The sequence below is a fragment of the Enterobacter sp. ECC-175 genome (genome assembly GCF_043968675.1).
In the GTDB taxonomy this organism is placed as follows: Bacteria; Pseudomonadota; Gammaproteobacteria; order Enterobacterales; family Enterobacteriaceae; genus Enterobacter.
The window spans coordinates 3,438,695-3,495,486 of sequence record NZ_CP143776.1; the positions used below are offsets into that span (position 1 = coordinate 3,438,695).

At 56.3% G+C, this 56,792-nt stretch carries 56 protein-coding genes, 4 tRNA genes and 1 other annotated feature (2 of these 61 running past the window's edge); of the genes, 30 read left to right on the plus strand and 30 right to left on the minus strand.

The genetic code is table 11. The features are described from left to right. The 6 genes in view from V1599_RS16450 to fliF are tightly spaced (at most 12 nt apart) and all read right to left on the minus strand, a layout consistent with a single transcriptional unit that may run on beyond the window. Nucleotides 1-914, minus strand: partial view of a flagellar hook-length control protein FliK gene (locus V1599_RS16450; protein WP_395300443.1) — the 5' portion only. The gene continues 178 nt to the left of window position 1, outside the view; 914 of the gene's 1,092 nt are visible here — the first part of the coding sequence; the start codon lies at nt 912-914; the stop codon falls past the left edge of the window. Continuing rightward, entirely contained in the window at nt 911-1,360 is a 450-nt protein-coding gene (gene fliJ / locus V1599_RS16455) for a flagellar export protein FliJ (protein WP_395300444.1), read from the minus strand. Before fliJ ends, V1599_RS16450 begins: the two co-directional genes overlap by 4 nt. 12 nt (nt 1,361-1,372) lie before the next feature. Further along, entirely contained in the window at nt 1,373-2,740 is a 1,368-nt protein-coding gene (fliI, locus tag V1599_RS16460; RefSeq protein ID WP_297121613.1) for a flagellar protein export ATPase FliI, read from the minus strand. After that, complete coding sequence (locus V1599_RS16465) at nt 2,737-3,441, minus strand: flagellar assembly protein FliH (protein WP_395300445.1); 705 nt, start codon at nt 3,439-3,441, stop codon at nt 2,737-2,739. Before V1599_RS16465 ends, fliI begins: the two co-directional genes overlap by 4 nt. Then, complete coding sequence (gene fliG, locus V1599_RS16470) at nt 3,428-4,414, minus strand: flagellar motor switch protein FliG (RefSeq protein ID WP_112010521.1); 987 nt, start codon at nt 4,412-4,414, stop codon at nt 3,428-3,430. Before fliG ends, V1599_RS16465 begins: the two co-directional genes overlap by 14 nt. Next, nucleotides 4,414-6,093 carry a flagellar basal-body MS-ring/collar protein FliF gene (gene fliF / locus V1599_RS16475; protein WP_395300446.1) on the minus strand — a complete coding sequence of 560 codons (1,680 nt, stop codon included), beginning with the start codon at nt 6,091-6,093 and terminating at the stop codon, nt 4,414-4,416. The genes fliG and fliF overlap by 1 nt, the downstream gene beginning before the upstream one ends. 265 nt (nt 6,094-6,358) lie before the next feature. Here fliF and fliE point away from each other — a divergent pair, with 265 nt between their 5' ends. Genes fliE through V1599_RS16515 form a run of 8 tightly spaced genes read left to right on the plus strand, consistent with a single transcriptional unit; the run spans nt 6,359 to nt 13,311 of the window. Continuing rightward, entirely contained in the window at nt 6,359-6,682 is a 324-nt protein-coding gene (gene fliE, locus V1599_RS16480) for a flagellar hook-basal body complex protein FliE (RefSeq protein WP_112010519.1), read from the plus strand. Between the two features lie 15 nt (nt 6,683-6,697). After that, nucleotides 6,698-7,552: a CheR family methyltransferase gene (locus tag V1599_RS16485; RefSeq protein WP_112010518.1), complete on the plus strand. Its 855-nt coding sequence runs from the start codon at nt 6,698-6,700 to the stop codon at nt 7,550-7,552. Then, nucleotides 7,549-8,604: a chemotaxis response regulator protein-glutamate methylesterase gene (locus V1599_RS16490; RefSeq protein WP_112010517.1), complete on the plus strand. Its 1,056-nt coding sequence runs from the start codon at nt 7,549-7,551 to the stop codon at nt 8,602-8,604. The genes V1599_RS16485 and V1599_RS16490 overlap by 4 nt, the downstream gene beginning before the upstream one ends. A gap of 12 nt (nt 8,605-8,616) precedes the next feature. Next, nucleotides 8,617-9,006 carry a chemotaxis response regulator CheY gene (cheY, locus tag V1599_RS16495; RefSeq protein ID WP_112010516.1) on the plus strand — a complete coding sequence of 130 codons (390 nt, stop codon included), beginning with the start codon at nt 8,617-8,619 and terminating at the stop codon, nt 9,004-9,006. A gap of 2 nt (nt 9,007-9,008) precedes the next feature. After that, nucleotides 9,009-9,647, plus strand: a complete 639-nt coding sequence (cheZ, locus tag V1599_RS16500) for a protein phosphatase CheZ (protein WP_395300447.1) — start codon at nt 9,009-9,011, stop codon at nt 9,645-9,647. Between the two features lie 18 nt (nt 9,648-9,665). Further along, complete coding sequence (gene flhB, locus V1599_RS16505) at nt 9,666-10,811, plus strand: flagellar biosynthesis protein FlhB (RefSeq protein ID WP_395300448.1); 1,146 nt, start codon at nt 9,666-9,668, stop codon at nt 10,809-10,811. Beyond that, the gene (gene flhA / locus V1599_RS16510) at nt 10,811-12,904 is read left to right on the plus strand and encodes a flagellar biosynthesis protein FlhA (RefSeq protein ID WP_112010513.1); all 2,094 of its coding nucleotides are present in this window, start codon (nt 10,811-10,813) and stop codon (nt 12,902-12,904) included. Before flhB ends, flhA begins: the two co-directional genes overlap by 1 nt. After that, nucleotides 12,901-13,311, plus strand: coding sequence for a flagellar protein FlhE (locus V1599_RS16515; protein WP_395300449.1), 411 nt, complete (start codon nt 12,901-12,903; stop codon nt 13,309-13,311). Before flhA ends, V1599_RS16515 begins: the two co-directional genes overlap by 4 nt. A 63-nt stretch (nt 13,312-13,374) precedes the next feature. Here V1599_RS16515 and V1599_RS16520 read toward each other — a convergent pair whose 3' ends face one another. The 3 genes from V1599_RS16520 to V1599_RS16530 all read right to left on the minus strand — a co-directional run bounded on the left by V1599_RS16520 (nt 13,375) and on the right by V1599_RS16530 (nt 15,145). Beyond that, nucleotides 13,375-14,034 (minus strand): class I SAM-dependent methyltransferase, encoded by a 660-nt coding sequence (locus V1599_RS16520; protein ID WP_395300450.1) that lies wholly within the window; start codon nt 14,032-14,034, stop codon nt 13,375-13,377. Between the two features lie 131 nt (nt 14,035-14,165). Next, on the minus strand, nt 14,166-14,663 hold the full coding sequence (locus V1599_RS16525; protein ID WP_395300451.1) for a tail fiber domain-containing protein: 498 nt from the start codon (nt 14,661-14,663) through the stop codon (nt 14,166-14,168). 98 nt (nt 14,664-14,761) lie between these two features. Then, nucleotides 14,762-15,145 carry a DUF1090 domain-containing protein gene (locus V1599_RS16530; protein ID WP_395300452.1) on the minus strand — a complete coding sequence of 128 codons (384 nt, stop codon included), beginning with the start codon at nt 15,143-15,145 and terminating at the stop codon, nt 14,762-14,764. A gap of 504 nt (nt 15,146-15,649) precedes the next feature. Between V1599_RS16530 and mtfA the strand changes: the two genes are divergently transcribed. The 5 genes from mtfA (at nt 15,650) to V1599_RS16555 (ending at nt 19,627) form a co-directional block, all read left to right on the plus strand. Further along, nucleotides 15,650-16,447, plus strand: coding sequence for a DgsA anti-repressor MtfA (mtfA, locus tag V1599_RS16535; protein ID WP_395300453.1), 798 nt, complete (start codon nt 15,650-15,652; stop codon nt 16,445-16,447). Nucleotides 16,448-16,547: 100 nt separating this feature from the next. Beyond that, a tRNA-Asn gene (locus tag V1599_RS16540) sits at nt 16,548-16,623 on the plus strand. Between the two features lie 537 nt (nt 16,624-17,160). Next, nucleotides 17,161-17,472 carry a phage holin family protein gene (locus V1599_RS16545; protein ID WP_258458389.1) on the plus strand — a complete coding sequence of 104 codons (312 nt, stop codon included), beginning with the start codon at nt 17,161-17,163 and terminating at the stop codon, nt 17,470-17,472. Next, complete coding sequence (locus V1599_RS16550) at nt 17,459-17,845, plus strand: M15 family metallopeptidase (RefSeq protein WP_395300454.1); 387 nt, start codon at nt 17,459-17,461, stop codon at nt 17,843-17,845. The genes V1599_RS16545 and V1599_RS16550 overlap by 14 nt, the downstream gene beginning before the upstream one ends. Nucleotides 17,846-18,100: 255 nt before the next feature. After that, entirely contained in the window at nt 18,101-19,627 is a 1,527-nt protein-coding gene (locus V1599_RS16555; RefSeq protein WP_395300455.1) for an aryl-sulfate sulfotransferase, read from the plus strand. A 161-nt stretch (nt 19,628-19,788) separates the two neighbouring features. Here the strand turns inward: V1599_RS16555 and V1599_RS16560 are convergent, their stop codons facing one another. Beyond that, on the minus strand, nt 19,789-20,928 hold the full coding sequence (locus V1599_RS16560) for a cytoplasmic protein (RefSeq protein ID WP_395301587.1): 1,140 nt from the start codon (nt 20,926-20,928) through the stop codon (nt 19,789-19,791). 130 nt (nt 20,929-21,058) lie between these two features. Here V1599_RS16560 and V1599_RS16565 point away from each other — a divergent pair, with 130 nt between their 5' ends. Then, on the plus strand, nt 21,059-22,612 hold the full coding sequence (locus V1599_RS16565; RefSeq protein WP_395300456.1) for a bifunctional metallophosphatase/5'-nucleotidase: 1,554 nt from the start codon (nt 21,059-21,061) through the stop codon (nt 22,610-22,612). A gap of 290 nt (nt 22,613-22,902) precedes the next feature. Here V1599_RS16565 and cbl read toward each other — a convergent pair whose 3' ends face one another. Together cbl and nac are read right to left on the minus strand one after the other, a co-directional pair. Next, nucleotides 22,903-23,853 carry an HTH-type transcriptional regulator Cbl gene (cbl, locus tag V1599_RS16570; RefSeq protein WP_395300457.1) on the minus strand — a complete coding sequence of 317 codons (951 nt, stop codon included), beginning with the start codon at nt 23,851-23,853 and terminating at the stop codon, nt 22,903-22,905. Between the two features lie 96 nt (nt 23,854-23,949). Further along, a complete protein-coding gene (nac, locus tag V1599_RS16575; protein ID WP_395300458.1) occupies nt 23,950-24,867 on the minus strand; it encodes a nitrogen assimilation transcriptional regulator NAC in 918 nt (305 codons plus the stop codon). A gap of 320 nt (nt 24,868-25,187) precedes the next feature. Between nac and V1599_RS16580 the strand changes: the two genes are divergently transcribed. After that, nucleotides 25,188-25,263, plus strand: a tRNA-Asn gene (locus tag V1599_RS16580). A 61-nt stretch (nt 25,264-25,324) separates the two neighbouring features. Here the strand turns inward: V1599_RS16580 and ldtA are convergent. After that, complete coding sequence (gene ldtA, locus V1599_RS16585) at nt 25,325-26,224, minus strand: L,D-transpeptidase (RefSeq protein ID WP_112010501.1); 900 nt, start codon at nt 26,222-26,224, stop codon at nt 25,325-25,327. A 210-nt stretch (nt 26,225-26,434) separates the two neighbouring features. Between ldtA and shiA the strand changes: the two genes are divergently transcribed. The 3 genes from shiA (at nt 26,435) to V1599_RS16600 (ending at nt 31,084) form a co-directional block, all read left to right on the plus strand. Continuing rightward, nucleotides 26,435-27,754, plus strand: coding sequence for a shikimate transporter (gene shiA, locus V1599_RS16590; protein WP_395300459.1), 1,320 nt, complete (start codon nt 26,435-26,437; stop codon nt 27,752-27,754). A gap of 87 nt (nt 27,755-27,841) precedes the next feature. Then, nucleotides 27,842-29,296: an AMP nucleosidase gene (locus V1599_RS16595; protein WP_395300460.1), complete on the plus strand. Its 1,455-nt coding sequence runs from the start codon at nt 27,842-27,844 to the stop codon at nt 29,294-29,296. Nucleotides 29,297-29,311: 15 nt separating this feature from the next. Then, nucleotides 29,312-31,084, plus strand: a complete 1,773-nt coding sequence (locus V1599_RS16600) for an aminopeptidase P family protein (RefSeq protein WP_395300461.1) — start codon at nt 29,312-29,314, stop codon at nt 31,082-31,084. Nucleotides 31,085-31,205: 121 nt separating this feature from the next. Here V1599_RS16600 and V1599_RS16605 read toward each other — a convergent pair. The 3 genes from V1599_RS16605 to V1599_RS16615 form a co-directional block, all read right to left on the minus strand. Then, nucleotides 31,206-31,281 (minus strand) — tRNA-Asn (locus V1599_RS16605). Nucleotides 31,282-31,361: 80 nt separating this feature from the next. Next, on the minus strand, nt 31,362-32,837 hold the full coding sequence (gene emmdR / locus V1599_RS16610; RefSeq protein WP_395300462.1) for a multidrug efflux MATE transporter EmmdR: 1,476 nt from the start codon (nt 32,835-32,837) through the stop codon (nt 31,362-31,364). Nucleotides 32,838-32,930: 93 nt separating this feature from the next. Next, complete coding sequence (locus V1599_RS16615) at nt 32,931-33,023, minus strand: DUF5951 family protein (RefSeq protein ID WP_220092923.1); 93 nt, start codon at nt 33,021-33,023, stop codon at nt 32,931-32,933. Between the two features lie 6 nt (nt 33,024-33,029). Between V1599_RS16615 and V1599_RS16620 the strand changes: the two genes are divergently transcribed. Then, nucleotides 33,030-33,105, plus strand: a tRNA-Asn gene (locus V1599_RS16620). A 186-nt stretch (nt 33,106-33,291) separates the two neighbouring features. Here the strand turns inward: V1599_RS16620 and V1599_RS16625 are convergent. From V1599_RS16625 to dacD, 4 genes are all read right to left on the minus strand, one after another. Further along, complete coding sequence (locus V1599_RS16625) at nt 33,292-33,627, minus strand: DUF496 family protein (protein WP_028013754.1); 336 nt, start codon at nt 33,625-33,627, stop codon at nt 33,292-33,294. Between the two features lie 158 nt (nt 33,628-33,785). Next, on the minus strand, nt 33,786-34,844 hold the full coding sequence (locus V1599_RS16630; protein WP_112010496.1) for an FUSC family protein: 1,059 nt from the start codon (nt 34,842-34,844) through the stop codon (nt 33,786-33,788). A gap of 92 nt (nt 34,845-34,936) precedes the next feature. Beyond that, on the minus strand, nt 34,937-35,410 hold the full coding sequence (sbmC, locus tag V1599_RS16635) for a DNA gyrase inhibitor SbmC (RefSeq protein WP_395300463.1): 474 nt from the start codon (nt 35,408-35,410) through the stop codon (nt 34,937-34,939). 129 nt (nt 35,411-35,539) lie between these two features. Continuing rightward, entirely contained in the window at nt 35,540-36,712 is a 1,173-nt protein-coding gene (gene dacD / locus V1599_RS16640) for a serine-type D-Ala-D-Ala carboxypeptidase DacD (protein WP_395301588.1), read from the minus strand. Between the two features lie 192 nt (nt 36,713-36,904). Between dacD and sbcB the strand changes: the two genes are divergently transcribed. Next, nucleotides 36,905-38,338, plus strand: coding sequence for an exodeoxyribonuclease I (gene sbcB, locus V1599_RS16645; protein WP_395300464.1), 1,434 nt, complete (start codon nt 36,905-36,907; stop codon nt 38,336-38,338). A gap of 110 nt (nt 38,339-38,448) precedes the next feature. Here sbcB and plaP read toward each other — a convergent pair whose 3' ends face one another. From plaP to V1599_RS16665, 4 genes are all read right to left on the minus strand, one after another. Further along, on the minus strand, nt 38,449-39,807 hold the full coding sequence (gene plaP / locus V1599_RS16650; RefSeq protein WP_112010493.1) for a putrescine/proton symporter PlaP: 1,359 nt from the start codon (nt 39,805-39,807) through the stop codon (nt 38,449-38,451). Continuing rightward, a complete protein-coding gene (yoeI, locus tag V1599_RS16655) occupies nt 39,797-39,859 on the minus strand; it encodes a membrane protein YoeI (RefSeq protein WP_112010713.1) in 63 nt (20 codons plus the stop codon). The genes plaP and yoeI overlap by 11 nt, the downstream gene beginning before the upstream one ends. Nucleotides 39,860-40,077: 218 nt before the next feature. Then, a complete protein-coding gene (locus V1599_RS16660; protein WP_395300465.1) occupies nt 40,078-41,007 on the minus strand; it encodes a LysR substrate-binding domain-containing protein in 930 nt (309 codons plus the stop codon). Between the two features lie 41 nt (nt 41,008-41,048). Next, nucleotides 41,049-41,873 (minus strand): SDR family oxidoreductase, encoded by an 825-nt coding sequence (locus tag V1599_RS16665; protein ID WP_112010491.1) that lies wholly within the window; start codon nt 41,871-41,873, stop codon nt 41,049-41,051. Between the two features lie 175 nt (nt 41,874-42,048). Between V1599_RS16665 and hisL the strand changes: the two genes are divergently transcribed. The 9 genes from hisL to hisIE all read left to right on the plus strand — a co-directional run bounded on the left by hisL (nt 42,049) and on the right by hisIE (nt 49,265). Continuing rightward, nucleotides 42,049-42,099, plus strand: a complete 51-nt coding sequence (gene hisL / locus V1599_RS16670) for a his operon leader peptide (protein WP_112010712.1) — start codon at nt 42,049-42,051, stop codon at nt 42,097-42,099. Further along, nucleotides 42,075-42,198, plus strand: a sequence feature (His leader region). (Overlaps the previous gene by 25 nt.) 45 nt (nt 42,199-42,243) lie before the next feature. After that, nucleotides 42,244-43,143 carry an ATP phosphoribosyltransferase gene (gene hisG, locus V1599_RS16675; protein WP_395300466.1) on the plus strand — a complete coding sequence of 300 codons (900 nt, stop codon included), beginning with the start codon at nt 42,244-42,246 and terminating at the stop codon, nt 43,141-43,143. A 5-nt stretch (nt 43,144-43,148) separates the two neighbouring features. Then, nucleotides 43,149-44,453 (plus strand): histidinol dehydrogenase, encoded by a 1,305-nt coding sequence (gene hisD / locus V1599_RS16680; RefSeq protein ID WP_395300467.1) that lies wholly within the window; start codon nt 43,149-43,151, stop codon nt 44,451-44,453. Then, the gene (gene hisC, locus V1599_RS16685) at nt 44,450-45,511 is read left to right on the plus strand and encodes a histidinol-phosphate transaminase (protein WP_395300468.1); all 1,062 of its coding nucleotides are present in this window, start codon (nt 44,450-44,452) and stop codon (nt 45,509-45,511) included. Before hisD ends, hisC begins: the two co-directional genes overlap by 4 nt. After that, nucleotides 45,508-46,575 (plus strand): bifunctional histidinol-phosphatase/imidazoleglycerol-phosphate dehydratase HisB, encoded by a 1,068-nt coding sequence (hisB, locus tag V1599_RS16690; RefSeq protein ID WP_395300469.1) that lies wholly within the window; start codon nt 45,508-45,510, stop codon nt 46,573-46,575. Before hisC ends, hisB begins: the two co-directional genes overlap by 4 nt. Continuing rightward, nucleotides 46,575-47,165 carry an imidazole glycerol phosphate synthase subunit HisH gene (hisH, locus tag V1599_RS16695; protein ID WP_112010486.1) on the plus strand — a complete coding sequence of 197 codons (591 nt, stop codon included), beginning with the start codon at nt 46,575-46,577 and terminating at the stop codon, nt 47,163-47,165. Before hisB ends, hisH begins: the two co-directional genes overlap by 1 nt. Further along, complete coding sequence (gene hisA / locus V1599_RS16700) at nt 47,165-47,902, plus strand: 1-(5-phosphoribosyl)-5-[(5-phosphoribosylamino)methylideneamino]imidazole-4-carboxamide isomerase (protein WP_112010485.1); 738 nt, start codon at nt 47,165-47,167, stop codon at nt 47,900-47,902. The genes hisH and hisA overlap by 1 nt, the downstream gene beginning before the upstream one ends. Continuing rightward, complete coding sequence (gene hisF / locus V1599_RS16705) at nt 47,884-48,660, plus strand: imidazole glycerol phosphate synthase subunit HisF (protein WP_395300470.1); 777 nt, start codon at nt 47,884-47,886, stop codon at nt 48,658-48,660. The genes hisA and hisF overlap by 19 nt, the downstream gene beginning before the upstream one ends. Then, a complete protein-coding gene (hisIE, locus tag V1599_RS16710; protein WP_395300471.1) occupies nt 48,654-49,265 on the plus strand; it encodes a bifunctional phosphoribosyl-AMP cyclohydrolase/phosphoribosyl-ATP diphosphatase HisIE in 612 nt (203 codons plus the stop codon). Before hisF ends, hisIE begins: the two co-directional genes overlap by 7 nt. 38 nt (nt 49,266-49,303) lie before the next feature. Here hisIE and wzzB read toward each other — a convergent pair whose 3' ends face one another. Then, nucleotides 49,304-50,284, minus strand: coding sequence for an LPS O-antigen chain length determinant protein WzzB (gene wzzB, locus V1599_RS16715; RefSeq protein WP_395300472.1), 981 nt, complete (start codon nt 50,282-50,284; stop codon nt 49,304-49,306). 187 nt (nt 50,285-50,471) lie between these two features. On the opposite strand from wzzB, the gene V1599_RS16720 reads away from it, so the two are divergent. Continuing rightward, nucleotides 50,472-51,476 carry an NAD-dependent epimerase gene (locus V1599_RS16720; RefSeq protein ID WP_112010481.1) on the plus strand — a complete coding sequence of 335 codons (1,005 nt, stop codon included), beginning with the start codon at nt 50,472-50,474 and terminating at the stop codon, nt 51,474-51,476. A 52-nt stretch (nt 51,477-51,528) separates the two neighbouring features. Here the strand turns inward: V1599_RS16720 and ugd are convergent, their stop codons facing one another. The 5 genes from ugd to galE all read right to left on the minus strand — a co-directional run. Next, the gene (gene ugd, locus V1599_RS16725) at nt 51,529-52,695 is read right to left on the minus strand and encodes a UDP-glucose 6-dehydrogenase (protein ID WP_112010480.1); all 1,167 of its coding nucleotides are present in this window, start codon (nt 52,693-52,695) and stop codon (nt 51,529-51,531) included. 251 nt (nt 52,696-52,946) lie between these two features. After that, the gene (rfbA, locus tag V1599_RS16730; protein WP_395300473.1) at nt 52,947-53,828 is read right to left on the minus strand and encodes a glucose-1-phosphate thymidylyltransferase RfbA; all 882 of its coding nucleotides are present in this window, start codon (nt 53,826-53,828) and stop codon (nt 52,947-52,949) included. Then, nucleotides 53,825-54,913, minus strand: a complete 1,089-nt coding sequence (gene rfbB, locus V1599_RS16735; protein ID WP_395300474.1) for a dTDP-glucose 4,6-dehydratase — start codon at nt 54,911-54,913, stop codon at nt 53,825-53,827. Before rfbB ends, rfbA begins: the two co-directional genes overlap by 4 nt. 91 nt (nt 54,914-55,004) lie before the next feature. Then, on the minus strand, nt 55,005-56,411 hold the full coding sequence (gndA, locus tag V1599_RS16740; RefSeq protein ID WP_112010477.1) for an NADP-dependent phosphogluconate dehydrogenase: 1,407 nt from the start codon (nt 56,409-56,411) through the stop codon (nt 55,005-55,007). Between the two features lie 142 nt (nt 56,412-56,553). Further along, nucleotides 56,554-56,792, minus strand: partial view of a UDP-glucose 4-epimerase GalE gene (gene galE, locus V1599_RS16745; protein ID WP_112010476.1) — the final stretch only. Its footprint extends 757 nt past the window's final position; 239 of the gene's 996 nt are visible here — the last part of the coding sequence; the start codon falls outside the window, past its right edge; its stop codon occupies nt 56,554-56,556.

A 56,792-nucleotide genomic window follows, 5' to 3' on the forward strand; every position in this document is an offset into this window, starting at 1 on the left:
CCGAGCTGGATCCCCGACTCCGCCATCGCCGCGCGCAGCTGCGGCATGGCCTGCTCCATCATCTGACGAACGTGTCCGTGCTCGCTCACGATGTGGATTTGCGCCTGATCCTGCTGCATGCGTAGCGAAATATGCAGCGAGCCCAGCTCCTCCGGGTTCAGGCGGATCTCGGCGTTGTGCAGGCCGTTCCGGCTGAAGATGGCGATGTGCTGGCTGACCGACTGCTTCCATTCCGGCGTTTCCGGCGGATGGCTCACGGTCACCACCTGCTGCGGCGCGTGGGTAAGGCTGGTGCGCACGGCGGCGGGCATCGCGACGGCGCTCCCCGACGGCGTTGTCGTCGTCATGTCAACGGCGTCGGTCGCAGCGGCCTCGCTGGAAGGAACCACCGCAGAAGCCTGCACGGCTGCGGATGTTGACGCCGCAAGCGGGTTGACCGGCGCGGGCCTATCGGCCACGGCCAGCGGGACCGCCAGCCTGCCGCGCGGCTCACCCGCCCTGACGCCGCGATCGCCCGCGCTCTCGCTCATCGCGCCCTCCACGGGTTTCCCCACGGCGGGGCGCGCGGCGGCGTCGGCCCCGGTCACGCTGCGGGCAACCAGCTGCTGGAGCTGCCACTGCGGGCTCTCCCCGCCTTCACCGTCGTCGAGCGTCACGCCCGTCTGGGTTTCTGCCCGCTCCCGTTGTCCGGTCATCAGCTCGGCCTCAAGGTCTGGCATGTCGGCCACCTCCTGCGCCAGCAGCCCGGCGGGCAGCGCGGCCACCAGCATCTGCGGCTCTATGCCCGGGAAGAGCTGCGCCAGGGAAGCCAGCCTGTCGTCCAGCTCGAGGCTAAACCCCTTGTCAGAAAGCGCTCCCGCCTTTGGTTTTTCCTGCATTCCACCCAGTAGCAGGGTGGCCATATCGATGTTCATAGCCTTTCTCTCTTCTGTCCGGCACGCTGGGCAAATTCATCCATCAGCTTCTGTTCGTGGCGGCTTTGCGCCTGCGCCTGCGCCGAGGCGCGTCGCGCAATCAGCGTTTCAAACGCGTTCAGGCGCTGTTTGTTTTGCACCCAGCTCTGCTTAACCCGATCCACCTCTTTCTCACAGGCGTTAACGTGGCCTTCCTGCTGCTTAACCACCTGCCTTAGCGCCACAATAAACGACTGGTGATTCACCAGATCCGCCACCGACATGCCGCTGCCCATCATTCCCTGACGCAGGGACTGCTGGTACTCGTTCTCGTAGCGTTGCAGCTGCTGGTGCTGCGTGACCGCCTGCTGCAGCTGCTGCCGGGCGCCGCCCAGCGCGCGGGTGGTTTCGGACAACGTCTCTTCTGCCATGTCCCGCAGCAGGTTCATCGGGTTATTCACCTTCATTGCGTCACCGTTTTACCCCGTGATGTCCGGGAACAGCCCGGAGAGCGCGCGAACGGCGTCGTCATAGCCGCTGCGCTCGTGGATCGCCTGGTGGAGGAACGCCTCCAGAGCCGGATATTTGTCGATAGCCTGGTCCAGCAGCGCGTCGCTGCCCTTCACGTACGCCCCCACGCTCACCAGATCGCGGTTGCGCTGATACGCCGAAAGCAGCTGCTTAAAGCGCTGCACCTTGCGGTACTGGGCGTGCGGGATAAGTTCCGTCATGGCGCGGCTGATCGAGGCTTCCACGTCGATTGCCGGATAGTGGCCCGCCTCGGCGAGGCGGCGCGACAGCACGATGTGGCCGTCGAGGATCGCGCGCGCCGAGTCGGCAATCGGGTCCTGCTGGTCGTCCCCTTCCGTCAGCACGGTGTAGAACGCGGTAATCGACCCGCCGCCCTTCACGCCGTTGCCGGTGCGCTCCACCAGCGCGGGCAGGCGGGCGAAGACCGAAGGCGGATAGCCTTTGGTGGCCGGAGGTTCGCCAATCGCCAGCGCCACCTCGCGCTGCGCCATGGCGTATCGCGTCAGGGAATCCATGATCAGCAGGACGTTCAGGCCGCGCTCGCGAAAATCTTCGGCAATGCGGGTGGCGTACACCGCGCCCTGCATGCGCAGGATCGGCGAAACGTCCGCCGGTGCCGCCACCACCACCGCGCGCGACAGCCCTTCGTCGCCGAGGATGTTCTCGATAAAATCTTTGACCTCGCGCCCGCGCTCGCCGATAAGCCCCACCACGATGACGTCGGCGGTCGTGAAGCGCGCCATCATGCCGAGCAGGACGCTTTTCCCCACGCCCGACCCGGCGAAGAGGCCCATGCGCTGGCCGCGTCCCACCGTCAGCAGGCCGTTAATCGCCCGCACGCCGACGTCGAGCACGCTTTTTATCGGGTCGCGGTGCAGCGGGTTAAGCGTGGGAGTAAAGAGGCCGGCAGAGGGTTTACCCGGCGCGGGACGTCCATCCAGCGGGCGCCCCTGCGCGTCCAGCACGCGGCCCAGCAGGTGCGGGCCGACGGGCAGCTGCTTGCCGCGGTGGCTGTCGCCCTGCAGGGCGTAAATGCGCGCCCCCGGCAGAATGCCGTCCACGTGCTCAAGCGGCATCAGGTACAGGGTCTGGCCGCTGAAGCCCACCACTTCGCTTTCGACCGGCACAATGCCCGCGTCGGTCTGGCGCTCAACGATGCACAGCGCGCCGATGGGCAGCTTCAGCCCCACGGCCTCCATCACCAGCCCCGTGGCGCGCGTGAGCTTGCCGTACTGGCGAAAATCCGGCACCTGCGCCAGCTTTTCCTCCACCCGATCGATTGCCGAAAGCCACGCCTTTAGCTGCTGCTGGCTCATTGCGCGAGCTCCTCGCGCGCCAGCTGGCAGATGGCCTGCCAGCGCGTCTCCAGGCTGGCATCCACCTCAACGTCCGGCGAAACCACCCGGCAGCCGCCCGCGGCCAGCTGCGCGTCGCGGTGCAGCGCCCAGCCCATCGCGCGCAGCGTGTCGCCGAGCGCCTCCTCAACCGCGGCGAACTCCTCCGGGTTAACGTACAGCTGGAAGGTGCCGTGCAGCAGCGGGTCCTGCTTCATCAGCTTGCGGATCTGCGTAATCAGGGCGTGGTTATCCGCCACGGTGGACGAACCGTATAATTGCTGCACCGCTTCCAGCGAGAGCTGTACCAGGCGGGCAGGCACAAGGCTGTCGAGGTTTTCCAGCGCCAGCTTCACGTTGCTTACCCACAGTTCGGCCTGGCGCAGCAGCGCCTGCTGCTCAACGCGCGCCTGCTCCAGGCCCTGCGCAAACCCGGCCTCGCGGCCCTCTTTGACGCCCTGCTCGAAGCCCTGCTTGCGCCCCTCTTCCTCGCCCTGCTGCTGCCCCTGGGCAAAGCCCTGTTGCTCCGCCTGCTTGCGCAGGCGCGCCAGTTCGGCCTTCAGCTGGGCCTCCGACTGGGCGTTATCCAGCGTGGGCAGCGGCACGTCTACGGTTTCACCCAGCAGGTTCTCCGGCTGCCAGCTGCGCCATTCGCGCGGGGTTTTATCATCAAACATAGGCATCGTCGCTGCCTCCAATCAGGATCTCGCCGGATTCGGCCAGGCGACGCACCACGTTGAGGATTGTCTTCTGCTCGGCTTCGACCTGCGACAGACGCACCGGGCCGCGAGAGGCCAGATCGTCGGTCATCAGCTCCGCCTGACGGCGGGACATATTGCGGAAGAACTTCATGCGCAGCGGCTCGTCGGCCCCCTTCAGCGCGATGATCAGCGTTTCGCTCTCGATTTCCTGCAGCAGGCGCTGGATGCTGCGGTCTTCCACGTCCACCAGGTTTTCGAACAGGAACATCTCGTCGACAATTTTCTGCGCCAGCTCGCCGTCGAACTCGCGCACCGCCTCGATCGCCGCCTCCTCCTGGTGAGACTTCATCAGGTTGAGAATTTCGGCCGCCGGACGTACGCCGCCCATCTTGCTGCGCTTGAGGTTCTGGCCGTGAAGCAGGTTGTTCAGCACTTCCGTCAGCTCCTGCAGCGCGGCAGGCTGCACGCCGCCGAAGGTGGCGATACGCAGCATGATGTCGTTACGCTCGCGATCCTCAAATTTGCCCAGCACATCCGCCGCCTGGTTGCGCTTGAGGTGCACCAGGATGGTGGCGATGATCTGCGGATGCTCTTCGCGGATAAGGTCGAACACCGCCTGCGGGTCCATAAAGTTGAGCGTCTCGATGCCGTTGGTGCCCTGGTGGGTATCCAGCAGGTCCTCCAGCAGCGACGAGGCGCGCTCTTCGCCCAGCGCCTTGACCAGCACGCTGCGCAGGTAATCGTTGGTGTTGAGGCTGAGCGCGGCATATTCGCTGGAGTCTTTCCTGAACTCTTCCAGCACCATGGCCATCTGGTCGTGGGTGAAGCCCGCCATATTGACCATCGATGCGCTAATCTGCTTCACCTCGTGGGCGTTGAGGTGCTTAAACACCTCTGCGGCCAGGACATCCCCCAGCGTCAGCATGACGATGGCGCTTTTATCTGAAGCATTCATTATTTCGGCTCCTTACTCATCCACTGACGGATCACCAGGGCGATAACGCGAGGCTCCTGCTCCGCCAGCTCGCGCAGCTGCTGGCTGTGCATTTCGGTATCCACTTTCTGCTGCGCGCGGTCGCGCACGCCTTTTTCAGCCGCGCGTTTCTTCGCGGCAAGCTCTTCTTCTCGCGCCTCTTTTTCCATCTCAAGACGACGCAGCGTGGTCTCCTGATGGCGGGCCCACGCGGGCTGCACCAGCTTGCGCCACATCACCCAGGCGATAATCGCAATCACCAGGTAGCGGGCAATGGACATCAGCAGCGCGTAAAAGCGATCCTGCTTCCAGAACGGCGGCACAGGCTCATCCACGACGCCGTTAAACGCCGAGTTAAGAATATTGACGCTGTCCCCGCGCGCGGCGTTGTAGCCGATCGCCTCTTTCACCAGCGCGTTGATGCGGGCGAGTTCGGCCTCGCTAATCGGGCCCGGCTTGCCCTCTTCGCCCTGCGGCAGGTGGTTGATCACCACCGCCACGGAGAGGCGCTGGATGCGCCCGGCGTTAGATTTGGTATGGGTAAGCGTGCGGTCCACCTCAAAGTTGGTGGTTTCGTCGCTGCGGTTGTTGTAGGGCTGCGCGCCGTCGCTGGCGCTGCGGGTACCGGTGGTTTTTTCTTTTTTATCGTCGGCTGGCGTACCCAGCGGCTGGGTGATTTCCGAGGTTGCAGGCGGTGCGGGCGTATTGCTTAGCGCACCCGGCACGCCGCCGGCGCCGCGGCGGTTGCCCTGCTCCGCGAGGCTCGCCTGACGGCTGCGGATCGCCATTTTTTGCGGATCGGCGTTTGGCTGATACTGCTCCTGCGTCTGCTCCTGCTCGGTGAAGTCAATCTGCGCCGTCACCTGCGCGCGGATGTTTCCGTCGCCCACCAGCGGAGCCAGAATGCGCTGAATGCGCTGCTGGTAATCGCTTTCAATTTCATTGGTATATTTCAGATGCGCCGTTTGCAGGCCGCGCACGCCGCTTTGGGTCAGCAGGTTGCCGCGCTGATCGACAATCGTGACGCTGTCGGCAGACAGCCCGGTCACCGCGCTGGAGATAAGATGGGTAATTGCCACCACCTGCGCATCGTCCAGCACGCGCCCCTGAATGAGGTTCACGGTGACCGAGGCGGTCGGCTTTTTTTGCTCGCGCACGAACATCGACGGCTTTGGCGTGGCCAGATGCACGCGCGCGCTCTGGATAGGCCCCAGGTTTTCAATCGTGCGGGCCAGTTCGCCCTCCAGCGCGCGCTGGTAGTTCACCTGCTCGGTAAACTGGCTGATGCCAAACTTTTCCTGGTCCAGCAGCTCAAAGCCGACCGAACCGCCTTTCGGCAGCCCCTGCTGCGCCAGCTTCATGCGCACTTCGTGCACCTGCGATCCCGGCACCATAATCACGCCGCCCGGCGCGTCGATGCGGTAGGGAATGTTGAGCTGGGTGAGCTGCGCGACAATCGCGCCGCCCTCTTCATCGCTGATGTTGCTGAACAGCACCCGGTAGTCCGGCTCCTTTGCCCAGAACATGAGCGCAATCAGAACGGAAAGCGCCGCCGCGCCGCAAATCACCAGCAGGAGCTTCGGGCTGCCGCGCAGCGAAAGCAGCATCGACTTAATGCGATCGGCTGGATTATTCGTTACATCATTTAGTGTGGCACTCATGCCGTATTCCTGTATGAAATAGCGCGCATCACGGATGCACGTCAGCTCACGAAATTCGCGAGAGTGTTGTCGACGATTTCAAAAAGCAGAAGAATTTTTCAGGCGGGCATTATCGTCTGAAAGGTATTTTTTTTAAGGATAAATAAGCTCAAAGTTCTGTCGGCTTATTGGATTTTCTGGGGTTTTTATTCACGTGGTAAGCTGTCGACGTTTAAAAGATGCGCAATAAACATCGTTTTCAATCTTATTTATCAGGAACTGAAAAATGTCAGCAACACTAATGCGTGGCGTACTCGATCAAATTCAGACCCAGGCACAGCAGGTCAGCGGCCCGTCTCACCGCCTGCAGGCAGCGCGCGGCGACATGCCCTCGTTTTCTGATGCTTTATTTAACAGCATTAACGAAATAAATAAAACGCAGCTAGAAGCGAAAACAAAAACGCAGGAATGGATGTCCGGCAGCAGCGATATTGGGCTTAATGACGTGATGCTGGCGATGCAGAAATCGTCTATTTCATTCAGCTTTGGCATGCAGGCGCGTAATAAAATGATCGGCGCCTATCAGGAAATAATGAATACTCCGGTTTAAGGCCAATCCGCTTCTATGAGTGAAATTAACAGCATTCCTGCACGTTTATCCCTTAATACGCTTTCTTTGTCTGACGGCGAATTACAGCGCATCGGGAAATTAATCTATAAGCGCGCGGGAATTGTCGTCAACGCCCAGAAGCGGGAGATGATTTTTAATCGCCTCTCGCGCCGCGTGCGCGCCCTGGCGCATACCAGCTTCAGCGACTATATCGCCCTGCTTGAATCGCACTCAGAGCACCCGGAATGGCAAAACTTCATCAACGCGCTGACGACGAACCTGACCTCGTTTTTCCGCGAGTCGTACCACTTTCCGATCCTCGCCCAGCACGCCCGCCCGCGCGGCAGCGGCTATCGCGTCTGGTGTACCGCCGCGTCGACGGGTGAAGAGCCGTGCTCGATTGCCATGACGCTGGACGAGGCGCTGGGTCCGTCCCTTTCGGGGCCGCGCGTCTGGGCCTCGGATATCGACACCGAGGTGCTGACCAAAGCGGAAGCGGGCGTCTACCGCCTGAGCGATCTGGACGCGCTGACGCTGGCGCAAAAGCGGGCCTGGTTTCTGCGCGGCGCGGGGGATAACAGCGAGATGGTCAAGGCGAAGCGCGAGCTGCTCTCCGCCATTCACTATCAGCAGCTCAATCTGCTGGATGAGAAGTGGTCCGTTCCCGGCCCGTTCGACGCCATTTTCTGCCGCAACGTGATGATTTATTTCGATGCGCCCACGCAGCAGCGCCTGCTGCAGCGTTTTGCCCGCCTGCTTAAGCCCGGAGGCTTGCTGTTTGTCGGCCATTCGGAACATTTTAACCATTCACATATTCCGCTGCGCCTGCGCGGCCAGTCGGTTTATGAACTGACGGAGACAACACGGTGAGCCCGATTCGCGTGCTGGCGGTCGATGATTCAGCCCTGATGCGCAACATGCTGAGCGCGGTGGTGAATCAGCAGCCCGATATGGAAATGGTGGGAACCGCGCCGGACGCGTTTATCGCACGCGAGCTGATCAAACAGCTTAACCCGGACGTCCTGACGCTGGATATCGACATGCCGCGCATGGACGGGCTGGAGTTTCTTTCCCGGCTGATGCGCCTGCGCCCGATGCCGGTCGTGATGATCTCCTCCCTGACCACCCGCGGCTCCGCGGCGACCCTGCGGGCGCTGGAGCACGGCGCGGTGGACTTTGTGCCGAAGCCGGAGCACCGCGAGGAGGACAATATCGCGCGCTGGAGCCAGCTGGTGATTGAGAAAATCCGCATCGCCGCGCGCGCCAGGCTGACGCCGCCTGCGCCAACCGCCAGGCCGCTGCTCGCCGGGATTAGGGTGCGTCAGCAAAGCATTATCGCCATTGGTTCGTCCACGGGCGGAACGGAGGCGCTGCGCCAGGTCCTGATGCCGCTTCCGGTCAGCACGCCGGGGATCGTGATCGCCCAGCACATGCCCGCCGGGTTTACCTACTCCTTCGCCCAGCGGCTTGACTCGCTGTGCCAGATTGCCGTGCGCGAAGCGCAGGACGGCGAGCCGGTGCTGCCGGGGACTGCCCTGATCGCGCCCGGCGATCGCCATATGGAGATCATCGGCCAGGACAGCGGCTACCGGATCAGGCTCAGCGATGCGCCTGCGGTTAACCGCCACCGCCCCTCCGTCGATGTGCTGTTCGACTCGGTGGCCCGCCAGGCCAGCCGGCACGCCAGCGCGGCGATCCTGACCGGAATGGGCGGCGACGGCGCGCGCGGCCTGCTGCATTTGCGCCAGACCGGGGCGTTCACGCTCGCGCAGAGCGAGGCCACCTGCGTGGTCTTCGGCATGCCCCGCGAGGCGATTGCGCTCGGCGCGGCGAAAAAGGTCGTCGATCTTGGCGATATCAGCCAGTGCCTGCTGGACAGTTTTGCTTATAAAAGTTCCCCTAAAACCGACTCACGACGTTAAGGAGATTTACCCATGTCGGATAAAAATATGCGTTTTCTGGTGGTGGATGATTTCGCCACCATGCGGCGCATCGTACGAAACCTGCTGAACGATCTGGGCTACAAGAACGTTGACGAAGCGGAAGACGGCCAGGACGCGCTGAACAAGCTGCGCGGCAGCGATTTTGACTTCGTGGTCAGCGACTGGAATATGCCGAACGTCGACGGCCTGGAGCTGCTCAAAACCATCCGCACCGATGCGGCAATGGCAAAATTGCCGGTGCTGATGGTTACCGCCGAAGCGAAGAAAGAGAACATCATCGCCGCCGCGCAGGCGGGCGCTAACGGCTACATCGTCAAGCCTTTCACCGCCGCGACGCTGGAAGAAAAGCTCGGCAAAATCTTTGAAAAACTCGGGCAATAATCATGAGCACGCCGTTAAACCTGCAGGCGGATAACGCCAAAGAGATCTTCTCCCGCATCGGTCACCTTACCCGCCTGCTGCGCGACAGCATGGCCAACCTTGGGCTGGAGCAGGCGCTGAAGGAAGTGGCCGATGCGTTTCCCAACACCCGCGACCGCCTGAACTACGTGGTTGGCAAAACGTCGCAGGCCGCCGATCGCGCCTTGACCAGCGTAGAAGCGGCACGCCCGCTGCAGGAGAGTCTGAGCGAGAACGCCACGCAGTTGACCGAGCGCTGGGACGCCTGGTTCGAAAACCCGCAGCCTCTGGAGGATGCAAAAGCGCTGGTTAAGGACACCCGCAGCTTTCTGCACGAAGTGCCTGAAATGACCCAGCAAACCAACCGCCAGCTGACCGAAATCATGATGGCGCAGGATTTTCAGGATTTGACCGGCCAGGTGCTGCAAAGCCTGATGCAGGTGATCGCCACGGTGGAAGAAGAGCTGATCAGCGTGCTGGTGGAGAACATGGGCGAACGCGCCGTGGACGCGCAAAACGATGACGCGCAGCTCAAAAACGGGCCACAAATTGACGCCAGCGTGAAGGGGATCGTCGCCTCTCAGGAGCAGGTGGACGACCTGCTGGAGTCACTCGGCTTTTAATCATGCCGGGCTAATGCCATGTCAGAAGAAAACGACAGCGAAAAAACGGAAGACCCCACGCCCCACCGAAAGCAAAAGGCGCGAGAAGAGGGACAGGTTCCCCGTTCGCGCGAGCTGACCAGCCTTTCCATGCTGCTGGCAGGCTGGGGGCTGATCCTGATCGGCGGGAGCTATCTGGCAAACAAGCTGCAGCACCTGCTGCACAACGGTTTGACGTTTGACAGGCTGCTGGTCAGCGATCCGCAGCAGATGCTGCACCACGCGGGCTCGCTGCTGGGCATGGCCTTTCTGGCGATCCTGCCGTTCGTGGGCGGGCTGTTTCTGACCGCCGTGGTGACGCCGTCAATTATTGGCGGCCTGAACATGACCGCCAGGGCCATCAAGTTTGACCTTAAAAAGCTCAACCCCCTGAAGGGCATCAAGCGCCTGCTTTCCGCGCAAATGGTTTCCGAGATGGTGAAAAGCATTTTGAAGGTGTTGCTGGCGGTGACGGGCGGCGGGCTGTTTTTGTGGTTCAACAAGAGCCGTTTTATCAACCTGATGTTTGAGCCGCTGGGGATGGCGCTGGTCGACATTAGCGCCCTGCTCCTCGGCTGCATGCTGGTCATTATTTTATCGCTGATCCCGATGGTGGCCTTCGACGTGGTTTACCAGCTCTGGAGCAACGTCAAGAAGATGCGCATGAGCATGAAGGAAATCAAAGACGAATTTAAAAACCAGGAAGGCGACCCGCAGATCAAAGGACGTATCCGCCAGCTGCAGCGCCAGATGGCGCAGCAGAGAATGATGACCGACGTCCCCACCGCCGACGTGGTGGTGAATAACCCGACCCACTTTTCGGTGGCCCTGAAGTACCAGGAAGGCGCGATGGGCGCGCCGCTCGTGGTGGCACGCGGCAGCGGTCCGATCGCGCTGCGCATCCGCGAGCTGGCCGAAGAGCACCGGGTCCCTATGCTTGAGGCGCCGCCGCTGGCGCGCGCCCTGTATCGCCATTGTGAACCCGGCGCACCGGTTCCCGCCGAGCTGTATAGCGCGGTCGCGGAAGTGCTGGCCTGGGTTTATGGCCTGAAGCGCTGGCGCAAAGGCTACGGCTCGCGTCCGCTGACACCTAAAGATCTCCCCGTTCCGGCGGGGATGGATTTTGCACAAGAGAGTAGAGAGTGATGGCCAATATCGCCACCCGATTACGTTTACCCAACATGAAGGAAACCCAGTGGCAGGTGCTGGCCGGCCCGGTGCTGATCATGACCATCCTTGCGATGATGATCCTGCCGCTGCCTGCGTTTGTGCTGGATTTGCTGTTTACCTTCAATATCGTCCTGTCGATCATGATTTTGCTGGTCGCCATGTTCACCCAGAACACGCTGGAGTTTTCGGCGTTTCCGACGGTGCTGCTGTTCTCGACGCTGCTGCGCCTGGCGCTTAACGTTGCTTCCACGCGCGTGATCCTGTTGAACGGCCATACCGGCCCGGAAGCGGCGGGCCGGGTGGTTGAGGCCTTTGGCCACTTCCTGGTAGGCGGCAACTTTGCCATCGGCATCATCGTGTTCGTGATTCTGATCATCATTAACTTTATGGTGATCACCAAGGGCGCGGGGCGTATCGCAGAGGTGGGCGCGCGCTTCTCGCTCGACGGGATGCCGGGCAAGCAGATGGCGATCGACGCCGACCTGAACGCCGGCTTAATCGGTGAAGAAGAGGCGAAGCGTCGTCGTAAAGAGGTGACCCAGGAGGCCGATTTCTACGGCTCGATGGACGGTGCCAGCAAGTTCGTGCGCGGCGATGCCATTGCCGGGCTGCTGATCATGGCCATCAATATTATCGGCGGCCTGGTCATCGGCGTGATGCAGCACGACATGACCGCCAGCATGGCCGGTGAGACCTATACCCTGCTGACCATCGGCGATGGCCTGGTGGCGCAGATCCCGGGGCTGGTGATTTCGACCGCGGCGGGCGTGGTGGTCACCCGCGTGGCGAACGACCAGGACGTGGGCGAGCAGATGGTGGGCCAGCTGTTCACCTCCCCGCGCGTGGTGGTGCTGGCCGCGGGCGTGATCGGCCTGCTGGGCCTGATCCCCGGAATGCCAAACTTTGTGTTTCTGCTGTTCACCGCCGCGCTGCTGGGCACCGCCTGGTGGCTGCGCGGGCGCGAAGGGGAAACGAAGAAGCCGGGTGCGGTTCACGCCGATGCCGACGCCGCCGATGCCGAGGTGGCGCAGGTTCACGAAGCCACGTGGTCCGACGTGCAGATGGAGGATACGCTGGGCCTGGAAGTGGGCTACCGCCTGATCCCCATGGTGGACCATGAGCAGCAGGGCCAGCTCCTGACGCGCGTGCGCGGCATCCGCAAGAAATTTGCCCAGCAGATGGGCTTCCTGCCCCCTGCCGTGCACATTCGCGATAACCTCGACCTGGCGCCGACGCACTACCGCATCTTGCTCAAAGGGGTAACGGTGGGCCAGGGCGAGGTTCAGCCCGATCGCTGGATGGCGATCAACCCCGGCTGCGCGGAGGGTGAAGTGCCCGGCACGCCGTGTACGGAGCCGACCTTTGGCCTTCCGGCGCTGTGGATTGATGAAGTTCACCGCGAGCTGGCGCAGACGCTGGGCTATACGGTGGTTGATCCAAGCTCCGTGGTGGCAACCCACCTTAATCATCTGATTAGCACCCACACGGACGAGCTGTTCGGCCGTCAGGAAGCGCAGCAGTTGCTCGACCAGATTGCCAAACAGTCGCCGAAGCTGATTGAGGACCTGATCCCGGCGGTTATCAGCCTGACCACGCTGCACAAGGTGCTGCAAAACCTGCTTTCCGAGCGCGTGCCGATCCGCGATATGCGCACTATCATCGATACGCTGGCCGAATTTGCCACCGCCCAGAGCGACGCCGACGAGCTGACCGCACGCGTGCGCGCCCGCCTGTCCCGCGCCATTACCCAGCAGTGGTTCCCGGGCGAGGACGACATTCAGCTGATTGGCCTCGATCTGTCTCTTGAGCAGCTGCTGGTGCAAGCCACCCAGAGCGGCAGCGCCATTGAGCCGGGCATTGCGGAGAACCTGATGAAGGAGACGGAAAAAGCGCTGCTGCACCAGGAAGGGCTGGGCGCGCCGCCGGTGCTGCTGGTAAACCCTGCCCTGCGACTGATGCTGTCGCGCTATTTGCGCCGCATCTTCCCGCAGCTGGCGGTACTGTCCAGCCAGGAGCTCAATACCCAGCGCAACGTGCGCATGACCTATCTGATCGGAGGCAAAGCATGATGACGCGCGCGCTCGCGGGGCTGATGCTGGCCTCGCCCCTGGCGCTGGCCGCCGACGGCTCCTGGAGCAGCCAGAGCTTTGGCGGCACGATGACGCGGGGAGGTCAGGTGGTGAAAAGCAGACCGGTGCAAAGCCCCTCTCCGCTCGCCTCCGGCGCGATGGCCTCCCGCGCGTACTGGAAAATTACCACCAGCGGCCCCGCGCCGGTCGGGATGCGCATCCGGCTGTGCAGCGCCGCCCGCTGCCTGATGCTGCCCGGCATGGCGGGTGAGATCGCCCTCCCGACAGATATGTCCCCCGGCGGGCCGTTTCGGTTTGAATACGCCACCGCCAGGGGCGGGATATTCAGCTCGCCCGTCACCGTGCTAAGCAATGCGCTGACGGTCGCGTATACCTCCCCACGATGAAAAAAGGCGTTACCGTTTACGGGTAACGCCTTTATAAGGGATGAACGTTGTGCGGGGCGTTATTTAGCCCTTCTTTCTTTCGGCCTTAAATAGCGCGACTTTCCCTTCTACCTTAATGTCCACGCGGTCAAAGGCGGCTGAGAGAATAATTCGCAGATCCTCAACGCCGTCCTCCCGGTTTGAGAAGATGCCCTTTTTGTTATAAACCGCCATCAGCTTGCGCCCAAAGGCATTATGGTTGGCCTCATCGCCCAGTATGGTCGCGCCGAAAAGCACGCCATCGCGGGTTAACGCGTCGGCAGCACGGTGGATGACGGGGGCCTTCTCTTTCATCGTGCCGGGCAGACAGTGGAGCAGGTAGAACATTGAAATAGAGTCAAACTGATTGTGCAGGTGCGCGGGATAAGGGTTGAAAACGTCGTGCAGAACGGACGCCTTGATCCGGTCTTTGCCCACGCGCGCGGTCGCCGCATCCAGGCTTGACGCATTCAAATCAATCAGCGACACGCTGCAGATATCCGGCGCGTACGTCAGGTAAAAGCCGGTTCCTACGCCCACGTCCAGATGATTGCTTTTCATATTATTTCTGAAGTGAGGGACAAGGTGACGTTGGGTTTGGCACTGCCAGGCATAGCGATTCGAAATACGCAGCACCCACCAGTCATACAGCTTTAGCGCCAGGGGCGTGTACACTTTAATTCCATCATTTGTTTCTTTATTCATCAAGGCTCCCCCAATGTAAAATTGCAAAGCGAAAAGGGTGCCAGCATGACACAATAACGGTGATTTTCAATAAGCTAACGAGCCTGCGGGCATTGTGCCGCAGGCTTACGCTTAGAAAATAGTCGGCGAGCTTATTTTTTTAATGCACATTTAGCGACATCTGCTTTGAGCGCGTTTATCTGCTCCTGCTGCTCGCGTACGGCTTCAATAAGTGGCGCAACCAGCTTTTGATAATCAACCTGCTTAACGTCGTCTTTCGTTTTGACCAGCTCAGGATAAACTTTTTCGACATCCTGGGCGATCAGCCCCACGTCGGCCGTTTTATTCTCTTTCCAGGTGTAGGAGACCCCTTTCAGTTTTAGAATATTTTCCAGCGAGCGATCTAAGGGCTTAATGTTTTCTTTGAGACGCTCATCGCTGAAGGGGCAGCAAAGCGAACCGGCGTCTGCCCAGGTATAGGTAGAAAGCAATAAAGGAACAGCAGCGAAAGCGATTTTTCTGAATGGCATAACGTCTCCAATAACGATACGTAGCGCATTAGCGCCTTGAATAAACAGGTAGAAAAAACGGTTATCAACACAATCTTTGCCGACCCGTAAACAATAACAGTAAAATAGCCATCGCCCCATCCCTTCAATAAGGCAATAAGCGCGCAGATTTTTCGGCAATTAATAAAAAAGGGGCTGCGTATTTGCAAGCCCCTTTAGAAATCGTGAATCAGATGCGTTTATTTTGCCAGCTCGGCCTGCGCCTCGCGTAGTTCTTCACGCGCTTCATTCAGCTTTTTCTCTTTTTTGGCAATCTTGTCGCTGCGGCCTGAGGCTTTCGCTTCGCGCAGCTCCTGCTCTCTTTCAGCCACTTTTTGCTCTTTCTCGCTGACCTTCGCTTCTCGCGCTTTTACTAACGACGCGTCAGTGCAGTTTTCCGCTATTTCTGAATAGGCTTTTTCCAGCCCGGCAACGCGGTGCGTATTACCGTACTTTTTCGCCTGGTCTATTTGCTGCTGAACGCTCTGTTTTTTGGCGGCGCACCCGGTGAGTGAATCGCTGGCGATGGTAGCAAATGATGTAGCCATCAGGGAAAGCGCACAAAGCATTGTCAATTTTTTCATCTTAATAACACTCCTTAATAATAACTTATCCTCAACCTGAGTGTACGTTAACGAAATGAATTAGGACACGGTTTATTCGTCAAACCAGGATTTTTACAACAAATAAATATAAAGACGTAATAAAGAGAGGATATTGCGTACTTATTTAGGGTTAAATGGGCTAATCATTAATCCTTTAATACGGATTTTTCTTATCAGCAACGACGCGTTGTGCACGCACCGTGATGGCGCGAGCAACTCCGGCCCTGGGAGAACGCAATGGCCGTCGCGTTGATTTGCACGTAAGAAGCTGATTACGCGTAAATTAACGACTAAGCTCACAAAATGAAGGACCGACTTGCAAAGCACTATTCACCCTTCGACCTAAGTGATAACGTTGCAGCGGTGCTGGTCCTCCTCCGGCATCTAGCCGTTTTGATGGTTGCCATCAGGGCGGGTTGTTTGGCATGTTAACCAATCCCGATCTTTCATTTTTGTTCTGGTAGCGAGTTTGCGAGCAAAGCGATGATTAAGTGGCCCTGGAAATCGAATGAAACCCGCCCGGATATGGCGTTGCCATGGGATGAGGCGCTGGCTATTCCCGTACTGGCGAACCTTGAGCCGCATGAACGGCTTAAGCTGATTCAGCTGGCCGACCGCTTTTTGCAGCAAAAACGCCTGGTTCCGCTGCAGGGTTTTGAGCTAGACCCGCTGAAAAGCGCGCGCATCGCCCTCCTCTTCTGTTTGCCCATTCTGGAGCTTGGCATTGAGTGGCTGGACGGATTCCACGAGGTGCTGATTTATCCTGCGCCGTTCGTGGTTGACGACGAGTGGGAAGATGATATTGGCCTGGTCCACAGCCAGCGCGTGGTGCAATCGGGGCAGAGCTGGCAGCAGGGACCGATCGTCCTGAACTGGCTCGATATTCAGGATTCGTTCGATGCCTCCGGCTTTAACCTGATTATTCATGAAGTGGCGCACAAGCTGGACACCCGCAACGGCGATCGCGCCAGCGGCGTTCCCTTCATCCCGCTTCGCGACGTGGCGGGCTGGGAGCACGACCTGCACGCGGCGATGGACAATATTCAGGATGAGATCGACCTGGTTGGCGAAAGCGCCGCAAGCATTGACGCCTACGCCGCCACCGATCCGGCAGAATGTTTTGCCGTGCTGTCAGAATATTTCTTTAGCGCGCCCGAGCTGTTTGCGCCGCGCTTCCCGGCGCTGTGGCAGCGTTTCTGCCACTTTTACCAGCAGGACCCGCTTCATCGTTTACGTCAACATGGCGGCCCTGACGTTAATTCATCCGCTCAAGTACACTAAAACGGCAGTTTGCGGCAAAATTAATCATTTGAATCAGCAGCTTAATTTTAGTGTTGACACACATTAACGGGGCCATTAACATGCGCCTCGTTCACACGATTCCTCTGTAGTTCAGTCGGTAGAACGGCGGACTGTTAATCCGTATGTCACTGGTTCGAGTCCAGTCAGAGGAGCCAACTTCTTGTTTCTATGCGTTTCAGCTGTATTGATACAAAGAGCCAGCATAGAAATCCCTCGCAGCACGCGTTTGGTTTATTTCCCCGCATCGGGATATATTGACGACCTCATTAAGGTCATTCCAGTTAATACTGCCAGCAAAATCCGTGCGACTCAGCCTCAAACCACTCACTCTTAAATTGACCGACGTCCCTATTCAGTCTCCTTCTATCAATCCGGGCAGTTTACGCGTCTGGTGTGTCACCTATTGCCTTTCCCAGTAGCCGCCGCCTCACTGGTTCCCCTTTCTCCTGCTTGTCCCTCTTATGCATTCTACTGCTAAATATAATAATCGAAATCAATAACACAAAACTATCATTCATAAAAAATCGATCGATAAAAGCTATTAAATACCTTTCGTGTGACATTCGTCACAAAATTGGGTCGCTCAACGTTTATTATTCACTCCATAGCGAAGTATTTAATATTAATACGCAAAATTAATCTCATTGTGCAATTAAATATATCCACCTAAACGAGCTTCGGAGGTAATTGTTTTGCCATGGAAAGACCCATCATCAAATGCATTTTTTAGCTGGATTTACATACTATTATTCGGCGCGTGGGGAGGTGTCGTTAGATATCTTCTTGACGTTAAGTCTGGCAAGTCAGGAAGAAATATATTTTCGGCTGTAGCACAAATCATAGTATCAGGATTTACCGGTGTACTTGCTGGATTGATGTCGCAAAGCCTTGGAACTGTATTTCATACTTCACTTGCAATTAGCGGTATATCCGGCGCAATGGGTGTTGTTGCCCTTAATTATTATTGGAAAAAAATTTCTGGAGAAAGTAATGATAAATCATGAATTCAGTAAAACCACTGAAAAAAATCTTAAAGGCGTGCATAAGGATCTTGTTGATGTGATGAGAAAAGCATTGAAACTCTCACCTGTAGATTTTGGTATTTCGGAAGGGTTAAGAAACCAAAAGCGCCAGCTTGAGCTATTAGCATCAGGGAAATCTTTAACGTCAAAAAGCAGGCATTTTACGGGACACGCCGTCGATGTATTCGCCGTCATCAACGGCACGGCATCATGGGAGTTTAAGCATTACCAGACTATTGCAACGGCTGTGTTTCAGGCAGCTAAGGAGTTAGCTGTTGATGTTGAATGGGGAGGGAACTGGATCGAAATAAAGGATGGCGTTCATTTTCAACTTTCGCGAAAGATGTATCCATAATAGCATCTAAAATATTTAACAGATATATTACTGTAGATAATATGATATACCAGCAATTGCGGGATGATTAAACACATCCTCATTTATCCATCTATTTATTATAAAGGAGCATTATACTACAAATACATTTTTAACTACCACAGCACTAAATTATAGGTCAGGTATTTATTGCTCGCTATTTCCATTAGCGACGCTTTGCTGCCATGACAAAAAACGTATCCATATTTTATTGAAAAAACCTAAAGGAATTTAATCATGACTATTACTTATGTGAAAACTGAACTTGCACCATCCGACAACCAGCTCGCTGCATATCTTTATTTTACTTCCGATACGCCAGTAAGCTACTCTTACACTGTCTCAAAACGGACGACCAGCCCAACCAGCGTAGATTTTACCTATGCATCAGATCTGATTTATGGTGTTTCTCAAACCATCAAAATCCCTGTTATTGGCCTTTATGCGCAATATGCAAACAGCGTGCAGGTCGTGTTTAAGGATGAAACTGGAGCTGAAGTTTTCAATCAAGCATTTACCGTTAGCACCGAAGATCAGGTTTATGATAAATCTGTTATTTTCCACCTCGACATTGAACAAACAGACCCTGCACTCTTTACTTCCGTCTGGGGAAATAGCTGGTTAATGGAATCCACAGGCCGCGGTTACGACAAGAATGGTGACCTGCGCTTTAACTTCTTATCGGTTTATCATCTCCAGCCGTTGCGGATCCACAATGGCTACCTCTATACCGGTAGCGATGAAGATATGTCGTGGTATGGTCGTCGCTTTTTCAAAATTGACATCATGGGTAATGTCGTCTTTGAATTCGACATGCGTGACTCAGATGGCAACCACTACTCAAACACTCACGATTTAGTCTGGGATTCTGCAGGCGATCTGTATATGTTTGGTAACGACATCCCAAATCGGATAACCAATACGCGAGGACAAGATGCCCTGGTACTTAAATTCAACGATCGGACCGGGAAAATGATTTGGGCAAAAAATTATACCAGTGAGTATAGTGGCTCTCAAATCTTGAATAATAGTACGCCTAATGACATTCATTTAAACTCCCTTTCATGGATTGCAAGCAGTCCAAACAATGAAGAGGCCGTTATTGTTCACTCCCGTTCAACAAGTACGACTTTTGGTATCTCTATCGTTGATGGTAGTATTTTGTGGGCAATCAACACAGGTAATTTCAACCCGCAGTTCCCGGTAAATCCAGACACGATTCATATTGATATCTCAGGAATTACCAACTTTGAGAACGGTGCTCACACTGCATGCATCACTAACAACAGTGCGTTTGCAGAATATATCGATCCGACCGTGGGGAAATTTGTTTTATCCATCTTTGATAACAGATCCTGCCTTGATGCGAATGAAAACCCTGTTGTTCGTCCGATCAATGACAACGCGACGACCGATGCCTACTCGACGCCTCCGGCTCGCATTCTGTTCTATGCTGTAGACCTGGCCGCCAAAACGGCTGTGGAAATTCACGCACCTATTGAGTTACCAACAAAACCCATCGTCCAGTGGACTGATTTCATGGGTAATGTTTTTGACCATGACGATTACTTCTCTATTTTCACCAACCATGCCCGTTCATTCTTTATCTCCGATGTGAACGGCAATATGATTGCCAGCATCTATGATGTCATCGCACTTCCTGATGGAGCACCTCAATTCCCAGCCGAGGGCTATCGCGCAAGATTATTTAACGAAACGGAGCTGACTGACGTAATCACTGCGGCATCCATTCATGTAAATTAATAACGTTATGTAATTAAAGACAGAAGCAACCGGTCAGCAGGTTCTAATTACCCCCTGATCTCACTGCAAATGTTAAAAGGGTTCATGTATCTGCATGAACCCTTGACGTTATATCCCAGAGGCGTAGATCAAAATTGTTTACCGAAGAGATTTAGCGCCCCTTATTCTCCTGACGTTTGAGGGAGTTTATCGTTATATTCATGTGCCAGGGAAATAAAAATTTGCATTAGGCGCCCAGCAGATAGTTTGGCACTGTGCGAAAATTCATCTTGCCCATTAAGCCAGCGACGAAAATACCTGCTGGCCCTTAATGAGAGCATTTTAGCGTTACGCTTATCGCCCCCTGTTAACGGACATACCATCCTGCGGTTTTCCCCCTGCCCCCATAGCTGCCACTGAGTTTGCCACCAGCCGTGCTGTGTTTTGCTCAAAAAAGTCCAGGGTATATCACTTTCACTTTCATTCATTTCTTCTTCTATATACCAAAGCCCACCTTCCCGCTGGCGAAAAAGATCTGCCCAGGCGGTAATAACGGCTCCTCGAAGAAAACACTCGTGTGAAATAACGTGCGTCTTTACCTGAGGGAAAAGGATGTTCAGAACCCGAAAATGCCCGTGCGCCGCAATAACGGGACGCAAAATTGCACCTCTTGCGTTACGCTTAAGCATCGCACTCCCGTACTGAATTTCATCAAACTGGCTTCGGCGTAGAAATTGGATCTCGCGCATATCAACGCGATTTACGATATCACTGTGATGCAAATCAGGCTCAATAATCCCCCGCCAGCGATACCGTAGCGTTTCACCGACAAGATGCTGAGTAAAATTCGTCGAGATATGAAGAACACTACCGCTAACGGCATCGAAGCTGATTAAAACATACAGCTTCTGTTCTGAGCTGTTCCCCTGGAAAGGCACAATTAATGAAACGGTTTCAATGCGTTCAGGAGGGGCAAGTTTTCTTTGCTTTTGCCGTTTAGGTGTCCAGACTTTTCTACAGGCTCGGCACTGAACGCGCTGCGTCCCCCGTGGGGTATGACCATAACAAATTATTTCTTTGCGATAACATTCTGGACAAAAATGACCATATTCTGAAGCATAGTCACTTAAGTACGCAGACAGCCATTCATTAAATTGCTGTTCATCAAACAGCGGAGGATAACTCCCGCATGCTCGGCAGTGTAATGCCGGATATCCCAGCCTGTAGTCGGGCCAACTATAATCTGCACATGCCGATATGGGTAACCCCAAATTGCGGCAACCAAACGATTTGCAGGTATTAATCGTAAATAGAGTCAATATGTCACCAACGATTTCAAAAGGTCGCTGATTTTGCATCATAACTCTTGGTTAATTGTGTGAGCAGACTCGCATAAAAAACCCTTTCAGAACGTAAAGTAGCGAATCTTTATATGACTGAAAGGAACTGATTGTGAATATTAAAGCGGTCACCGTAGGTATTCTGTTGGCATTACCATTTTGGGCCAGCGCCAAGGATGTCACCCTTATTTACACCAACGATCTCCACGCTCATGTGGAACCTTATAAAGTACCGTGGATTGCTGATGGTAAACGAGATGTTGGTGGTTGGGCTAATATCACCACTCTGGTAAAAGAGGAAAAAAGTAAAAGTAAAGCAACATGGTTTTTTGATGCGGGTGACTATTTTACCGGGCCTTATATCAGTAGCTTGACGAAGGGAAAAGCAATTATTGATATTATGAATACCATGCCGTTTGATGCCGTCACGATAGGTAACCATGAATTTGATCACGGCTGGGATAATACGTTATTACAGCTAAGCCAGGCAAAATTCCCTGTTGTACAGGGCAATATATTCTATCAGAACAGCAGCAAATTATTCTGGGGCAAGCCCTATACCATTATCGAAAAAGATGGCGTGAAAATTGGCGTCATTGGTTTGCATGGCGTGTTTGCCTTCAATGATACCGTCTCCGCGGCAACGCGCGTAGGTATTGAAGCGCGTGATGAAATTAAGTGGCTACAGAGCTATCTTGATGAACTGAAAGGAAAAGTTGACCTTACCGTATTGCTGGTTCATGAAGGCACGCCTGCGCGCCAGTCCAGCATGGGAGGGACGGACGTGCGCCGTGCTCTGGATAAAGATATTCAAACTGCAAGCCAGGTGAAAGGCCTGGATATCCTGATTACGGGGCATGCGCATGTTGGTACACCGGAACCGATTAAAGTCGGTAATACGCTGATCCTCTCAACCGACAGCGGCGGGATTGATGTAGGGAAACTGGTGCTGGACTACACGCAGCCGCATCAGTTTACGATAAAGAATTTCGAGCTTAAAACCCTTTACGCGGATGAGTGGAAGCCCGACCCGCAAACGAAACGGGTTATTGATGGCTGGAATAAGAAACTGGACGAAGAGGTTCAACAAACGGTGGCGCAGTCGCCGGTTGAATTGACGCGTGCATATGGTGAATCAGCCTCGCTGGGGAATCTGGCTGCGGACGCTTTGCTGGCCGCTGCGGGTAAAGATACACAGCTAGCCTTAACCAACTCAGGCGGTATACGTGATGAGATCCCGTCTGGTGCGATTACGATGGGCAGCATCATTAGCGCATTCCCGTTCCCTAACGAACTGGCCACGATGGACCTCACGGGTAAACAATTACGCGCGTTGATGGAACATTCCGCAAGTTTAAGTAATGGCGTTCTGCAGGTATCAAAAGGCCTTGAGATGAAATATGACAGCAGCAAACCGATCGGTCAGCGGGTTGTCGTATTGACACTTAATGGCAAACCGATTGAGGATGCCACCGTCTACCACATTGCCACCCAGAGCTTCCTTGCTGACGGTGGAGACGGTTTTACCACGTTTACAGAAGGTAAAGCGCGCAATACAACAGGCGGTTACAACGTTTCTAACGCGGTGATCGATTACTTCAAAGCGGGCAACATCATTACAGATGAACAACTCAACGACAAGCGCGTTGCGGATGTGAAAAAATAAAGCCATAAAATAACATCCATTGAAAATCGATTATTACAGTCGTAATAGATTCAACGGCATGTGGCCCAAGGGTTTATGCATCTGCATGAACCCTTGGGCGGGATAAAACGTTTTTCGAATGAACTCATTATGAGGACATAAAGCGCTAAGCCTGGTTATGTTTTGCCTGGCCGCAACGCTAAAAGCATCAGCACGTGCGAAGGATGTGAAAATCCTTATATCAACGCGTTAGATACCGATGTTTTACCAGAGTAGTGATAAACCTGTCGGGAATAACCTTGTGGGTCGATTTAAATCTGGTAATCAATTTCCACCTCCTCCGGCTCCATTACCTGACGCTTAATGTCGTCCACCGACAGCCCGGCATTGCACAGCTCAATAAAGCGCCACACGTAGTTGCGCTGCAGCTGGCCGCGCTTAAGCCCAAGCCAGACGGTATTCGCATCGAACAGGTGACGGGTATCGAGCCGCACCAGATCGCCGTCCTCACGTTCGCCGCCGGACTGCTCCGCCACCAGGCCAATGCCCAGGCCGAGCTCAACGTAGGTTTTAATCACGTCGGAATCCTGCGCGCTTAGCACGATATCCGGCGTCAATCCCCGGCGGCTGAAGGCTTCGTCGATGCGAGAGCGCCCCGTAATGCCCTGCCGGTAGGTGATCAGCGGCCACTTGCTAATGTCGTCCAGCGTCAGCGGGGAAACCTGGTGCAGGGGGTGATCGGCGGGGAGCAGCAGGCTGTGGTGCCAGCGGAACCACGGGAAGGCCACCAGCAGCGGGTCGTTGCTCAGCCGCTCGCTGGCGATGCCAATATCCGCCCCGCCGTTTTGCAGCAGCGCGTCGATCTCCTGGGGCGTTCCCTGAATCAGCTCCAGGCGAACGTCCGGAAACAGCTCGCGGAAGGCTTTAATCACCGGCGGCAGGCTGTAGCGCGCCTGCGTATGGGTGGTGGCGATGGTTAACACGCCCGAGGCATCGTTGGTGAAGAGATCGGCCAGCCGGCGTACGTTGCTGGCCTCGTTGAGTATCCGCTCCGCAATGGTTAACAGCGCTTTGCCGGGCTCCGTCATGCCCAGAAGCCGCTTGCCGCGACGGATGAAGATCTCAATCCCCAGCTCTTCTTCAAGCTCGCGGATGTGGCGGCTGACGCCCGACTGGGAGGTATAAAGCATGTTGGCGACTTCGGTCAGGTTAAAGTCCCGCCTGGCCGCCTCACGGATAATTTTAAGCTGCTGGAAATTCACGATTCACTCCGGCGCATCTGACATAGCGCTATTGTTAGAGTCACCGGACCTGCAGAACAAATAATAAAAACCAGCATCTTATGCTTTTATGGAATATCAGCTGACGAGCTGCAGCTCGCGGTTCTCCAGCGACGGCTTGCTGACCAGCGACATTAAAATCTCTTTCACCGCCATCGCCTGCGGCGACAGCGAACCCCGGGCAGAGATATTCAGGGAGAGCGGCAGGCTCATGGACGGGGTGGTGATGCGCGCCATCCAGCCGTTTGCGGCTCCCGACAGCGAGCGAGCCGCCGAATCCGGCAGAACCGTCACGCCCATTCCGCTGGCAATGGCCGCGGTGAGCGTTGAGATGGAATCAATTTCACCGATGATTTTGGCCGTCAGGCGGCGCAGGGAGAACGCTTCGTCCACCCGGGCGCGCACCGCGCTGTAATCTCTCGGCAGGTATAAGTTCATCTCGGCGACGGCGGTTAAATCAACGCTTTGCCCCGGACAGTCGCGGGTGCCCACCAGGTAGAGATCCTCTTTGAGCAGCGGCTGGCTGGCGATCCCGGCGATCGGCGAGCGGTCGTAAAGCACCGCCATATCAAGCTGGCCGTTCAGCAGCTTGTCGTTAAGCACGGTGCCGCTGTTTTCGTGAAGATAAACCAGCACGTCCGGAAGCTCGGCGCGGACCGCCTGCAGCAGCGGCATGGTCACGGAGGATGCCGCCGTGCCCGGCGCCAGCCCGATAGACACCTGGCCGCTTAAGGTCTGGCCGACGTTGTTCACCGCCAGCTGCGCCTGCTCGCACTGGCGAAGGATAGTGCGCGCATGGGTGTAGAGGATTTTTCCTGCTTCCGTTGGGGTGACGCCGCGCTTGGTGCGGATCAGCAGCTGCTGGTCCATTTCACCTTCCAGCGTCGCCACCTGCTGGCTCAGCGCAGGCTGGGCGATGTGCAGCACTTCTGCTGCCTGAGTAAGGCTGCCGATGTCGACGATTTTCACAAAGTATTTCAGTCGTCTTAAGTTCATATTGCCCCCTGTTCGAAACGGTGTGCCATAACAAATTTTGTTGATAAACAGGTTTTGCAATATGAATGCCAGCTTTTTGAGGGGGATGGATTTTGACGCTAACCGCCTGAAAATAAGCAAATCTATTTGCCATCGCCCGTTTTATCACCGGGACAGCAGATAACGATCTGCCCCATAAGAGGTACAGGCGCACTGCAACGGTGCAGCGGCGGCGCGAAAAGCAGCACTTTGCCCAATTTGTCAGCAAACGAACGTAATGCCGCATTTCGCCCTTTGACAACGGCGACCCGGGTCGATAATATGCGCCCCGTTCACACGATTCCTCTGTAGTTCAGTCGGTAGAACGGCGGACTGTTAATCCGTATGTCACTGGTTCGAGTCCAGTCAGAGGAGCCAAATTTGAAAAGCCTGCTTTTACAGCAGGCTTTTTGCTTTTCTGAAGCCGGTAAAAATGCCCTCAGTTGCCAAGCTTCACCGGCATCCCCGACCGCCGTTCCAGCTCCGCGCCCGCCCCCTCGTTTATCAACTGCATGCGCTGCGCGGCGGATATCGGCAGCGGCACCTTATTCGTCGATTCAAATTCCGCGCGGTTGCGTGACAACGGCTCATGCACCTCTACCCAGCGGCTACCGTCCGGTTCCGTGGTCATTTTTATCGGTCGATCGATAAGCTCAACGCGCGTCCCTTCCGGCACGCGGTCAAACAGGTATTTAATATCGTCGTTGCGCAAACGGATACAGCCCTGGCTCACGCGCAACCCAATGCCGAAATTGGAATTAGTGCCGTGAATGGCATAAAGCCTGCCGATGTAAATGGCATAGAGCCCCATCGGGTTGTCCGGCCCAGCAGGCACGAACGCCGGAAGCGTTTTCCCCTCTGCCGCATAGGCGCGGCGCGTATTTGGCGTGGGTGACCAGGTTGGCCCCATCTGCTTGCGCTGCACGGTCGTTACCCAGTTACGCGGCGTTTCACGCCCGGCCTGGCCAATACCGATGGGCAGCACTTCAACCGAATTGCTGCCGGGAGGATAATAGTAGAGGCGCATCTCCGCCACGTTCACCACAATCCCCTCTCGCACCGTTGGCGGTAAAATGATCTGCTGCGGCACCACCAGCTGCGTGCCCGCTTTGGGTAAGAACGGATCGACGCCCGGGTTGGCCTCAAGCATATTGCTTAGCCCCTGCCCGTACCGCGCGGCAAACGCTTCCAGCGGCAGGGTGTTACCCTGGGGAACGGTGATGGTCTGCACGCTGCCGATGAGACGGCTGCCGTCGGGCGGCAGCGGGTAGCTCACCGCCCCGGCGCTGTGGCTCATTAATAACGCGGCTACATAGCCGAACACATAAACAGAACGCATCATCCCTTCCTCAGTGGCTCCCGTTGCAAATAAGCATAGCGGTTTTAGTGCCGTTAACACTAACGCTCAAAGGCTTTCCATCAGGAAATAAAATCAGTTTCCTCCCGCTCGCTCTCGCGGTAGTCTCATACGTTCCGTTTATAGAACGGCCGCAATGTGAGTGACCTTTTCTTATACCAATAATTAAAAATCAGTACGGACAGGACAACTATGGACTCCACCCTCACCTCAGATCGTTCCCACGAGGAGACGCCTTCTCTCAGCCGCGCCCGGCGGGCAGCGCTCGGCAGCTTCGCCGGGGCCGTCGTCGACTGGTATGACTTTCTGCTCTACGGCATTACCGCCGCGCTGGTGTTTAACCGGGAGTTTTTCCCGCAGATTAGCCCCGCAATGGGCACGCTCGCCGCCTTTGCGACCTTTGGCGTGGGCTTCCTGTTCCGCCCTCTCGGCGGCGTGATCTTTGGCCACTTCGGCGACCGGCTGGGGCGCAAGCGCATGCTGATGCTCACCGTCTGGATGATGGGCATCGCCACCGCGCTGATCGGCATCTTGCCATCGTTCGAGGCCATCGGCTGGTGGGCCCCGGCGCTGCTGGTTACCCTGCGCGCTATTCAGGGCTTCGCCGTCGGCGGCGAATGGGGCGGCGCGGCGCTGCTCTCCGTCGAAAGCGCGCCGAAAAACAAGAAGGCGTTTTACAGCAGCGGCGTGCAGGTGGGCTACGGCGTTGGCCTGCTGCTCTCTACCGGGCTGGTGTCGCTGATAAGCCAGTTCACCACCGACGAACAGTTCCTGAGCTGGGGCTGGCGCATCCCGTTCATTTTCAGCATCGTGCTGGTCATTGCCGCCCTGTGGGTGCGCAACGGGATGGAAGAGTCCGCCGAGTTTGAGCAACAGCAGCAATGCGAAACGCCAGCGGGGAAAAAGCGGCTGCCGGTGATGGAAGCCCTGATCCAGCACCCTGGCGCTTTTCTGAAAATCATCGCCCTGCGCCTGTGCGAGCTGCTGACGATGTATATCGTCACGGCGTTTGCGCTGAACTATTCGACGCAAAATCTTGGCCTGCCGCGCGAACTGTTCCTGAACATCGGGCTGGTGGTGGGCGGGATCAGCTGCCTGACCATTCCCTGCTTCGCCTGGCTGGCGGATCGGTTTGGCCGCCGCCGCGTCTATATCACCGGGGCGCTCATCGGCACCCTGAGCGCCTGGCCGTTCTTTATGGCGCTGGAGGCGCAGTCGGTCTTCTGGATCGTCTTCTTTGCCATCATGCTCGCAAACGTTGCGCATGACATGGTGGTGTGCGTACAGCAGCCAATGTTCACCGAGCTGTTTGGCGCCAGCTATCGCTACAGCGGCGCGGGCGTAGGCTATCAGGTGGCAAGCGTGGTGGGAGGCGGCTTTACGCCGTTCATCGCCGCCGCGCTGGTGACCTTCTCCGGCGGCAACTGGCACAGCGTGGCCATTTACCTGCTGGCGGGCTGCCTGCTCTCTGCCGCCACGGCGCTATTTATGAAAGAGTCGCCCCGCGGCTAATCTCCTCCCTTTTGTTTCACAGGCGTGTGACATACTATCGGGTATCGCCACACAACGGTGAAACACCTGTGGAACAAGGAGACAGAGATGAATAATAAGGGCTCCAGCCTGACCCCGGCTCAGGCGCTGGAAAAACTCGACGCGCTGTACGAGCAGTCCGTCAACGCGCTGCGCAGCGCGATCGCAGACTACATTGAAAACGGGACGCTTCCCGACGAAAAGGCCAGAAGTCGTGGCCTTTTTGTTTATCCTTCGCTGTCCGTCACCTGGGATGGCCGCGCGACCAATACGCCTAAAACCCGCGCCTACGCGCGCTTTACCCATTCGGGCTGCTACAGCACCACGGTGACCCGCCCGGCGCTGTTTCGGCCCTATCTTGAAGAGCAGCTCACCCTGCTGTATCAGGATTACGACGCCCGCATTTCCGTTGAGCCTTCACAGCACGAAATCCCCTATCCTTACGTGATCGACGGTTCGGCGCTGACGCTTGACCGCTCGATGAGCGCGGGGCTGACGCGCCACTTCCCAACCACCGAACTGTCGCAGATTGGCGATGAAACCGCAGACGGCATTTTCCACCCGGCAGAGTTTTCACCGCTGTCGCACTTTGACGCCCGCCGCGTCGATTTCTCCCTCGCCCGCCTGCGCCACTACACCGGCACGCCCGCCGAGCATTTTCAGCCGTTCGTGCTGTTTACCAACTACACCCGCTACGTAGACGAGTTTGTTCGCTGGGGCTGCAGCCAAATTCTGGACCCGGAAAGCCCGTATATTGCCCTCTCCTGCGCGGGCGGGATCTGGATCACCGCCGAAACCGAGGCGCCCGAGCAGGCGATTTCCGACCTGGCGTGGAAAAAACACCAGATGCCCGCCTGGCACCTGATCACCGCGGACGGCCAGGGGATCACCTTAATTAACATTGGCGTTGGGCCGTCGAACGCTAAAACCATCTGCGACCATCTGGCGGTTCTGCGCCCGGACGTCTGGCTGATGATCGGCCACTGCGGCGGCCTGCGCGAAAGCCAGCTGATTGGCGACTACGTGCTGGCCCACGCCTACCTGCGCGACGACCACGTGCTGGATGCGGTACTTCCGCCGGATATCCCTATCCCGAGCATCGCCGAGGTCCAGCGCGCGCTGTATGACGCCACTAAAGAGGTGAGCGGCATGCCCGGCGAAGAGGTTAAGCAGCGCCTGCGCACCGGCACGGTAGTGACAACCGACGACCGCAACTGGGAGCTGCGCTACTCGGCTTCGGCGCTGCGCTTCAACCTCAGCCGCGCGGTCGCTATTGATATGGAGAGCGCCACCATCGCCGCGCAGGGCTATCGCTTCCGCGTGCCGTACGGCACCTTGCTTTGCGTGTCCGATAAGCCGCTGCACGGTGAAATCAAGCTCCCGGGCCAGGCCAACCGCTTCTACGAAGGGGCGATTTCGGAGCATCTGCAGATCGGCATCCGGGCGATCGATTTACTGCGCGCCGAGGGCGATAAGCTGCACTCCCGCAAGCTGCGCACCTTTAACGAGCCGCCTTTCCGCTAATCAAAAGGAAACACCATGCACACCACATCACCGCTTGCCGCCCTGCGAAACAGGCTGCGTGAAAACGGCCTGGACGGCATGATCGTCCCGCGGGCCGACGCCTGGCAAAGCGAGTACTGCGCGCCGTACGATGAAAAGCTCGCCTGGCTGACGGGCTTTGACGGCTCGGCCGGGCTGGCGCTAATACTGCAGGATCGGGCCCTGCTGTTCGTTGACGGCCGCTATCAGGTGCAGGCGCGCATGCAGGTGAACATGGACGAATTTTCGATCCATCACCTGCACAACGAGCCGCTGGCGCAATGGCTGGCGACAAACGTGTCGCCCGGCGCGCGCATTGGCTTCGAGGCGATGCTGATGACCAACGTGGACTACGCGCAGCTCTCTTCAACGCCGTGCGAGCCGGTGGCGCTGGACGATTCGCCGTTTGATACGCTCTGGGCCGGGCGGCCCGCCGCGCCTGCGGGGGTTATTCGCGCCATGCCGGATGAGATTGCCGGCGAAAGCAGCGCCAGCAAGCGGCAGCGCGTGGCGACGCTTCTCAACGACAGCCAGGCCGATTACCTGGCGCTTACGCTACCGGATAACATTGCGTGGCTGCTGAACGTGCGGGGCTCGGATATTCCAACCAGCCCGGTTCCCCTCTCCTTTGCCCTGCTGGGACGCGACGGCGCCGTTGAGTGGTTCGTGAATGACGACAAGCTGGCGGACCTTCCGCCGTCCGTCGCCGGGCAGTTTACCCTCTCACCGCAGGATGCGTTCATCCCTCGCTGCAAGCAGCTTGCGAAGGGCAAGCGGATCGTGGTCGACCCGGATTCCGCGCCCGTCGCGCTGCGCTTCGCAATTGAGCCGCAGGGCGACATTCTCTGGCTGACTGACCCTATTACGCTGCTCAAGGCCGGTAAAAACCCGGTGGAGCTGGCGGGCTATCGCGAATGCCATCACCAGGACGGCGCGGCGTGGGTCAATTTTCTTGCCTGGCTGAGCCGGGAAGTGCCTAAGCGCGTCGCCTCCGGCCAGCCGCTGACCGAGCTTGAGGTTCAGGCGCAGCAGCTCGCCTTCCGCCAGCAGCAACCGGGATTTATCGAGCAGAGCTTTGCCACTATTTCGGCCTCGTCCAGCAACGCGGCGATGTGCCACTATCATTCGAGCGAGGCCAGCAATAAACCGATCGGCCACAACCATTTTTACCTCAATGATTCTGGCGGCCAGTATCGTAACGGCACGACCGACGCCACGCGCACGCTGGCCTGGGGCAAGGTTGACCCGCAGCAGCGCCTGCACTACACCGCCGTGCTGAGAGGCTTTTTATCGCTGATTACGCTGCAATTCCCGTCCGGCAGCTACGGTCACCAGCTGGATGCGTTTGCGCGCCGTCCGCTGTGGGAAATGGGGCTGGATTACGATCACGGCACCGGGCACGGCGTCGGGCACCAGCTGTTGATCCACGAAAACCCGCACCGCATCGCGAAAAAGGTTAATTCGTGGCCGCTGGCGGCGGGCAATATCATGACCATCGAGCCGGGGTACTACCTGGGCGGCAGCCACGGCATTCGTATCGAAAACCAGGTGGAGATTGTCGAGAGCCGTCCGGGATTTTGCCGGTTCGCCTCGCTGACGCTGGTCCCAATTGACCTTAGCCAGGTTGAACTGCAGCTGTTAACCGAGCAGGAGAAACAGTGGCTGGATGATTATCATCAGCAGGTGCGGGACGCCCTGTCGCCGCGGGTAAACAGCGACGCGCGGCCCTGGCTGGTTGAGGCAACCGCGCCGATTCGCGTGAGCCGCTAGCGCGATCCGTTGCCTTCCCGGCCTGCTGTCCCGCAGGCCGGGTAAGGCGAAGCCGCCAGCCGGCAATTTTCCGGAACGCAGAAAAGCAAAAAGCCTGCTGTAAAAGCAGGCTTTTCAAATTTGGCTCCTCTGACTGGACTCGAACCAGTGACATACGGATTAACAGTCCGCCGTTCTACCGACTGAACTACAGAGGAATCGTGTGAACGGGGCGCATATTATCGATGCTCCCCCGTGATGTCAAAGGCATAATGCAGATTTCCGTTCGTTTGCTGATTTATTCTCCACTTCGCGCATTTGGCAGGCACTCTTCAGCTTCCGGGACGATCGGCTGAGGCTTTACGCGGGGATATTTCCATAACCAGCGGCCGCTCGCCATTCGCCAGTAGAACAGCGCGCCACGCACGGCCCAGTCGAGGAACATCCCCAGCCAGACGCCGACGACGCCCATCCCCAGAACAATACCGAGCGTATACCCCGCAACCACGCGGCAGCCCCACATGCCGAGCATCGTTACCCACATCGCAAAACGGGCATCGCGCGCGCCCTTAAGCCCTGCGGGCAGCACCCAGGAGGCGGCCCAGATCGGCATAAACGCGGCGTTGAGCCAAATCAGGATCTTAACCACCTCTTTCACATCCTGCTCGTGGGTATAGAAGGACGCCATGAGCCCGGCAAAGGGCGCGGTTCCCCAGGCGATAGCCGTCAGGCCGATGGTCGACAGCCAGAAAACGTGGCGCAGCTGGCGCTCCGCCTGCCCTATTTGCCCCTTGCCAAGGCGTTTTCCGGTAATAATGGTCGACGCGGAGCCGAGGGCGTTGCCCGGCAGGTTGATAAGCGAGGCGATGGAGAACGCAATAAAGTTACCGGCAATCACATCCGTCCCCATCCCGGCGACAAACATCTGCGTCAGCAGCTTGCCGCCGTTAAACAGCACCGATTCAACGCTGGCCGGAATACCAATCCCCATCACTTCCCAGATAATGGCGAAATTGAATGGACGAAAATAGCTTTTCAAGGAGATACGCAGCGAAGGCGTGACGCCTGCCACCAGCACCCCGACGATAGCGGCCGCCCCGATATAGCGCGAAATCGTCAGCCCAAGCCCGGCCCCGACAAACCCTAAGCCCTCCCAGGAAAAGACGCCGTAGATCAATATGCTGCTGATGATGATATTCAGGATATTCATGCCGCCGTTTATCAACAGCGGAATCTTGGTGTTGCCCGCGCCCCGCAGCGCGCCGCTGCCGATGAGCGCAATCGCAGCAGCCGGATAGCTGAGCACGGTCATTTCAAGATAGGTTAGCGCCAGGTCCTTCACCTCAGCGGTGGCTTCGCCTGCGACAATATTGATGATTTCCTTGCCGTAGTAGTGGATCACCGCCGCCAGGATGATGGAAAAAACGGTCATGATCATCAGAGACTGTCTGGCCGCCTCGCGTGCGCGTTTGGGATCGAGTTTCCCAAGGCTAAACGCCACCACCACCGTGGTGCCCAGATCGATAGCGGCGAAAAACGACATCACCACCATATTGAAGCTGTCCGCCAGCCCGACGCCGGCCATCGCCTCTTTACCGAGCCAGCTGACCAGGAAGGTGCTTAGCACCCCCATCAGCAGGACGCAGGTGTTTTCCAGAAAGATGGGTACTGCAAGCGGGGTAATTTCTCGCCAGAACAGAACTCGATAGCTTTTACGTTTTGCATACCATGGCGTGCGCGCGATCGCCTGGCGCAGAGGGGCGGTGACGTTCAAAATGGACCTTAGCGAGAAAGTTGAAACTCCATTTCAAATGATGATGTAGAAATGGCTATCCTGCAAAGTATTTCCAGAAAAAGATGTGTGCAATTACAACAAACTGTCGACAGAATCGGCAATCAATCGCATTCGTCTATAATCGTGTTTGACAAAAGTTTTTTCGCCGCTAAGATAGGCCTCCACAACGATTCCTCTGTAGTTCAGTCGGTAGAACGGCGGACTGTTAATCCGTATGTCACTGGTTCGAGTCCAGTCAGAGGAGCCACATTTAAGAAGCCTGCTTTTACAGCAGGCTTTTTGCTTTTCTAAGCCCGGTAAAAATAGCCGACGGCGCTGCGCTTACCGGGCCTACCAAAAGCGTTCATCGCAGGCCGGGCGGGGGCGACGACCTGCAAAAACGGCGAAAAAAAAAGCTCCCAGTTGCCGGGAGCTTTTTTCATATCTGAGGTGATTATTCGCTTTTCGCTTCGGCGTTTTTAATTTCGCCCATCACTTTCAGCTTCTTAGAGATGTCGCGACGCTCTTTGGACAGCTCGGCATTTTTGATGATGTAGTCATCTACGCGATCTTCATAATCGCTTTTCATGCTGGCGATGATGCCCTGAATCGCTTCTACGCTCATACCCGGCTTGATGTAGTCGCTCAGGTTATCCAGCAGCAGAACGCGCTTTTGGTTGTCACGGATCTTCTTCTCAACGTCCTGGATTTCACGCTGCAGCTTGTTTTTGCGGCGGAACAGGCGGACAAATTCCAGAACATCCTGGAACGAAGGCTTGATAGTTTCCATTTTTACACCCCTGATAATGTGAGATTCGGATTCGTTAAGGCAGCCGTTGTAACAGTAACCTTACTGACAGCGGCGGCTAATGACAATCAGTATAACGTTTAAAGCTATCATAACCCCAATTGCTGCTGAATCGAAGCAGCAGCCGTCACATAAGGCTTTTATTTGCGCAGCGCCCGGCAGATAAGTTGCGATAACAGCTCAAGCTGGCGAGCCAGTTCCATGCTCAACCAGACGTAGCCGTGAATCGGCGTTTCCGCCACGTTGTCGCTTTGACGCTCGTTCATCAGCTGCTTCAGTTCGGCCACGATCTCATTGAGCCGTTCGCTGTTTGCCAGTATCGGCTGAGGATTGCCTTCATAGAGCGCATGGGCGATGGTGAGCAGCGTCTGCTGCGTCATTTGCTGCGTCTCTTTAAGAGTGTGCGCGTTAAGCATCAGCAAATGGCTCGGGCGCGAGGCCCAGTGGGCGTTAATTTGCAGCTCCAGCATACAGACCAGGTTGCGGCTCACCGTTTGAATTGCCTCGAAAATGCCTTTATGGATATGCGTCTCTTTGCTGGCAGGCGTAATCAGCCCGCGCATTTTGACCACGTCAGTGAGGATCTTCTGCAAATGCTTTTCCAGCCGCGGCCGTTCGACCAGGTTTGGCGAAAAGCCGGCCTGGTAAACCCGGTTAAATGCGGTCACGTAATTTGCCATCTGTATCCGCCAGTGCAGGAACGCACGCTGCGGCCAGACGCCCGTAAACAGCATCGCGAGCAGCGAGCCGAGGATCACATCCCCGCTTCGCCACAATGCAGTCGTCATGTCCCCCGCCGGCGCACCGACCACCACCGCGAGCGTGATGCCAATCAGCAGAGCCTGATACGGTTTTTTCCCCAGCGCCAGCCACCCGCAGAGAAACATCGCTGCAGCGCACCACAGCAGCATAACGGGAAATGAGATTAGCTCGAGCTTCAGGGCGATCAGCCCCAGCGCGGAACCGAGCACGGTGCCGCCAATACGCTCCAGGGCGCGCGGAACGACGTTTCCCCAAAAAGAGATCGGCCCCATGACAACCACCAGCGTAATCAGCGGCCAGGTTCCTTCAGGAATATCGAGCAAGCGCACGAGCACGAAGGTCAGCACAAACGCGAGCGCGATACGGCACCCATGCACCACGCGGTAATGTTTATACAGACGAATTTCAAAAGGGGTTAATGATTTGTCGGGACGCACACCCGCTCTCCAGCTACACGGCAGACCGTAATTGTACTGCGTTTTCAGCCGGGCGAAATGCACCCGACTGAAAAACCCTGCCTTTAATGTGACTAAGACACTTTATGTTCAACCGGAATATACATTTCAATATCCCAGTAGCCATCGGCATTGCCATCGTTCAGATAGCGTTCAAAGCAGGGTTTGGGGGCGATCCGGTAGTTGACGTCCTCCAGCAGGGAGTTGAAGAACTGATTCCACGGCGTAGCGAAATCGTGATTTTCCACCCGCGCGGTGGCGAGCGCGTAATCCCCCGCTCCGATTTCAGTCAGCATGACGCCTTCGCTGTTTTCAGGAATCACTAAATCGTCCGGTACCGTCACCGCCGTGTCGCAGCGCAGTTTTTCTGCCGGAACTTCATCCGGGTTATCATAGTAAACGGCAACCCACTCCAGCGGCTGAATGTGACGCCCTGTGACCCACATTGCCAGCTGTTCAAAGCCCTGCTTTACCGTGTTTTCCCACGGCCCTACCATGTGAAAACCCGCTATCTTACGTTTCTGCTGCTGTGTGATGCTGTAGTCCATGGTGCCTCCGCTCATTACTGTATGTATATACACTATAATTCAGGATTGAGATTACCGGCAAACGGGATGTGTTGATTATGCGAGCAGACTCGCAACCCTGCCAGTCTGCTCGAAAGAGGTGAAACAGCGCTAGATTTTATGGTGTAGATAATCACCCAGCCGCGAGAAAAGACCGCCCTTACCGACGCTTTCGAGCGTGACCAGCGGCCAGTGTGCAACCACCCTGTCGCGATCGTACAGCTCTATTTCACCCACGCGCTGATGGGCCGCAATGGGCGCTTCCAGCTCTTTTTTATCCAGCACGTATTTCGCTTTGATGTTCGGCAATTCCGCTTTCGGCAGCGCCAGCCAGAAGTCCTGGTCAGTACCCAGCGTGATCTGCTCTTTATCACCGTACCAGATGCGCTCCGTGCCCACTTTTTTGCCGCTATACAGAATCTGCACCGTGTCGAAATTCTGTTGTCCCCAGTGCAGCAGCCTGCGGGCCTGCTCCTCGCGCCCTTTCGGGCTATCAGCCCCCATTACTACCGCAATTAAACGACGCTGGCCATCTACCGCCGAGGCAATCAGGTTAAAACCGGCACCTGAGGTATGGCCGGTTTTGAGGCCGTCGACGTTCATGGTTTTATCCCACAGCAGGCCGTTGCGGTTTTGCTGAGTGATCCCGTTCCAGGTGAGGCTCTTTTCGCTGTACATATGGTAGAACTCAGGTTCGCCGTGAATAATCGCGCGGGAGAGCACGGCCAGATCGTAGGCCGAGCTGTGCTGGCCCGGCGCATCAAGACCGTGTACCGTTTCAAAGTGGGTATCGCGCAGATTCAGCTTTTCAACGTAGTCATTCATCATCTTGACGAACTGCGGCTGGCCGCCCGCAACGTGGTCCGCCAGCGCCACGCAGGCGTCGTTGCCTGAATCGACGATCAGCCCGCGGCTGAGGTCGCGCACCGAAACGCGGTCGCCCTCTTTCAGGAACATGAGCGACGAGCCGTCAAAAACGGGGTTCCCTTTTGCCCACGCGTCGCGGCCAACGGTGACGATGTCGTCAGGGCTAATGCGGTGGCTATCAATAGCGCGATCGACGACGTAGCCCGTCATTAGCTTGGTCAGGCTTGCAGGATTACGCTGTTGATGTTCATTGCCCGCCGTTAAAATTTGCCCGGTCGTATAATCCATCAACACCCAGGACCCCGCCTGAATAGCCGGAGGCTGAGGTGCAAAATCCAGCGGTTGAACGGCCCACGCGGAAGAAATGCTCGAAGCGAGTAAAGAAACAGCAATAAACAAACGGCGTTTCAACGGTATATCCTCAGGTCAGTAAAAATCGTTGACCTTTTTACGGGAGTTCGCGTGTCCTTACCTTGTTTAATTGCAAAAAAATGTGACAAATATCTTATTTTCGCCTGAAGGCGGCTCGCAAAAATCGCCTCTGACGTCGCTTTTTATTCGGCCTGCCCACCGCGATCGTTTACCATAGAGGCGTCATTTTTTAACAGGATGGTATTACTGGTGTCTGATTCTGCCGCGCTCACGTTTTTATTCCACGACTACGAAACCTTTGGCACCCATCCAGCGCTGGACCGTCCGGCGCAGTTTGCCGCCATCCGTACCGACGACAATTTCAATATTATCGGCGAGCCGGAAGTCTTTTATTGCCGTCCGGCGGATGATTATCTGCCCCAGCCCGGCGCCGTGATGGTAACGGGCATCACGCCGCAGGAAGCACGAGAAAAAGGCGTCAATGAAGCGGAGTTTGCACGCCGTATTCACGATATCTTCACCGTGCCCAATACCTGCGTGGTGGGTTATAACAACATTCGCTTCGATGACGAAGTGACGCGCAATATCTTTTACCGTAACTTTTACGATCCCTACGCCTGGAGCTGGCAAAACCGCAATTCACGCTGGGACCTGCTGGACATCATGCGCGCCTGCTATGCCCTGCGCCCGGAAGGCATTAACTGGCCGGAAAACGAAGATGGCCTGCCGAGCTTCCGCCTGGAACACCTGACGCGCGCCAACGGCATTGAGCACAGTAACGCGCACGACGCGATGGCCGACGTGTATGCCACCATTGCTATGGCGAAGCTGGTGAAGGCCGCACAGCCGCGTCTTTTTGAATACCTGCTCAGCCACCGCAGCAAGCAGAAGCTCACAACGCTTATCGACGTCCCGCAGATGAAGCCGCTGGTGCATATTTCCGGCATGTTTGGCGCGTGGCGCGGGAATACCAGCTGGGTTGCGCCGCTGGCCTGGCATCCGGACAACCGCAACGCCGTGATTATGGTGGATTTAGCCGGTGACATTTCCCCGCTGCTTGAGCTCGACAGCGACGCGCTGCGCGAGCGGCTGTACACCCCAAAAGCCGAGCTGGGCGATCTGCCCGCCGTGCCGGTCAAGCTGGTGCATATCAATAAATGCCCGGTTCTGGCGCAGGCCAATACGCTGCGCCCTGAAGACGCGGACAGGCTGGGGATTAACCGTCAGCGCTGCCTGGATAACCTGAAAGTGCTGCGCGAAAACCCGCAGGTGCGCGAGAAGGTGGTAGCAATCTTTGCCGAAGCCGAGCCGTTTGTCCCCTTCGAGAACGTCGATGCGCAGCTCTACAACGGCTTCTTTAGCGACGCCGATCGCGCGGCCATGAATATCGTGCTGCAGACCGAGCCGCGCAATCTCCCCGCGCTGGATATCACCTTCGCCGATAAACGCATTGAAAAGCTGATATTTAACTACCGGGCGCGTAACTTCCCCGGCACGCTGGATGAAGCAGAGCAGGAGCGCTGGCTACAGCATCGACGCAACGTCTTTACGCCGGAGTTTCTTAATAGCTATGCCCAGGAGCTGGAAATGCTGTATGGACAGTACGAAGGAAACGCAGAGAAACAGGCGCTGTTAAAATCCCTGTTCCAGTACGCGCAAGAGATAGTCTGAGTGATGGATACAAAAAAGCCGGAGACGATGTCTCCGGCTTTTTTTTGCCCTCTGACGAGGGGGCTACGAACGAGCGTGTCGGGTACGCTTAACCGCCACCCGACACCGTCTTACGCGACGTCTTCGTACTGAGGTACCGGGTTACGGAAGCTTTTGGTTACGCAGGCCAGGTAAATCAGGCCGATACCGGCCCAAATCAGGCCCAGCACCATGGAGCTCTCTTCCAGGTTCACCCACAGGGCACCGACGGTCAGCGCGCCGCACATCGGCAGGAACAGATACTGGAAGTGATCTTTCAGCGTTTTGTTGCGCTTCTCGCGGATCCAGAACTGAGAGATAACCGACAGGTTCACAAAGGTGAACGCCACCAGCGCACCGAAGTTAATCAGCGCCGTTGCCATGACCAGGTCAAAGTTAATCGCCAGCAGCGCAATTGCGCCTACCAGGATAATGTTCATCGCCGGGGTACGCCATTTCGGATGGACGTAGCCGAAGAAGCTTTTCGGGAAGACGCCATCGCGACCCATCACGTACATCAAACGCGCAACGCCTGCGTGTGCCGCCATGCCGGACGCCAGAACGGTGATGGTAGAGAAAATCAGCGCGCCAACCTGGAACGCTTTGCCCGCCACGTAGAGCATGATTTCTGGCTGCGACGCATCCGGATCCTTAAAGCGAGAGATATCCGGGAAGTACAGCTGCAGGAAGTAGGTGGCAAAGATAAAGATCAGGCCACCGATCAGCGCCGTCAGGAAGATCGCACGCGGAATCACGCGCTCCGCGTCTTTGGTCTCTTCAGACAGATTGCTGATCCCGTCAAAGCCGGTAAAGGAGAAGCACAGAATCGTCGCTCCGGTAATCATCGGGATGACGTGCGCATCGCCGGACCAGAACGGTTTGCTGCTCGCCAGCGTTCCCGCCCCTTCACCGTGGAACACGCCGTAAATGACCATGCCAAGGATAACGGCAATCAGCACAACCTGAAGCACCACGATAACGGAGTTAAAGTTGGCGACAGATTTGATGCTGCGCAGGTTAAAGGCGGTCATAAACGCCACGAGCGCTATCACAAATACCCAGGACGGTATCGACGGCACCAACGCTTCGAAATAGATTTTTGCCAGCAGAATGTTGATCATCGGCGCGAACAGATAGTCGAGCAGCGATGACCAGCCAACCATAAAGCCAACGGTCGGGCTGATAGATTTCTGGGCATAGGTATAGGCAGAACCGGCAGACGGATAGCGACGCACGAGCTTACCGTAGCTAAGCGCGGTAAACAGGATCGCAATCAGCGCGAAGGCGTACGCCGTCGGCACGTGACCGTCCGTGAGGCCTGATACGATACCGAACGTATCGAACAGCGTCATTGGTTGCATATAGGCAAGGCCCATCATAACAACCGGAACTAACGTAAGCGTTTTACGTAATTCCACGCGAGAGGTGTTTGGAGTTGCATTAAGCGACATGATTATTCTCCTTTACGGTGAATACCGCCGCGTAAGCGAAAAATTGCCCCATTTCTGTATTCCTCAGCGACAACAACTGTCGGATTTTAGTAAGTATCTATCCGGTACGAAGCCCGGCCTCTTGGTTTTAGTTTCGTTTCGTACATGCAAAAAAAAATAACCGACGCCTTTTATATCGTCGATTATTCATTTGTTTGCAGCGGCGGCATTTTGCCCTATTCCAGACACAAAACGCAATAGATTGAGAAACGCATCAATAAATTAATTTTACTAACCGTCTGATTTACCGGCATCCGCCTGCGCGTAAACCGCGGCAATAGCACTATTTGCTAAAATTTGCTCCCGCCACCAGGCGCTGGCAAGCCCTGCGGTTTGTTCATTCCAGCCAATCCATACCGGTTCGTTGCTGCTTTGGGCTAAAACCTGTTTTTCCACCAGCGCGCCGCTTTCTATAAACCGCTGCGCAAGATAACGCGGCAAGTAGCCGCAGCCTAATCCGCTTATCTGCAGCTCCAGCTTGGTTTTGAAATCAAATACGGTAATGGCTTCCTGTTCGTCTAGCAGCTGGGAAGAGACGGCGCAGCCCGGCCGGGAGCTGTCCCCCACCACAATCGCGCGGAAGTTTTTAATCATGCGCCGATTGAGCGGCTCAGGTTCGCTGGCCAGCGGGTGATGTGGCGCGACGGCAAAGACCTGCTCAAGCGTGCCGAGCCGGGCAAAAGCGAAATCGCTGAGCTGGGGAGGCTCGTGGAGCGCACCGACGATAATGTCCGCCCGTCCCTGCGTCAGGGCGTCCCAGGAGCCGCCCAGCACGCCGTTGATGAAGATCAGCCGGGTGACGCTGTGGTGTTGATAGAACGCTTCGATAAGCGGCGCCAGCAGGGAAAAGGGAAACGTATCGTCAACGCCGATGACCAGCTCGTTTTCCCATCCCTGATGGAGCTTCACGGCCTGTTTTTCTAACACCCGAACCGCGTGAAGGACGTCGCGCCCCTTTTCCAGCAGCATTTGGCCGGTACGGGTAAAACGCGCGCGATGGCCGGTGCGGTCGAGGATCTGAATATTGAGATCGCTCTCCAGCTTGTGCACCGTATAGCTGAGTGCTGAAGGCGTTTTATAGAGTTTCGCCGACGCCGCCGCGAAGCTCCCCTCTTTCTCCAGCGCATCCAGAATAATCAGAACATCCAGCAGCGGCTTCATGTTCGCCCCCTTACGGTGTGCGAGAATTTCCGCTGACGGAATTATTCCATTGGCATGACCCGCGGATCGGGATACTGATATTCAAATCCCAGCTCACGACAAATACGATTACCATCAACGACTTTGCCTTTACCTTCCCCCCGCGCCTCGCTAAAGACAGGCGGCGTCAGGCCAAGCTGGCGCGCCATCAGCGGATAAAACTCGCTGCGTGCCGGATGGGAAGGTGCACATATATTATAGATGTGACCGCCTTTTGGAGCCTGCAACAACAGCTCGATGGCGGCGATAACATCCTCAAGATGCACCAGATTAACGCCGTGCTGCCCGTCCGGCGCCGATTTCCCGGCGAAGAAACGCCCGGGATGACGCCCCGGCCCCACCAGCCCGGCAAGGCGCAGAATATCCACCTGGGTGCCCGGCAGGTTATGCAGCCAGTCCTCCAGCTCTTTCAGCACCCGTCCGCTGGCGGTCACCGGCTGGCGTTCGGTATTTTCCTTCACCGTCCCGTCAGCGTCGCCGTAAACCGACGTCGAGCTGGTGAAGAGAATGCGCGGGATATGGTGGGCCAGCGCGCTGTCGACAATCTCCTGCACGGCCTGCAGGTAGAACATTTCTCCCGGCCCGCTGCGACGTGCGGGTAAGGTGATGACCAGCGCATCGACATCCATCAGCGCATCGAGGTCATCAGCATCACAGACCAGCTCCGGTTCGAGGCGCAGCTCAACCCCTTCGATGCCACACATGCGTGCGGCTTCCACCCCGTCTGCCGTGGTTTTACTGCCGGTTACCTGCCAGCCTTTCGCGGCGAGCGACATCGCCAGCGGCATCCCTAACCATCCTAAACCGACAATCGCGACCTTTTTCATACAAATTCTCCTGGCTCTCACCTGTCTTTCATAAGGCTACGCCAGCGCTGACAAACACACAATTCATTGCATCAATATGAAATGAATTAATGATTAAAAAAAGCCCTTGCTTTCTGTCGCCTAAGTGGTTTAGGTTAAAAGACATCTGATGCATAAGCATTCAACGAGAATTTATATGACACGCGTTCAATTTAAACTCCACCATCATCACCATCATCCTGACTAGTCTTTCAGGCGATGTGTGCTGGAAGACGTTTGGATCTTCCAGTGGTGCATGAACGCATGAGAAAGCCCCCGGAAGATCTTCTTCCGGGGGCTTTTTTTTGGACCGTATTCAGACAGGTTAAAACAGGTTAACGAGGAATAAAGAATGTTAGATAACTCACGTTTGCGCATAGCTATTCAAAAATCAGGCCGTCTGAGTGACGATTCACGCGAGCTGCTGGCCCGCTGCGGGATTAAAATCAACCTGCACACCCAGCGCCTGATTGCGCTGGCGGAAAACATGCCTATCGATATTCTGCGCGTTCGTGATGACGATATCCCAGGCCTGGTGATGGACGGCGTGGTTGACCTTGGCATCATCGGCGAAAACGTGCTGGAAGAAGAGCTGCTGACCCGCCGGGCCCAGGGCGAAGACCCGCGCTATTTTACCCTGCGCCGTCTCGATTTCGGCGGCTGCCGCCTGTCGCTTGCCACCCCGGCAGACGAAGCCTGGGACGGCCCGGCAGCGCTGAACGGCAAGCGAATCGCCACCTCCTACCCCCACCTGCTGAAGCGTTACCTCGATCAGAAAGGCGTGCAGTTCAAATCCTGCCTGCTTAACGGCTCCGTTGAAGTGGCACCGCGCGCAGGGCTGGCTGACGCCATCTGCGATCTGGTGTCAACCGGCGCAACGCTGGAAGCCAACGGCCTGCGCGAAGTAGAAGTTATTTATCGCTCAAAAGCGTGCCTGATTCAGCGCGACGGTGAGATGGACGATGCCAAACAGCAGCTCATTGACCGTCTGTTGACCCGCATTCAGGGCGTGATTCAGGCGCGCGAATCCAAATACATCATGATGCACGCGCCAACCGAACGCCTGGACGAAGTGATTGCCCTGCTGCCGGGCGCCGAGCGCCCGACCATTCTGCCGCTGGCGGGCGATCAGCAGCGCGTGGCGATGCACATGGTCAGCAGCGAAACCCTGTTCTGGGAAACCATGGAAAAGCTCAAGGATCTGGGCGCCAGCTCCATTCTGGTGCTGCCCATTGAGAAGATGATGGAGTAATCGCCATGACCTTTAACACCCTCATCGACTGGAATAGCTGCACCGAAGAGCAGCAGCGTGAATTACTGATGCGCCCGGCAATTTCAGCCTCGGAAAGCATCACCCGCACCGTCGCCGAAATTATGGAGAACGTTAAGCGCCGAGGCGATGACGCGCTGCGCGAATACAGCGCAAAGTTCGATAAAACCGAGGTCGACGCGTTAAGGGTCACCGAGCGGGATATTGCCGAAGCGGAAGGCCGCCTCGGCGATGAGATCAAGCGGGCAATGGCCGTGGCGGTTAAAAATATTGAAACCTTCCACACCGCGCAGCAACTGCCCGCGGTAGACGTGGAGACGATGCCCGGCGTGCGCTGCCAGCAGGTAACGCGTCCGGTGGCTTCCGTCGGTCTTTACATTCCGGGCGGGTCGGCCCCGCTTTTCTCTACCGTATTAATGCTGGCGACTCCGGCGCGCATTGCCGGCTGTCAGAAAGTGGTGCTCTGCTCACCGCCGCCGATTGCCGATGAGATCCTCTATGCCGCGAAGCTCTGCGGCGTGCAGGAGATATTCAAGGTTGGCGGCGCGCAGGCCATCTCGGCGCTGGCCTTCGGCACCGAGTCCGTGCCGAAGGTAGATAAAATCTTTGGGCCGGGCAATGCCTTTGTTACCGAAGCAAAGCGTCAGGTCAGCCAGCGGCTGGACGGCGCGGCGATCGATATGCCCGCCGGGCCGTCCGAAGTGCTGGTGATTGCCGACAGCGGCGCAACCCCCGACTTCGTGGCCTCCGACCTGCTTTCACAGGCGGAGCACGGCCCGGACTCGCAGGTGATTTTGCTGACGCCGGACGCCGCAATGGCAAAGCGCGTGGGCGAAGCGGTCGAGCGGCAGCTTGCCGATTTGCCCCGTGCAGAGACGGCGCGCCAGGCGCTCTCTGCCAGCCGCCTGATCGTGACCCGCGACCTTGAGCAGTGTATTGCCATCTCTAATCAGTACGGTCCTGAACACCTGATTATTCAGACCCGCCGCGCGCGGGATCTGGTGGATAGCATCACCAGCGCGGGCTCGGTGTTCCTCGGCGACTGGTCGCCGGAGTCTGCGGGAGATTACGCCTCCGGCACAAACCACGTTCTGCCGACCTACGGCTACACCGCGACCTGTTCGAGCCTGGGGCTGGCCGATTTCCAGAAACGCATGACCGTGCAGGAGCTTTCCCGTGAAGGCTTTGCCTCGCTCGCGGCCACCATTGAAACGCTGGCCGCCGCCGAGCGCCTGACCGCCCACAAAAACGCCGTGACGCTGCGCGTCGCCGCCCTGAAGGAGCAAGCATGAACATTGAAGAATTAGCCCGCGAAAACGTTCGTCGACTGACTCCGTATCAGTCAGCTCGCCGTCTCGGCGGCAGCGGCGACGTCTGGCTAAACGCCAACGAATACCCCACCGCGGTGCAGTTTGAACTTTCGCAGCAGACGCTGAACCGCTATCCGGAGTGTCAGCCGAAAGCGGTGATCGAAAACTATGCGCAGTATGCGGGCGTGAAGCCGAAGCAGGTGCTGGTCAGCCGCGGCGCGGATGAAGGGATCGAGTTGCTGATCCGCGCGTTCTGCGAGCCGGGCAAAGATGCGGTGATGTACTGCCAGCCAACCTACGGCATGTACAGCGTCAGCGCGGAAACCTTCGGCGTTGCCTGCCGCAACGTGCAGGCGCTGGACGACTGGCAGCTGGATTTACAGGGCATTGCCGACAGCCTTGACGGCGTGAAGGTTGTCTTCGTCTGCAGCCCCAACAACCCGACCGGGCAAATTATCAATCCGCAGGATATTCGCACGCTGCTGGAGATGACGCGCGGCAAGGCGCTGGTGGTGGCCGACGAAGCCTATATCGAATTTTGCCCTCAGGCCACGCTGGCGGGCTGGCTTGAGGAATACCCGCACCTGGTGATTTTACGCACGCTGTCCAAAGCCTTTGCGCTCGCCGGCCTGCGCTGCGGCTTTACGCTGGCGAATAAAGAGGTCATCGACCTGCTGCTGAAGGTGATCGCCCCCTACCCGCTCTCAACGCCGGTTGCGGACATTGCGGCACAGGCGCTGGCACCTCAGGGGATCAACGCGATGCGCGAGCGCGTGGCAAACATTCTGCAGGAACGCCAGTACCTGGTCAGCGCGCTGAAGGCGATTCCCTGCGTGGAGCAGGTGTTTGATTCCGAAACCAACTACATCCTGGCGCGCTTTACGGCCTCCAGCGCCGTATTTAAATCTTTGTGGGATCAGGGCATTATCTTACGAGACCAGAATAAACAACCATCCTTAAGCGGCTGCCTGCGCATTACCGTAGGCACGCGCGAAGAGAGCCAGCGCGTGATTGACGCCCTGAAAGCGGAGAATGTATGAGCCAGAAGTACCTCTTTATCGATCGTGACGGCACGATTATTTCGGAGCCACCCAGCGATTTTCAGGTCGATCGCTTCGACAAGCTGGCGTTTGAAGCGGACGCGATCCCGGTATTGCTGAAGCTGCAGAAAGCGGGCTTTAAGCTGGTGATGATCACCAACCAGGACGGCCTCGGCACGGCGAGCTTCCCGCAGGCGGACTTTGACGGTCCGCACAACCTGATGATGCAGATCCTCACCTCTCAGGGCGTGAAGTTTGACGAGGTACTGATTTGCCCGCATATGCCTGCCGACGAGTGCGACTGCCGCAAGCCGAAGGTGAAGCTCGTTGAGCGCTATCTTGCCAACGAGGCATTGGATAAAGCCAACAGCTACGTCATCGGCGACCGCGCCACCGACATGACGCTCGCCGAAAATATGGGCATTGCGGGCCTGCGCTACGACGCACGCGATCTGAACTGGGCGAAAATCGGCGAGCAGCTCACCAGGCGCGACCGCTACTCCCACGTGGAGCGTAATACCAAAGAGACGCAGATTGACGTGAAGGTCTGGCTGGACCGCGAAGGCGGCAGCAAGATCCACACCGGCGTGGGCTTCTTCGACCACATGCTGGACCAAATCGCCACCCACGGCGGCTTCCGCATGGAGATAACGGTGAAAGGCGATCTCTACATTGACGACCACCACACCGTGGAAGATACCGGCCTGGCGCTGGGCGAGGCGCTCAAGCTGGCGCTGGGCGACAAGCGCGGCATTAACCGCTTTGGCTTCGTTCTGCCGATGGACGAATGCCTGGCGCGCTGCGCGATGGATATCTCCGGGCGTCCGCACCTGGAATACAAAGCCGATTTTACCTACCAGCGCGTAGGCGATCTGAGTACCGAAATGGTGGAGCACTTCTTCCGCTCGTTGACCTATACCATGGGCCTGACGCTGCACCTGAAAACCAAAGGCAAAAACGATCACCACCGCGTGGAGAGCCTGTTTAAAGCCTTCGGCCGCACCCTGCGCCAGGCGATTCGCGTGGAAGGTGACGCCCTGCCCTCGTCAAAAGGAGTGCTGTGATGAACGTGGTGATTCTGGATACCGGATGCGCCAACCTCAACTCGGTGAAATCGGCCATTGCCCGCCACGGCTACGAGCCCGCGGTGAGCCGCGACCCGGACGTGGTGCTGCGCGCGGATAAGCTCTTTCTGCCGGGCGTAGGAACGGCGCAGGCGGCGATGGACCAAATTCGCGAGCGCGAGCTGGTCGATTTAATCAAGGCCTGCACCCAGCCGGTGCTGGGAATTTGCCTCGGCATGCAGCTTCTTGGCCGCCGCAGCGAAGAATCTAACGGCGTCGACCTGCTTGGCATTATTGAAGAAGACGTGCCGAAAATGACGGACCACGGCCTGCCGCTGCCGCACATGGGCTGGAACCGCGTATACCCGAAGGCGGGCGACCGCCTGTTTCGCGGCATTGAGGACGGCAGCTATTTTTACTTTGTACACAGCTATGCCATGCCGGTTAACGCGTACACCATCGCCCAGTGCAACTACGGTGAAGCGTTTACCGCGGCGGTACAGAAAGATAACTTCTTTGGCGTGCAGTTTCACCCGGAACGCTCCGGCGCCGCAGGCGCGCAGCTGCTGAAAAACTTCCTGGAGATGTGATGATTATTCCCGCACTGGATTTAATTGACGGCACGGTTGTTCGTCTCCATCAGGGCGATTACGGCCAGCAGCGCGACTACGGCAATGATCCGCTGCCGCGCCTGCAGGATTACGCGGCCCAGGGTGCGGACGTTCTGCACCTGGTCGACCTCACGGGGGCAAAAGATCCGGCGAAGCGCCAGATCCCGCTGCTCAAAAAACTGGTCGCCGGCGTGAATGTTCCCGTCCAGGTTGGGGGCGGCGTACGGACGGAAGAGGACGTTGCGGCCCTGCTGGACGCGGGCGTGGCGCGCGTGGTGGTAGGTTCTACCGCCGTAAAAGATCCTGAAACGGTAAAAGGCTGGTTCCGCCGCTTTGGCGCAGACGCGCTGGTGCTGGCGCTGGACGTACGCATCGACGAACTGGGCAACAAGCAGGTTGCCGTCAGCGGCTGGCAGGAAAACTCCGGCGTAACCCTTGAGGCGCTGGTCGATATTTACCTGCCGGTTGGCCTGAAGCACGTGCTGTGCACCGATATTTCGCGCGACGGGACGCTGGCCGGTTCGAACGTTTCGTTATATGAAGAAGTCTGCGCGCGCTATCCGCAGGTGTCGTTTCAGTCGTCCGGGGGCATCGGCGGACTGGCAGATATTGCCGCCCTGCGCGGAACCGGCGTGCGCGGCGTGATCGTTGGGCGCGCTTTACTTGAAGAAAAATTTACGGTGACGGAGGCGATTCAATGCTGGCAAAACGGATAATCCCGTGTCTGGACGTGCGTGACGGCCAGGTGGTGAAAGGCGTGCAGTTCCGCAACCATGAAATCATCGGCGACATCGTTCCGCTGGCAAAGCGATATGCCGATGAGGGCGCAGACGAGCTGGTATTTTATGATATCACCGCCTCCAGCGACGGGCGCGTGGTGGACAAAAGCTGGGTGGCGCGCGTCGCTGAGGTGATTGATATTCCCTTCTGCGTGGCGGGCGGGATCAAATCCGCCGAAGACGCGGCCAAAATACTCTCATTTGGCGCTGACAAAATTTCCATCAACTCGCCCGCCCTCGCCGACCCGGAGCTGATTACCCGTCTGGCGGATCGCTTCGGCGTACAGTGCATCGTGGTCGGTATCGACACCTGGTTTGACGACGCAACCGGCAAATACCACGTCAATCAGTACACCGGCGATGAGAGCCGTACCCGCGTCACCCAGTGGGAAACGCTGGACTGGGTAAAAGAAGTGCAAAAGCGCGGCGCGGGGGAGATCGTATTGAACATGATGAACCAGGACGGCGTGCGTAATGGCTACGATCTCGAACAGTTGAAGAAGGTGCGCGCGGCGTGCAGCGTGCCGCTGATTGCCTCCGGCGGCGCGGGCACGATGGAACACTTCCTTGAAGCCTTCCGGGACGCGAACGTTGACGGCGCGCTGGCGGCGTCCGTGTTCCACAAGCAGATTATCAATATTGGTGTGTTAAAAACGTTCCTGGCCGACCAGGGCGTGGAGATCAGGGTATGTTAACAGAGCAACAACGGGCGCAGCTGGACTGGGAAAAAACGGACGGATTGCTGCCGGTGGTCGTACAGCACGCCGTTTCCGGCGAGGTGCTGATGCTGGGATATATGAATCAGGATGCGCTGGCGAAAACGCAGGAAAGCGGAAAAGTGACCTTCTTCTCACGCACGAAGCAGCGCCTGTGGACCAAGGGCGAAACCTCGGGCCATTTCCTCAACGCGGTCAGTATTACGCCAGACTGCGATAACGACACCCTGCTCGTGCTGGCAAATCCTGTTGGCCCAACGTGCCATAAGGGCACCAGCAGCTGCTTTGGCGAAGCGGGCCACCAGTGGCTGTTCCTGTATCAGCTGGAACAGCTGCTGGCCGAGCGTAAAACCGCAGATCCCGCCAGCTCTTATACGGCGAAGCTTTACGCCAGCGGCACCAAGCGTATTGCGCAGAAAGTGGGTGAGGAAGGCGTTGAAACCGCCCTGGCCGCCACCGTGCACGATCGGGAAGAGCTGACGAATGAGGCATCCGATTTAATGTACCACCTGCTGGTGCTGCTGCAGGATCAGGAGCTGGACCTGACGGCGGTAATTGAGAATTTGCGAAAACGTCACCAATAAAAAAGGCCGGGGAGACCCGGCCTTTTTTTATCTAAGCATTACGCTTTTGGCGTGTAGTTGCGCAAAGCGTTACGCCCCAGAATGACGCCAGAACCGATAATCCCGCCAAGCAGCGCGGCCAGGATCAGCGTAATGGCCTTTTTCGGGCTGTCGCGACGAATAGGTAAATCCGGCTTCATCACGTAGCGATAAACGTGAAGCGTATCGGGCTCAACGTTTAAATTCTGAATATCCAGCAAAGACTGCTTGGTCTGGTAATAGGCCGGGGAGAAAACCAGCGGGCGAGACGCTTCGTTGTCAATCATCGATTTCAACGCTTCGCTTCCGAGCAGGAACAGGGTTTCCTGAGTGACGTCCTGCGTCTGCTGAAGCCGCGGAGAGGTAATTTTCGCAGCCTCGGCATTTTTCAGCGCTTCGGTGATTTGCTTGATGCGCAGATCTTTCTGCTCCTGCGCGACTTTCTCCTGGTTTTCCAGCGAGTCATCGAGAGTCTTTATCTGCTGCTTGATGTTGTCCTTCAGGTCAACGATCAGCTCTTTTGCCGTTTGTTCATCAACCTGCTGAATGTATTGCGCGAGCTGTTTCTGCGCCGCTTCCGCGGACTCACTGGTATAGGAGACGTTAAGCGGCAGCGGCTGCCCCTTAACGGCAGGTTCAATCACCAGCTTTTCCGGAACGTCCTGATTTTCTAGCGCCTGCGATAACGCCGAGAACGACGCATTAAAACGACCGATCACGCGGTTTTGAATATCCAGCATGCCCGGCGCAGCACTGCCGTACAAAATATTCAGCGCGTTGCTGTACGTTGCAACCTGCGCGGCATCCGGCTGGGCGATGATGGCCGTTGACGTCCACTTCTCTTTGGCAACCGCCAGGTATGCAACCGCAAGAACAATAAACACGGCGACAAATGCACCGATTACCCACTTCCCACGCCACAGCTGCAGCACTAAATCAAGTAAATCAATCTGCTCCGGGTCATTGCTTCGCGTGACCGGGCTATTGTCGTTCTGCGTCATACAATCCTTAACAGCAAAAAAAGCGCAAAAAAAATTTATCTGCACAGTTTATCGTTTACTGGGGATTTTTCTATAAGAATCCGATTAGTTGTATCGGAAAGATGGGTTAGGCAACCGTTGCGCGTCGCGCTATCATGGACGCAGTCTGGTGCTCAGAGGCACCCGCAAGAATTTGATAAGGATTAATATGAAATTTTTGGTTACAGGTGCAGCGGGCTTTATCGGCTCTCAGGTTAGTAAACGGCTTCTCGAGGCCGGACACAGGGTTGTTGGGATTGATAATCTGAATGACTACTACGACGTCAATCTTAAGCTGGCACGTCTGGATCTGCTTAAATCCGACAATTTCACCTTCCACAAGCTGGATCTCGCCGACCGCGAGGGGATGGCCGCGCTGTTTGCTGAAGAGAAGTTTGACCGCGTGATCCACCTTGCCGCACAGGCGGGGGTTCGCTACTCGCTGGAAAACCCCCATGCCTATGCCGACGCCAACCTGGTGGGTCACCTCAACGTGCTGGAAGGCTGCCGCCACAATAAGGTTCAGCACCTGCTGTACGCCTCTTCCAGCTCCGTATACGGCCTGAACCGCAAGATGCCGTTCTCGACGGATGACGCCGTAGACCACCCGGTTTCACTTTACGCTGCGACCAAAAAAGCCAACGAGCTGATGTCGCACACTTACTCGCACCTTTACAACCTGCCGACCACCGGCCTGCGATTCTTCACCGTGTATGGTCCGTGGGGCCGCCCGGATATGGCGCTTTTTAAATTCACCAAAGCGATGATTGAAGGCAAGCGCATCGACGTCTATAACTACGGCAAGATGAAGCGCGACTTCACCTACATCGACGATATCGCAGAGGCAATTATTCGCCTGCAGGATGTTATTCCCCAGACGGATGCCAGCTGGACCGTGGAAACGGGGTCACCCGCTGCCAGCTCTGCGCCGTACCGCGTGTACAACATCGGCAACAGCTCGCCTGTCGAACTGATGGATTACATCACCGCCCTGGAAGAGGCGCTTGGCAAAAAGGCCGAGAAAAATATGATGCCTGTTCAGCCGGGCGACGTGCTGGAAACCAGTGCTGATACGTCAGCGCTTTACGAGGTGATCGGGTTTAAACCGCAAACTACCGTGAAGGACGGAGTGAAGAACTTCGTGGACTGGTACCGCGATTTCTACAAGGTATAAAACAAAAAACCCGGCAAATGAGCCGGGTTTTTTATGAACTTAAAACCGAGTATCAATCGCTGCCAAACAGATCGCGGGTATACACTTTGTCCGCCACGTCCGCCAGCTCTTCCGCCATGCGGTTAGAAATGATGACGTCCGCCTCTTTCTTGAACGCATCCAGGTCGCGAATCACGCGGGAATGGAAGAACTCATCTTCCTGCATCGCCGGTTCAAAAATGATGACCTGCACGCCCTTCGCCTTAATACGCTTCATGATCCCCTGAATGGAGGAGGCGCGGAAGTTATCTGAACCGCTCTTCATGATCAGACGGTACACGCCCACGACCTTCGGCTGGCGCGCGAGAATCGAGTCGGAGATAAAATCTTTACGCGTGCGGTTAGCATCCACAATCGCGGAGATCAGGTTGTTTGGCACCGCCTGATAGTTGGCCAGCAGCTGCTTGGTGTCTTTTGGCAGGCAGTAGCCGCCGTAGCCGAAGGACGGGTTGTTGTAGTGATTGCCGATGCGCGGATCGAGGCATACGCCTTCAATGATCTGGCGCGTGTTCAGGCCCAGGCTTTCCGCATAGCTGTCCAGCTCGTTAAAGTATGCGACGCGCATGGCCAGATAGGTGTTGGCGAAAAGCTTAATCGCCTCGGCCTCGGTGGAATCCGTAAACAGCACGGGAATGTCCTGCTTGATGGCGCCTTCCTGGAGCAGCGCGGCAAAACGCTCGGCGCGCGCCGAGCGTTCGCCAATTACGATGCGGGAAGGGTGCAGGTTATCGTATAACGCCCTGCCCTCGCGCAGAAACTCCGGCGAGAAGAAGACATTGTCAATACCCAGCTCTTCTTTGATCGATTTGGTGAAACCGACGGGAATCGTAGACTTGATCACCATTACCGCGTTTGGATTGATCGCCACGACGTCTTTGATAACCGCTTCAACGGTCGAGGTATTGAAGTAGTTGGTTTTCGGGTCGTAATCGGTCGGCGTGGCGATGATGACGTAGTCCGCATCGCGATAGGCATCTTCTTTATCGGTAGTTGCGCGGAAATTCAGCGGCTTGTTCGAAAGATATTCCTGAATCTCTTTGTCAATAATCGGGGATTGCTTCTGGTTGAGCATGTCCACTTTGGCCTGCACGATATCGAGCGCAACGACTTCATGGTTCTGCGCAATCAGAATGCCGTTTGATAGGCCAACGTAGCCCGTTCCGGAGATGGTTATTTTCATTCGTTCAACTTCTTCGAGTTTGAGAGTCTGGCGATCCCGACAAGATCACCATAAGAATTAACTGCAGGTTTTTTATCGCTTATAAGGATTGGGTGTCAAGATGAATACCGTAAGCGAAGTTGTGGTTTAACTTAATAAGATAAACCTGCCGGACTCGATAGCGATTGCGCGAACCAAGCTACCATGCGGTCTTACGGGGCTTCTGCAAATAAGCGTAGCCCCGAAAAGAAATAGCACTGCTGTAGTTCAAATCAGACTAATCCCTTGGTCAGATTTAACAGGTATTGTCCATATCCCGTCTTGTTAAGAGGCTCCGCAAGCTTACGAAGCTGATCCGCATCAATAAAGCCTCGGCGGTAAGCAATCTCTTCGGGACAAGAGACCTTTAAGCCCTGACGTTCTTCAATGGTAGCAATAAAATTGCTCGCCTCAATCATGCTCTGGTGCGTCCCGGTATCAAGCCACGCGTAGCCGCGCCTCATCATTGCAACGGACAATCGGCCCTGTTGCATATAGAGGCGGTTTATATCGGTAATTTCCAGCTCTCCGCGTTCTGATGGGCGCAGGCTTTTCGCCATCTCGATCACGTCGTTATCATAAAAATAGAGGCCGGTAATGGCATAGTTGCTTTTGGGCTGCTTTGGTTTTTCTTCAAGCCCAATCGCCGTGCCTTCTTTGTCGAACTCAACGACGCCGTAGCGTTCAGGATCGCTCACGTGGTAAGCGAAAACCGTCGCGCCCTCTTCCTGACAGGCAGCGCTCTCAAGCAGCCTCGGCAAGTCGTGTCCATAGAAAATGTTATCGCCAAGCACCAGGGCACAGTTGTCCTCACCGATGAACTCTTCCCCGAGAATAAAGGCCTGTGCCAGCCCGTCAGGACTTGGCTGCACTTTATACTGCAGGCGCAGCCCCCACTGGGAGCCATCACCAAGCAGCTGCTCAAAGCGAGGGGTGTCCTGCGGCGTGCTGATGATCAGGATATCCCGAATCCCAGCAAGCATTAGGGTTGAGAGCGGATAATAGATCATGGGCTTATCATAGATTGGCAGCAGCTGCTTGCTGACCGCCATCGTGACGGGGTAGAGCCGCGTTCCTGAGCCCCCGGCCAGTATAATCCCCTTACGCTTGGTCATTTATCACGCTCCCCATAATTCTGCTCAATCCAACTTTTATAGGCGCCACTTTTGACATTAGAAACCCATTCCGAATGGTTCAAATACCACTCCACGGTTTTACGTATTCCACTCTCGAAGGTTTCCTGCGGCGTCCACCCCAACTCGCTACCGATCTTATGGGAATCTATTGCATAGCGGCGATCGTGACCGGGCCTGTCGGCCACAAAGGTAATTTGTTCTCGATAGGAACCGGCTTTAGGCACAATCTCATCAAGCAAATCGCAGATGGTGTGAACAACTTCAATGTTCTTTTTCTCATTATACCCGCCGATATTATAGGTTTCGCCAACCTGGCCCGTTGTTAACACGGTATATAGCGCACGAGCATGATCTTCCACATAGAGCCAGTCGCGGATCTGGTCCCCTTTGCCGTATATTGGCAGCGGCTTGTCATCAAGCGCGTTTAAGATGACAAGCGGAATAAGCTTTTCAGGGAAGTGATAAGGCCCGTAGTTATTTGAACAGTTGGTCACCATGCCCGGTAGCCCATATGTTCGAATCCAGGCTCGCACTAAATGGTCGCTAGACGCTTTTGACGCTGAATATGGGCTGCTTGGCGCATAAGCCGTGTCCTCCGTAAAGAGGGAGAGCGCTTCCGTCCCGTCGGAGTCATCTGGATGAGGTAAATCACCATAGACTTCATCGGTTGAAATATGATGGAAACGGAACGCGCCTTTAGCAACATCGTCCAGCGCAGACCAGTACGCACGGCTAGTCTCCAGAAGAACATAGGTGCCAACAATATTGGTTTCGATAAACGCTGCGGGGCCAGTGATAGATCGATCAACGTGACTTTCTGCGGCCAGATGCATCACCGCATCTGGCTGATGCGTCGCGAAAATGCGTTCCATCGCGGCTTTATCGCAGATATCAGCGTGTTCAAAAAAATAGCGTTCGCTGGCGCTCACCTCACTCAATGATTCCAAATTACCGGCATAGGTCAATTTATCAACGTTAACAACGCTATCCTGAGTATTGCTAATAATATGTCGTATAACCGCGGAGCCAATAAAACCGGCACCGCCAGTAACTAGAATTTTCACGCAGTCTATTCCGTTAAAGTGAGTTGAGTGGATTTTACAAGATAAAAAAGCCCGGTATCGCTACCGGGCTTTATGGAATGGCAGAATCAGATTAATCCAGCCATTCGGTGTGGAACACGCCTTCTTTATCAGTGCGCTTGTAGGTATGCGCACCGAAGTAGTCGCGCTGCGCCTGAATCAGGTTGGCAGGCAGAACGGCAGCACGGTAGCTGTCGTAGTACGCCACGGCTGCGGAGAAGGTCGGAACCGGAATACCATTTTGTACAGCGTAAGCTACCACATCACGCAGCGCCTGCTGGTATTCGTCGGCAATTTTCTTGAAGTACGGTGCCAGCAGAAGGTTTGCAATGCCTGCGTTTTCAGCGTAAGCATCGGTAATTTTCTGCAGGAACTGAGCGCGAATGATACAGCCCGCACGGAAGATTTTCGCGATTTCGCCGTAGTTCAGGTCCCAGTTGTTCTCGTCTGATGCGGCACGCAGCTGAGAGAAGCCCTGCGCATAAGAGACGATTTTACCCAGGTACAGTGCGCGACGGACTTTCTCAACGAACTCCGCTTTTTCACCAGCAGGTTTAGCCTGCGGGCCGGAGAGCACTTTGGAGGCCGCAACGCGCTGCTCTTTCAGGGAAGAGATGTAGCGAGCGAATACGGATTCGGTGATCAGAGACAGTGGCTCCCCCAGATCCAGAGAGCTCTGGCTGGTCCACTTACCGGTGCCTTTGTTCGCCGCTTCGTCCAGAATCACATCTACCAGGTATTTACCGTCTTCATCTTTCTTGGTGAAGATGTCTTTGGTGATGTCGATCAGGTAGCTATTCAGCTCGCCCTTGTTCCACTCGGTGAAGGTTTCAGCCAGCTCTTCGTTGGAGAGGTTCAGTCCGCCTTTCAGCAGTGAGTACGCTTCAGCGATCAGCTGCATGTCGCCGTATTCGATACCGTTATGAACCATTTTCACGTAGTGGCCCGCACCGTCAGCACCGATATAGGTCACACAAGGTTCACCGTCTTCCGCAACGGCTGCGATTTTGGTCAAAATTGGTGCGACCAGCTCATACGCTTCTTTCTGACCACCAGGCATAATGGATGGGCCTTTCAGCGCTCCCTCTTCACCACCGGAGACGCCGGTGCCGATGAAGTTGAAGCCTTCAGCAGAAAGTTCGCGGTTACGACGAATGGTGTCCTGGAAGAAGGTGTTACCACCATCGATGATGATGTCGCCTTTATCGAGGTAAGGCTTCAGGGAGTCGATAGCTGCATCGGTGCCTGCGCCCGCTTTCACCATTAACAGGATACGGCGTGGCGTTTCCAGAGACTCAACGAACTCTTTCACCGTGTAGAATGGAACCAGCTTCTTGCCCGGATTCTCAGCAATCACTTCTTCGGTTTTTTCACGGGAGCGGTTGAAAACGGAGACGGTATAACCGCGGCTTTCGATGTTGAGCGCCAGGTTGCGCCCCATCACTGCCATACCGACAACGCCGATCTGTTGCTTGGACATTACATACTCCTGTCAGGTGTGGTCGCCGCGACTGTGCGCGGCTTGAAATGTTGCTGTAATGGTAACCTAGTCTGAAGCTTAATGGATAGTGGAAGATGCGTTATAAAAGCATCTATTGAAAATAGTACTGTAAGTATATTAGTTATTTTTTGAGCTGCCAATTCCAGGCATCAGTCATCATATCCTCAAGAGTTCTTTTTGCTTTCCATTTTAGCTCTTGCTCGGCTAAAGAAACATCAGCCCAACATTCACCTATATCACCTGCTCTCCGGTCACAGATTATATAATTGACACTTTTCTTGGTAACTTTTTCAAAGGTTCTTATTAGTTCTAATACTGAATAGCCATTGCCAGTACCCAAATTATACACGCGCATATTCG

What these genes read in the sequence shown, in the direction of transcription:
- fliJ (WP_395300444.1), bottom strand. Translation starts at nt 1,360, where the DNA reads ATGAAGGTGAATAACCCGATGAACCTGCTGCGGGACATGGCAGAAGAG.
- fliI (WP_297121613.1), bottom strand. Translation starts at nt 2,740, where the DNA reads ATGAGCCAGCAGCAGCTAAAGGCGTGGCTTTCGGCAATCGATCGGGTG.
- V1599_RS16465 (WP_395300445.1), bottom strand. Translation starts at nt 3,441, where the DNA reads ATGCCTATGTTTGATGATAAAACCCCGCGCGAATGGCGCAGCTGGCAG.
- fliG (WP_112010521.1), bottom strand. Translation starts at nt 4,414, where the DNA reads ATGAATGCTTCAGATAAAAGCGCCATCGTCATGCTGACGCTGGGGGAT.
- fliF (WP_395300446.1), bottom strand. Translation starts at nt 6,093, where the DNA reads ATGAGTGCCACACTAAATGATGTAACGAATAATCCAGCCGATCGCATT.
- fliE (WP_112010519.1), top strand. Translation starts at nt 6,359, where the DNA reads ATGTCAGCAACACTAATGCGTGGCGTACTCGATCAAATTCAGACCCAG.
- V1599_RS16485 (WP_112010518.1), top strand. Translation starts at nt 6,698, where the DNA reads ATGAGTGAAATTAACAGCATTCCTGCACGTTTATCCCTTAATACGCTT.
- cheY (WP_112010516.1), top strand. Translation starts at nt 8,617, where the DNA reads ATGTCGGATAAAAATATGCGTTTTCTGGTGGTGGATGATTTCGCCACC.
- cheZ (WP_395300447.1), top strand. Translation starts at nt 9,009, where the DNA reads ATGAGCACGCCGTTAAACCTGCAGGCGGATAACGCCAAAGAGATCTTC.
- flhB (WP_395300448.1), top strand. Translation starts at nt 9,666, where the DNA reads ATGTCAGAAGAAAACGACAGCGAAAAAACGGAAGACCCCACGCCCCAC.
- flhA (WP_112010513.1), top strand. Translation starts at nt 10,811, where the DNA reads ATGGCCAATATCGCCACCCGATTACGTTTACCCAACATGAAGGAAACC.
- V1599_RS16515 (WP_395300449.1), top strand. Translation starts at nt 12,901, where the DNA reads ATGATGACGCGCGCGCTCGCGGGGCTGATGCTGGCCTCGCCCCTGGCG.
- V1599_RS16520 (WP_395300450.1), bottom strand. Translation starts at nt 14,034, where the DNA reads ATGAATAAAGAAACAAATGATGGAATTAAAGTGTACACGCCCCTGGCG.
- V1599_RS16525 (WP_395300451.1), bottom strand. Translation starts at nt 14,663, where the DNA reads ATGGGGCGATGGCTATTTTACTGTTATTGTTTACGGGTCGGCAAAGAT.
- V1599_RS16530 (WP_395300452.1), bottom strand. Translation starts at nt 15,145, where the DNA reads ATGAAAAAATTGACAATGCTTTGTGCGCTTTCCCTGATGGCTACATCA.
- mtfA (WP_395300453.1), top strand. Translation starts at nt 15,650, where the DNA reads ATGATTAAGTGGCCCTGGAAATCGAATGAAACCCGCCCGGATATGGCG.
- V1599_RS16550 (WP_395300454.1), top strand. Translation starts at nt 17,459, where the DNA reads ATGATAAATCATGAATTCAGTAAAACCACTGAAAAAAATCTTAAAGGC.
- V1599_RS16555 (WP_395300455.1), top strand. Translation starts at nt 18,101, where the DNA reads ATGACTATTACTTATGTGAAAACTGAACTTGCACCATCCGACAACCAG.
- nac (WP_395300458.1), bottom strand. Translation starts at nt 24,867, where the DNA reads ATGAACTTAAGACGACTGAAATACTTTGTGAAAATCGTCGACATCGGC.
- ldtA (WP_112010501.1), bottom strand. Translation starts at nt 26,224, where the DNA reads ATGCGTTCTGTTTATGTGTTCGGCTATGTAGCCGCGTTATTAATGAGC.
- shiA (WP_395300459.1), top strand. Translation starts at nt 26,435, where the DNA reads ATGGACTCCACCCTCACCTCAGATCGTTCCCACGAGGAGACGCCTTCT.
- V1599_RS16595 (WP_395300460.1), top strand. Translation starts at nt 27,842, where the DNA reads ATGAATAATAAGGGCTCCAGCCTGACCCCGGCTCAGGCGCTGGAAAAA.
- V1599_RS16600 (WP_395300461.1), top strand. Translation starts at nt 29,312, where the DNA reads ATGCACACCACATCACCGCTTGCCGCCCTGCGAAACAGGCTGCGTGAA.
- V1599_RS16625 (WP_028013754.1), bottom strand. Translation starts at nt 33,627, where the DNA reads ATGGAAACTATCAAGCCTTCGTTCCAGGATGTTCTGGAATTTGTCCGC.
- sbmC (WP_395300463.1), bottom strand. Translation starts at nt 35,410, where the DNA reads ATGGACTACAGCATCACACAGCAGCAGAAACGTAAGATAGCGGGTTTT.
- sbcB (WP_395300464.1), top strand. Translation starts at nt 36,905, where the DNA reads ATGGTATTACTGGTGTCTGATTCTGCCGCGCTCACGTTTTTATTCCAC.
- plaP (WP_112010493.1), bottom strand. Translation starts at nt 39,807, where the DNA reads ATGTCGCTTAATGCAACTCCAAACACCTCTCGCGTGGAATTACGTAAA.
- V1599_RS16660 (WP_395300465.1), bottom strand. Translation starts at nt 41,007, where the DNA reads ATGAAGCCGCTGCTGGATGTTCTGATTATTCTGGATGCGCTGGAGAAA.
- V1599_RS16665 (WP_112010491.1), bottom strand. Translation starts at nt 41,873, where the DNA reads ATGAAAAAGGTCGCGATTGTCGGTTTAGGATGGTTAGGGATGCCGCTG.
- hisG (WP_395300466.1), top strand. Translation starts at nt 42,244, where the DNA reads ATGTTAGATAACTCACGTTTGCGCATAGCTATTCAAAAATCAGGCCGT.
- hisD (WP_395300467.1), top strand. Translation starts at nt 43,149, where the DNA reads ATGACCTTTAACACCCTCATCGACTGGAATAGCTGCACCGAAGAGCAG.
- hisC (WP_395300468.1), top strand. Translation starts at nt 44,450, where the DNA reads ATGAACATTGAAGAATTAGCCCGCGAAAACGTTCGTCGACTGACTCCG.
- hisB (WP_395300469.1), top strand. Translation starts at nt 45,508, where the DNA reads ATGAGCCAGAAGTACCTCTTTATCGATCGTGACGGCACGATTATTTCG.
- hisH (WP_112010486.1), top strand. Translation starts at nt 46,575, where the DNA reads ATGAACGTGGTGATTCTGGATACCGGATGCGCCAACCTCAACTCGGTG.
- hisA (WP_112010485.1), top strand. Translation starts at nt 47,165, where the DNA reads ATGATTATTCCCGCACTGGATTTAATTGACGGCACGGTTGTTCGTCTC.
- hisF (WP_395300470.1), top strand. Translation starts at nt 47,884, where the DNA reads ATGCTGGCAAAACGGATAATCCCGTGTCTGGACGTGCGTGACGGCCAG.
- hisIE (WP_395300471.1), top strand. Translation starts at nt 48,654, where the DNA reads ATGTTAACAGAGCAACAACGGGCGCAGCTGGACTGGGAAAAAACGGAC.
- wzzB (WP_395300472.1), bottom strand. Translation starts at nt 50,284, where the DNA reads ATGACGCAGAACGACAATAGCCCGGTCACGCGAAGCAATGACCCGGAG.
- V1599_RS16720 (WP_112010481.1), top strand. Translation starts at nt 50,472, where the DNA reads ATGAAATTTTTGGTTACAGGTGCAGCGGGCTTTATCGGCTCTCAGGTT.
- ugd (WP_112010480.1), bottom strand. Translation starts at nt 52,695, where the DNA reads ATGAAAATAACCATCTCCGGAACGGGCTACGTTGGCCTATCAAACGGC.
- rfbA (WP_395300473.1), bottom strand. Translation starts at nt 53,828, where the DNA reads ATGACCAAGCGTAAGGGGATTATACTGGCCGGGGGCTCAGGAACGCGG.
- gndA (WP_112010477.1), bottom strand. Translation starts at nt 56,411, where the DNA reads ATGTCCAAGCAACAGATCGGCGTTGTCGGTATGGCAGTGATGGGGCGC.